This is a genomic window from Streptomyces atriruber (assembly GCF_001418325.1).
Lineage (GTDB): Bacteria > Actinomycetota > Actinomycetes > Streptomycetales > Streptomycetaceae > Streptomyces > Streptomyces atriruber.
On record NZ_LIPN01000064.1, the window covers coordinates 1 to 40,551 of the forward strand.

Genomic DNA, 40,551 nt, shown 5'->3' on the forward strand with positions numbered 1-40,551 from the left:
ACCAAGCGCGACAGCGAGGACCAGCGATGACCACGCCTCCGACTCCGCAGCAGCAGCCGCAGGCGCAGCCCCAGCAGGCGTACGCACAGGCGGGCGCCCCGATGCAGGGGGCTCCGGCCCAGGGCGCCCCGATGCAGGGCGCCCCGACGGCGCCTCCGCCCGCGGCCCCCGCGCCGCCCTCCGCCTGGCAGCAGGCGATGGCGAACGCCTACACCTCGCCGATCCCGGTCAAGAAGACCCACCTCGGCAACGCCCTCTCCTCCGAGTGGACGAAGATCAAGTCGGTCCGCTCCACGATGTGGACCCTGGGCATCTTCCTGCTCCTGGTCATCGGCATCGGCCTGCTCGCCGTGGCCAACACCGAGCCGCGCGACTACGCGGACATGCCCTTCACCGTCCCGGCCTTCTTCGGCCTGATGCTGGGCCAGATCTGCCTGATCACGCTGGGCGTGCTCGTCACCTCGTCCGAGTACGGCACGGGCATGATCCGTACGACGTTCACCGCGTCGCCGCAGCGCTCCCGCGTCCTCACCGCGAAGATCCTGATCTTCTTCGTGGTCGCCTTCGTGGTGTCCGCCGGATCCATCCTCCTGGTGGGCCTCGCGGCGTCGGCCGCCAACAGCGGCCCGGAGGCGGGCGACCTCCCCTGGGCCGGGACGGTCTTCAAGGGCGGTCTGTACGTCTCGCTGCTCGGCGTGCTCGCGCTCGCCGTCGGCTCGATACTGCGACACTCCGCGGGCGCCATCACGGCGATGCTCGGCGTGGTGCTGCTGCCCGCGATCCTGGGCGGGTTCCTGATGATCTGGGAGAGCACGCAGCCACTCGGCGAGAAGATGAACGACTACAACGCCATCACGGCCCTCGCCAAGATCTTCGGCGCGGACGACACGGGCGCCAGCGGCGGCTCGCAGCTGACGCTGCTCGTCGTCGTCACGGCGGCCGCCGTCGCCGGTGCGTTCGCGCTCCTGGAGAAGCGCGACGTATAGCCGTGTGAGGCACAGCTCCGCGAGGCGCTAGTACCTCGGTGCGTTACGGGACCGCTGCACCCGCGTGGTGCGGCGGTCCTTCGCGTTCCAGCACGCCTTGTGCCAGTGCCTGCGCTCGTCGACGCCGGAGTGCTCGGGCCAGGCCACCACGTGCGCGAGGCCCGACGGGATCTCCTGGTCGCAGCCCGGGCAGCGGTACCGCTTGCCCGCCGCGCTCGCGCCCGCCACGTGGCGCACGCTCCACTCCTCGCCCTGCCAGCTCTCGGTGCTCTGGAAGCCGCCGTAACGACCCGAGGGCTCCGCGTCCGTGGACGTCTTCGGCTCTCCGGCGACCTTGGGGCGGTTGCGACGCGGGGACACGGAAACACCTCACGGGCTGTACGGCGGTCAGGGGTGTGACCAGCCTACGCGCCGCGCCGAGGGGTACCCGGCCCGGACGGACGGCCTCACCCCCCCCTCCGACGCGTGGAAAATCAAACAATCTTCCTGCCAGGCCGTGCCTTTGGCACGTGTCATGCGTTGTTGCCCGTAGGGGAGTGCCTGCGTCGGCGTCAAGGAAGCAGGAGTTCGATGCGTGTAGGTAGTTTTGTTCTGGCCGCGCAGTTCCCCGGACAGGGGCAGGGGGAGGCACTGCACCGGGCGGTGCGGTCCGCCGAGGTGGCCGAGGAGGCGGGACTCGATTCGGTCTGGCTCGCCGAGCACCACTTCGTGCCGTACGGCACGTGCCCGTCGGCGGTGACCCTCGCGGCGCTGCTCCTCGGGCGGACGCGGCGGATCCGCGTCGGCACGGCCGTGAGCGTACTCCCGACCGCCCACCCCGTGGCGCTCGGCGAGCAAACGGCCCTGCTGCACATGACGTCGGGCGGCCGCTTCTCGCTCGGCGTCGGACGCGGCGGCCCCTGGGTGGACCTGGAGGTGTTCGGGTCGGGCCTGGAGGCGTACGAGAAGGGGTTCCCCGAATCCCTCGACCTGCTGCTCCGGTGGCTGCGGGAGGCCCGTGTCGAGGGTCGCGGCGAGCGGTTCTCGTTCCGTGAGGTGGCCGTCGTGCCGCGCCCGCAGGAGGCCCTGAACGGCCAGGGCACGGCAGGCCCCGAAGTGGTCGTGGCCTGCACCTCGCCGTCCAGCGTGCGGCTCGCCGCGCAGCGCTGCCTGCCGATGCTCCTCGGCATGCACGTGGGCGACGACGAGAAGGCCGAAATGGTGGCCTTGTGGAATCGCCACGCACGTGCTGCGGGGCATACGCCGGAGGAGATTTCCACCGCCTCGCACGTCTCCGCCGGAGTCGCCCAGATCGCGGACCGGCGCCTGGACGCGGCAGAGACGTTACAGAAGGCGATGCCGGGGTGGCTGAAGCAGGGGCTGGACGCCCATGTGACGGTGGACGGCAGGCACCGTGCCATGCGAGACCCGGTGGCCTACACGGAACTGCTCTGCGGGCTGCACCCCGTGGGCACCCCGCAGGTCTGCGCCGACCGGCTCGCCGCCACCTCCGAGCGCACAGGCATCACCCGCTTCGCACTGCTCGTCGAAGGCTCGGGCGACCTCGCGGCCACGGAGGAGAACGTACGGAGGCTGGGCGCCGAGGTGCTGCCCCGACTCTGCTGAGACCCGGCCGAGGAGCTGCCGCTCCGGACTGAAACACCTCCCGCGTACGGAGCGGCAGCAACAGGCGTCAGCAGTCCCTGAGTTCAGGGGACTGGTTGAGGAGCTGACCTCGGATCGAGGTGAAGCGGGCAAGCCGTTCGTCCACCGACGGATCGAGCGGGAAGACTGCCACGCGGTGGCAGTTCTGGAATGCCAGACGCACCCCGAAATGCCGCTGCAGCGCACCGCGAATCGCGTCACTCGCGAGCGCACGCAGCAGCTGGCCACGTGCCTGCTCGTCCGGCGGCGGGGTCTGGTTGTCGGCGAACTCGCCGCCGTCGACCTTCAACTGGGCCACCAGGGAGCTGATCATCTCCCATGCGAAAGGCAGGGAGGTCCGGACGCAGTCGACGAATTCTGCTTCGTCCACCTCGCCTCGCTCGGCCTGTTCCAACAGTGCCGGTGAGACGTCGAGCGACATGGGTTCTCCTCTCGCACCCCCGGGGAGCGGGGGCCTACGGACAGGGATGGAGTCCGCCTACGCAGCGTGCACGGATGACGACCTCTAGCTTCTACGGTAGGCACCGGGCGGTAAGCGCACCAGGAGATTGGGCGCATAACCGGCCAGGATCGAACAGGCGCATCGACGGACAAGTCGCCTCTTCGGCGCGGGGGTGCCGGGAGCGGGACGGGCGAATCGCGCGCACCGCCCCGAGTCGAGTAGCGTTGCGCCCCATGCGTCTCGTCATTGCCCGATGCTCCGTGGACTACGCGGGCCGGCTCACCGCCCATCTCCCGTCGGCACCCCGCCTGATCCTTGTGAAGGCGGACGGCAGCGTCTCCATCCACGCGGACGACAGGGCTTACAAACCGCTCAACTGGATGTCTCCGCCCTGCACATTGAAGGAGGGGACCGGGGACGACGCCGGTGTGTGGACCGTCGTCAACAAGGCCGGCGAGAAGCTCATCATCACGATGGAGGAAGTCCTGCACGACTCCTCGCACGAACTGGGCGTGGACCCCGGCCTCATCAAGGACGGCGTGGAAGCACACCTTCAGGAGCTGCTCGCCGACCGGATCGAGACACTCGGCGAGGGATACTCGCTCATCCGTCGTGAATACATGACGGCGATCGGCCCGGTCGACATCCTCTGCCGCGACGCCGACGGGCAGACCGTCGCCGTCGAGATCAAGCGCCGCGGCGAGATCGACGGCGTCGAGCAACTCACCCGCTATCTCGAGCTGTTGAACCGCGACCCGCACCTGGCACCCGTCAAGGGCATCTTCGCCGCCCAGGAGATCAAGCCGCAGGCGCGGGTGCTCGCCACGGACCGCGGCATCGGCTGCACCGTCCTGGACTACGACGCGATGCGCGGCATCGAGGACGACAAGCTGCGGCTGTTCTGACCCCGCGGAGGCAGCCGCACACATACGCACACGCAGGACGTGCAGGAGGGCCGGGTCCATCAGGACCCGGCCCTCCTCCTTTCAGATCCGGTCCCGGATCCCGTCCTCAGGTCCTGTCCTCGGCCCCCGGGCCGCTCGCCGAGTCCGAGATGTCGGGCGAGGTCGGCGGAGAGTCGCTCTCGGGCGGTGTCGGCGGGGTCGTGGGCGGAGTGGTCGGCGGGTCCGTCGGGGGTGTCGTAGGCGGCTTCGTCGGCGGCTTCGTCGGCTTGGTCGGCTTGTCCGTGGGCTTGGTCGGCTCGTCGGTCGGCTTCGTCGGCTCGTCCGTGGGCTTCGTCGGGTCGTCCGACGGCTCGGCGCTGTCGCTCGGCTCGTCCGACGGCTCGCCGCTGTCGCTCGGCGTGGGACTGCCCGAGGTGTCGGAGACGCCGTCCTCGCCGGGGTCGTCGGCGCGGCTCGTGGAGTCCTTCTGCGGCTTGTCGGCGTTGAGGCCGTCGCCGTCGCGGTCCTCCTTCGCCGACTGCTCCGTGGTGACCTTGTCGCCCGGCGAGTCGTCGTTGCCGGACGTGGCGCCGAGCGTGACGACGGTGCCGAGGACGGCGGCGAGCAGGGCTCCCGCACCGGCCGCGACGAGGTTGCGCCGGGTGCCGCTGATGATGGAGCGGCGGCTCGGCGCGGGACCCGCCGCGGGGGCGGGCGTCACCCTGCTGGTGACCAGCGTGTCCGGCTCCGGGGGCGGTTCGGGCAGGGCGAACGCGGCCGGGATGCCGCTGGGCGGCGACGCCGATTCCTCGTAGCGCGCGTCGGGCACCTCTTCGCCCGCGGCCGTGCGCCCGCCGGGCAGTGCGCCACCCGAACGGTCGGCGACCAGGGCGAGGGCCCTGCGCCCGGAGATCATGCCGCGCTTGTCGGCGAGCGCACCGCGCAGCCCTATGGACGCCTCCAGCTCGGCGCGGGCCCGGTCGAGCTGCCCGCCGCAGAGCGCGAGGATCCCCAACTCGTGGTGGAAGTACGCCTCCTCGGCGACCTCGCCCGCGTTCCGCGCCGCCTCCTGGCCGGAGCGCAGGGCACGCTCCCAGGCGCCCCAGTCGAGCCCGCCGGCGAAGGCGGGCGCCGCGGTACGGGCGAGCAGCACGGCGGCGCCGCTCTCCGTGGCGACCAGGGCGGCGAGGGCGGCCTGTACGGCGTCCGCCTCGGCCGCGACCCGCTCCGGGGTGACCGAGGGGTGCCCGGACCACCAGGCGTAGTGCTGGGCGGCGCCCAGGGCGTACTCCGCGGCCTCCTCGGCGTACCCGACGGCCTCCAGCTGCGTACGGACTCCGGCGGCGAGGCGGTAGTGCGCGCCGACCGGGGTGACCAGGGCGCAGCCGACCAGCTCGGCGAGGGCCGCGTCGGCGTGGGTGTCGCCCACGAGGGCGGGCAGGTGGGCCTGGTGCGGCAGCTCGCCGCCGAGGGCGACGGCGAACTTCAGCGTGGCGCGGGCGGCCGGGCTGAGCCGCGAGGCGAGCAGGGCGGCGGGCGCGGCGCCGTCGGCGAGCGAGGGCAGCGGCACGTCGTGGCCGTCGGCGGCGAAGGGTGCGTCGACGGGGGTGTCCCCGAAGTAGCCGTTCTCCTCGAAGGCGTGCGGGTCGGCGCGGAGCTGGTCGCGCTGGCGGAGCAGGGCGCCCGCCTGGACGAAGCGCAGCGGCAGGCCCTCGGACTCGAACCACAGGTCGCCCGCCCAGTTGGCCTCCTCGTCGTCGAGGACGCGGCCGACGGCGCGCTCCAGGAGTTCGAGGCCGCCGCCGCGGCCGAGTCCGCCGAGGAAGACCTCTTCCAGGTGGGAGTCGGCGGAGGGCGCCGCCACGTCGGGCGTGGCGGCGATGAGGAAGGCGCATTCGGGTGTCGCGTCGAGCAGCTCGTCGAGGGCGGCGCCGCCGAATTCGAGGTCGTCCAGGACGACGACCGCGCCGATCTCGTGGACGTGTTCGAGGAGCTGGGCGCGCTCGGGGCGGTGCAGCGGCGCGTCGTGGACGGCGGCGAAGAGGTCGTGGAGCAGCTCGCCGGGCGTCCTGCGGTAGCCGGAGAGGCGGACGACACCGTCGGGCGCGAGGTCCGCGCAGTCGTCGGCGACGGCGTTCACGAGCGCTGTGCGGCCCGATCCGGCGGGTCCGGTGAGTCGCACCGAGCGGCCGCGCGCGAGGAGCCGTGCGAGGCGTTCGCGCTCCTCCTGGCGTTCGAGGAGCGGCAGCCTGGGCAGTGCGGGCCCGGGCGGCACGGGCGGCATCGAGGCGCGGCGCAGCTCGGCGCGATCGGCCGCGGTCCGTTTGGCGGGCGGCGCCGGCCGTTCGCCGGGCGGGCAGGGCTCGATCTCGCTGCCGTCGACAGGGTTGACGGTGAGCAGGAAGTCGCCCGAGACGAGCTGGACGGTGCGGGCCAGCGCGGGTGCCGGCTGGCCGAAGTCGGGCGTCATGGGATCGCGCGGCGTCCGACCGGAGCGCGCCGGGTCGGCCTGATCGGCCGGGTTCTCATGGGTGTGGTTGCCGTCGTGGCCGTACTCTTCAGGTCCCCGGTTCATCGGGTCCATGGTCCTAGCCCCCCAGATGCGTGGTGTGCAGAGCCCCCTCCGGCCTTCGTGCACACTGCGCTGTCGCTTCTGGTCCGGTGCCCCCGTGCGGGTCCGTATATCGGTGGGCGACCGAACCCTAGACCTTTGCTCAGTATCTACGGGAGGGCGGGGTACCGCCCCGTCCGAGACGTCACAGGTTCGTGAGGATTGTGCGCTCTCAGTGCGTGCTCAATGCCTTCTCGGTGCGCTCTCGGCCGTTCCGGCGGTGCCGGTCAGGCTCTGGGGAGCGATTCGACTCCGATGCCGCCCTCGATGGCGAGGATCCGGTGGAGCCGGGTCGCCACGAGGAGGCGCTGCATCTGCGGCGGCACATGGCGCAGGACGAGTCTGCGTCCGCAGCGGCCGGCGCGGCGGTGGGCGCCCATGATGACGCCGAGTCCCGTGGCGTCCCACGAGTCGAGTTCGGACAGGTCGAGCACCAGGTCGCCGGCGCCGTCGTCGACGGCCGAGTGCAGGACCGTGCGGGCGTCCGCCGCGCTGCGTACGTCGAGGCGTCCCCCGACGACCAGCTGGGCCTGGTCGCCCCTGATGTGCATATGCGCTCCCCGAGAGTGCTGTGTCTGCTGTGACGCCCGATACGTAAGGCGTCTGCGTATGTCACTGCAACTGACTGCCGCTTGGGTGCGGAAGTTGCCGTCTGTAAGCGAACCGATACCGAATTCACTCCGAGGGGTGACCCGCGGGGCGCCGAAGCGTCCAACGGGGCGTCAGACGGCGTACGTCAGTGCTGGTTCAGTGCTTGTAGAACCCCTGCCCGCTCTTGCGCCCGATGTCACCGGCGTCAACCATCCGGCGCATCAGCTCCGGCGGCGCGAACTTCTCGTCCTGGGACTCCGTGTAGATGTTTCCGGTGGCGTGCAGCAGGATGTCGACGCCCGTGAGGTCGGCGGTCGCGAGCGGCCCCATGGCGTGTCCGAAGCCGAGCTTGCAGGCGATGTCGATGTCCTCGGCGGTGGCGACGCCCGACTCGTAGAGCTTGGCGGCCTCGACGACGAGTGCGGAGATCAGACGGGTCGTCACGAAGCCGGCGACGTCGCGGTTGACGACGATGCAGGTCTTGCCGACGGACTCGGCGAACTCCCTGGTGCGGGCGAGGGTCTCGTCGCTGGTCTTGTAGCCGCGCACCAGCTCGCAGAGCTGCATCATCGGCACGGGCGAGAAGAAGTGGGCGCCGACGACGCGCTCCGGACGCTCCGTCACGGCCGCGATCTTGGTGATCGGGATGGCGGAGGTGTTGGAGGCGAGCACGGCGTCGTCGCGCACGATCTTGTCGAGCGTGCGGAAGATCTCGTGCTTGACCTCGAGCTTCTCGAAGACGGCCTCGACGACGATGTCCGCGTCGGCGACGGCGTCCAGGTCGGTGGTGGTCGTGATGCGCCCGAGCGCGGCCTCGGCGTCCTCGGCCGCGAGCTTGCCCTTGCTCACGAACTTGTCGTAAGACGCCTTGATCCCGTCGGTGCCGCGGGTCAGGGCCGCGTCGGTGACGTCGCGCAGGACGACGTCCCAGCCCGCCTGGGCGGATACCTGAGCGATGCCGGACCCCATGAGTCCGGCTCCGATGACGGCGAGCTTCCGTGCCACTGTTCCGACTCCCCTACCGCTTATCACGCTTGGCTTACACGCTGTTTACGTATGCCTCTTCGGCGCACGTTAGCGGTCGTGAGCGCGCATGTGTCCGTGAAGAGATGCGCGTCACGTCTCAGATGACGGACATCACACTGGTACGCGTCATTCGGCGGTGCGCGGCGCGTAGTTGAGGACCTTCTCGCTCAGCAGGTCCTCCATCTCGTCCAGCAGCGCGAGGGCTTCGCGGGACACCTCGGCGGGCTCGCGGCGCTTGGACATCTCGTCGCCGATCCACGCCATGAGGGTGCTCTGGACCCAGGAGAGCTGACCCGCGACGAGGCCGGGCAGCGGGTCGCCCGCCGCGGCCCCGGTCTCCTCGGCGAGGGTCTTCGTGAGCCGGTCGAGGGCTTCCTGCTGGATCGCCCAGAGCCGGGAGCGCAGGGCGTGCGCCTCGGTGATGACCTTCATGAAGTCGGCCCAGCCGGGGAAGAGCCCGATGGCCGGCGAGACGCCCTCCACGCCGGTGCGCAGCTCGCGCAGAACGGCGTCGGCGGCGGACTCCCCGTCGCGGCGGCCGCGCACATAGCGGGAGAGGCGGTCGATGACGTCGTCGCCCCGGTCGAGGAAGAGGTCCTCCTTGGCCGGGAAGTAGTTGTAGACCGTGTTGACCGAGACGTCCGCGGCGTCCGCGATCTCGGCGATGGTCACGGTGACGAAGCCGTGCTCCAGGAAGAGCCCGGTGGCGATGTCCGAGATCCGCTGCTTGGTCTGCCGCTTCTTGCGCTCCCTCAGGCCCTCACTCATGTCTCCCATCCTAGGGTCTCTGAACTTTTAGAGTAGCTACAACTTTTGGTGACGTTGCAAAATTTAAGTGACTCTGTTTTTGTGGTCGTCATGGCAATCATCAGCACCTCCGGGCTCGCCCGGACCTTCCAGACCAAGGGCGGCCCGGTCGAGGCCGTGCGCGGCATCGACCTGCGCGTCGAACCCGGCGAGATCCTCGGCTTCCTCGGGCCGAACGGCGCGGGCAAGACCACCACCCTGCGCATGCTGACCACGCTGCTCCCGCCCACCGGCGGCGCCGCCACCGTCGCGGGCTGCGACCTGGTGCGGGACCCCGCGGGCGTCCGCGAGAAGATCGGCTACGTCGCCCAGTCCGGCGGCGTGGATCTGAGCGTCTCCGTACGCGAGGAACTGATCACCCAGGGCAGGCTCTACCGCCTGACGAAGGCCCAGGCGGTGGCCCGCGCGACGGAGCTGGCGCACGACCTCGGCCTGACCGAACTGCTGGAGCGACCCTGCGCGGCGCTCTCCGGCGGCCAGCGCAGGCGGCTCGACATCGCCCTGGGGCTCACCCACCGGCCCGCGGTGCTCTTCCTCGACGAGCCGACCACCGGACTCGACCCGGGCAGCCGGGCCGACCTGTGGGAGCTGGTGCGGGGGCTGCGCGACGAGCACGGCACGACCGTCTTCCTCACCACGCACTACCTCGACGAGGCCGACGCCCTCTCGGACCGCCTGGTCGTCGTCGACAAGGGCGTCGTGGTCGCCGAGGGCACGCCCGGCGCGCTCAAACTGCGGTACGGCGGCTCGATCGACGCCACCCTCCAGGACACCTTCCTCGCCATCACCGGGCGGGACATCGCGTCCCCATCCACCACGGACACCGCCCCCGTCGCCGTCTGACCCTCACCACCCGGGACCCCCGCCATGCCTGCACTGCTCTTTGACACCGCGCTGATCTTCGGGCGGTACGCCCGGCAGACCCTGCGCTCCAAGTTCCAGATCCTCTTCGGCGTCCTCACCCCGCTCCTCTACCTCCTCTTCTTCGGCCCGCTGCTCACCGATCTGCCGCTCGGCTCGCAGGGCGACTCGTGGCAGGTGCTCGTGCCGGGCCTGCTGCTCCAACTCGGCCTGTTCGGCGCCACCTTCAGCGGCTTCGCGCTCATCATCGAGAAGCAGTTCGGCGTGGTGGAGCGGATGCGGGTGACCCCCGTGAGCCGTCTCGCGCTGCTCCTCGGCCGGATCCTGCGCGACGGCGCGCTCTTCGTCTTCCAGGCGGTGCTGCTCGTGCTCGCCGCGCTGGTGATGGGGCTCAGGGCGCCGCTCGGCGGCATCCTGATCGGCTTCGCGTTCGTGGGGCTGCTGACCGCGGGGCTCGCCTCGCTCTCGTACGCGCTGGCCATGAAGGTCGACAAGCCGCACGAGTTCGGCCCCGCCGTGAACGCGGTGAGCATGCCCTCGATGCTGCTCTCCGGCCTGATGCTGCCGATGGCGCTCGCGCCCGCCTGGCTGGACGTCCTCTCCCACTTCATGCCGTTCCGCTACCTCGTCGACGCGATGCGGGCGGGATACGTGGGCGACTACGCGACCACGACGATGCTGTACGGCGTCCTGATGGCGCTCGGCTTCGTCCTGCTGTCCGTGACGGTGGGCACACGTGTCTTCAGGAAGGCCGGAGCGTAACTAGGCTGGCCGCATGGTCAATCTGACGCGCATCTACACCAGGACCGGCGACCAGGGGACGACGGCCCTCGGGGACATGAGCCGCACCGCCAAGACCGATCTGCGGATCGCGGCGTACGCCGACGCGAACGAGGCCAACGCGGCCATCGGCACGGCGATCGCGCTCGGACAGCTCGACGCGGACGTGGTCAAGGTCCTCGTGCGGGTCCAGAACGACCTCTTCGACGTGGGCGCCGACCTGTCCACGCCGGTCGTCGAGGACCCGAAGTATCCGCCGCTGCGCGTCGAGCAGTCCTACATCGACAAGCTGGAGGGCGACTGCGACCGCTTCCTGGAGGAGCTGGAGAAGCTCCGCAGCTTCATCCTGCCGGGCGGCACGCCCGGGGCGGCGCTCCTGCACCAGGCGTGCACGGTGGTGCGGCGGGCCGAGCGGTCGACCTGGGCGGCCTTCGAGGTCCACGGGGAGGTCATGAACCCGCTCACGGCCACCTACCTCAACCGCCTCTCCGACCTCCTGTTCATCCTGGCCCGCACGGCGAACAAGGCGGTCGGGGACGTGCTGTGGGTGCCCGGCGGGGAGCGGTAGCGCTCACGCCCTCAGACCGGGGTCTTCTTCGGGAACAGCGTGTAGCTGAGCGCGATCAGGCCGTGGATGCCCGCCGTCCGCCAGGCCGTGTACATCCAGCTCTCCAGCGACGAGGTGCGGCTCGGGTCGTCGACGTACCACATGGCGAGCAGCAGCAGACCGCTCGCGACGGCCGCCGCGACGACGGTGCCCAGCCACACCTTGGCCTCGTGGAGCGCGCGCGGCCTGCCGTAGCGCGGCGGGCGCGGCACCGGCGTGCCGTCGAAGCGGTGCGCCGCGTGCCCGTCGAGCCACCGCACCGTCCGGTGGCCGTGGCCCACGGTGAAGCCGATGTACACCGCGGCGAGGCCGTGCTTCCAGCTCGGGTCGGCACCGTTCTTGAGGTCGACGGCGGTCACCACCAGGAGCAGCACCTCGAGGAGCGGCTCGCACAGCAGGAGCGCGATGCCCAGGCGCGGCATCCGCAGCAGGTAGCGGGCGGCGAGCCCGGCGGCCAGCAGCACCCAGAAGCCGACCTCGCAGATGATGATCAGCGCGACGATCACGGCGCTCTCCTCACGTTCACTTCCCCTGTCACCTCCAAGGCTCGCGTCCGGGCGGCCGGTGATCGTCGTCGCCAGTGACGAAGTGGCACTGCATCCTTCGATGTAGCGGCCGCACCGCCTGCGGGCGCGGTAGCCAGTTCGATGTAGTCGGCACCGGTCGGACTCCTCCCCCAGGACCAGGCAGGGGACCCGGTCCACCGTGTTGGATGGGGGGCATGGTCCTGCCCCTCGCCCGTCCGCACCGCGTCGATGTCGGCATCGCCTCGGTCAGCCTGCTCAGCGGTCTCGCGCTGTGGGCGCTCGGACTGCACGCGCAGACGGACCGGCCGCTCGGCGGCACCTGGGCACTGATCCCCCTGTGCGTCCTGGCGTGTCTGTCGCTGCTGCGGCGCTCAGCACCGCAGTTCGCCCTGTGCGGGGGCACGCTCGCGCTGGTCGCCGACCAGTTCACGGACGGCAACCTCGCCTCGATCATGATGTTCACGGACATCGTGTACGCAGCCGTCGTGTACGGCACACCGGCCGCCGCCCGGCGCATCCCTGTGACCACGGGCCTGATCACGGTGGCGATCACCGTCGGCTTCCTGGCCTGGTTCCAGAAGCCCCAGGCCATCCTCATCGGCCTCCTCGCCGGAGTGGTCTCCTTCGGCCCCGCCACCACCGGCGTCCTCGTGCGCAACCACCGCGAGGCCGCCGAGGCGGCGAAGCTGCGGGCCGAGCAGACCGCGCTGCTCGCCGAGATGGACCGGGTCCAGGCCGTCGGCGCCGAGCGCGCCAGGATGGCCCGGGAACTGCACGACATGGTCGCCAACCACCTCTCGGCGATCGCCATCCACTCGACGGCCGCGCTCTCCCTGGACGACCCGAAGACCAGCAAGGACGCGCTCGCCGTCATCCGGGAGAACAGCGTCGAGGGACTGGCCGAGATGCGCCGCCTCATCGGCATCCTGCGCGACCACACCGGCGACCTGGAACCCACGGCCGCGCCCACCCTGGACGGCCTGGCCGCCCTGGTCGAGGGCGCCCGCACGAACGGCCTCGACGTCACGCTCGACGACGCTCGCCCCGCGGACGGGCCGAAGCTGCCCGCGCCGGTGGGACTCGCGGCGTACCGCATCGTGCAGGAGTCCCTGACCAACGCCCTCAAGCACGCCTCGCCCGGTCGCGTCACCGTGGCCCTGGCCCAGCGACCGCGCGCCCTGACGGTCCGTGTGACCAGCCCGTACGGGGACCCCTCCGGGCCCCGCGCCCCCGGCTCGGGCGCCGGCCTCGTCGGCATGCGCGAGCGCACCGAACTCCTCGGCGGCACCTTCGAATCGGGCCCCGAGAGCAGCCCCGACGGCAAGGTCTGGAACGTCGTCTCGACCCTGCCCGTCGACCCCGCGGACGAAGGAGCCAAGGAATGATCCGGGTGCTAGTCGCCGAAGACCAGTCAGCCGTGCGCGCGGGACTCGTGCTGATCCTGCGCAGCGCGTCCGACATCGAGGTCGTCGGCGAGGCGGCGGACGGCGAGGAGGCCGTCGCGCTCGCCCGCGAGCTCCGCCCCGACCTGGTCCTGATGGACGTACAGATGCCGCGCCTGGACGGGGTGTCGGCGACCCGGCAGGTCGTCGCCGAGGGCCTCGCGGACGTGCTCGTGCTGACCACCTTCGACCTCGACGAGTACGTGTTCGGGGCGCTGCGGGCGGGCGCTTCCGGGTTCCTCCTGAAGAACACCGAGGCGAAGGACCTCCTCGAAGGCGTCCGCACGGTCGCCCGCGGCGAGGGGCTGATCGCCCCGGCCGTCACCCGCCGCCTGATCGCCGAGTTCGCCGCACCGGCGAAGCCCGTGCGGGGCGAGAACGCGCCGGACCCGGCGATCCTGGACTGCCTCACGCGCCGCGAGCGCGAGGTCCTTTCCTGCATCGGCGAGGGGCTGTCGAACGCGGAGATCGCGACCCGTCTCGCCATGGCGGAGGCGACGGTGAAGACGCACGTCAGCCGGATGCTGGGCAAGCTGGAGCTGCGCAGCCGGGTGCAAGCGGCCGTCCTCGCGCAGGAGTTGGGCGTCTGAAACGGAACCCGGGCCGCCGGACCGGCGCGAACCAGCCACTGGTAGAGACCTCTTGACCGCTGGTCCAGACCTTTCTATTCTCACCGCACTGCGGTGAGCACTCCCCCACGTGTCCACGTGCTCACGGGCGGCGCAGGGTCCAAACCCCTAAGACCCCCGGAACTCACGCGAGGAGCACTCGTGCGCTTCACGACGAACAGCACACGCCCGAGACTCAGACTCAGACACAAAGCAGTGGCGGGAGTGACGACCCTGCTTCTCCCGCTCGCCACTCTGGTCGCCCTCGGCGGCCCCGCCGACGCGGCCCCCGAAGCCGCGTCCGAGGCCACCGCCACGTTCGCCAAGACCCAGGACTGGGGCAGCGGCTTCGAGGGCAAGTGGACGATCAAGAACACCGGCACCACCAGCATCAGCTCCTGGAACGTCGCCTGGGACTTCCCCTCCGACACCAAGGTGACCTCGGCCTGGGACGCGACCGTCACCAACTCGGGGAACCGCTGGACCGCCAAGAACCTCGGCTGGAACGGGACGCTCGCCCCCGGCGCCTCGGTCTCCTTCGGATTCAACGGCACGGGCCCCGGCGCCCCCTCGAAGTGCGAGCTGAACGGCGCCAGTTGTGACGGCGGCAGCGTGCCCGGCGACAAGCCGCCGAGCGCCCCCGGCGCCCCGACGGCCTCCGGCATCACCGACACCTCGGTCAAGCTCGACTGGAAGGCCGCCACCGACGACAAGGGCGTCAAGAACTACGACGTCCTGCGCGACGGCGCCAAGGTCGCCACGGTGACCGGGACCTCGTACTCCGACACGGGCCTGACCAAGGGCACCGACTACTCCTACACCGTCCAGGCCCGCGACACCGCCGACCAGACGGGCCCCGCCAGCGAGGCCGTCAAGGTCCGCACCACCGGCGGCGGCGACCCGGGCCCCGGCCCCGGCGACAAGGTCAAGCTGGGCTACTTCACGGAGTGGGGCGTCTACCAGCGCAACTACCACGCGAAGAACATCGCGAGCTCCGGCTCGGCCGGCAAGATCACGCACATCAACTACAGCTTCGGAAACGTCCAGGGCGGCAAGTGCACCATGGGCGACTCCTACGCGGCGATCGACAAGGCCTACACCGCCGACCAGAGCGTCGACGGCGTCGCCGACACCTGGGACCAGCCCCTGCGCGGCAACTTCAACCAGCTGCGCAAGCTCAAGGCCAAGTACCCGAACATCAAGATCCTCTGGTCCTTCGGCGGCTGGACCTGGTCCGGCGGCTTCACCGACGCCATGAAGAACCCGGCGGCCTTCGCCAAGTCCTGCCACGACCTGGTCGAGGACCCGCGCTGGGCCGACGTCTTCGACGGCATCGACCTGGACTGGGAGTACCCGAACGCCTGCGGTCTGTCCTGTGACTCCTCGGGCCCGGCCGTCTTCAAGAACATGATGCAGGCGTTCCGGAACGAGTTCGGCACCAAGAACCTGGTCACCGCCGCCATCAGCGCGGACGGCTCCGACGGCGGCAAGCTCGACCTGGCCGACTACGGCGGCGCCTCGCAGTACGCCGACTGGTACAACGTGATGACGTACGACTTCTTCGGCGCGTGGGACGCCAAGGGACCGACGGCCCCGCACTCGCCGCTCACGTCCTACTCCGGCATCCCGAAGGACGGCTTCAACTCCGCGGCCGCCATCTCCAAGCTCAAGGCCAAGGGCGTGCCCTCCGCCAAGCTCCTGCTCGGCATCGGCTTCTACGGCCGCGGCTGGACGGGCGTCACCCAGAAGGAGCCCGGCGGCACGGCCACCGGTGCGGCGCCCGGCACGTACGAGGCGGGGATCGAGGACTACAAGGTCCTCAAGAACTCCTGCCCGTCCAACGGGACCGTCGCCGGCACGGCCTACGCCCACTGCGGCACGAACTGGTGGTCCTACGACACCCCGGCCACGGTCCGCGCCAAGATGACCTGGGCCAAGGACCAGAAGCTCGGCGGTGCGTTCTTCTGGGAGTTCAGCGGTGACACGGCCAACGGTGAGCTGGTTTCTGCGATCAATGACGGCCTGAAGTAGTCCCGGCCGTCTCCCACAGACGAAGCCGGGAAGACAGGATCGCCCCCTGTCTTCCCGGCTTCTCCATGTCACGCAACTGCGGGACGGCTCTGGCTGGTCGCGCCCGCGCGGCGGAGCCGCATATGTCAGAGCCCCGCGCCCCTGGGGAGACTGCGGCTAGGCCACGTTCACCCGCTGGCCGGGAGGCGCCGCCTCCAGCCAGGCCAGGAAACCCGTGAGCGCGTCCTCGCTCATCGCCAGTTCGAGCCGGGTGCCGCGGTGCTGACAGCCGAGCACGATGGCGTCGGAGAGCAGGGCCAGCTCCTCCTCGCCGTCCGGGGCGCGACGGTCCACGACCTCGATGGCGGAGCGCTCGAGAACCCGGCGGGGCCGGGGAGCGTAGGAGAAGACGCGGAACCACTCGACGCGGTCACCGTTGTAGCGGGCGACCCCGTACCCCCAGCCCTTGCCGGAGGTGTCGCCCTTCTCCGGGGCGTCCCACCGCAGGCTGCAGTCGAAGGTGCCGCCGGAGCGCTGGATCAGCCGGCGCCGCAGGCCGAAGACGAAGAGCCCCACCAACACCAGCACGATCAAAGCAAGTCCGCACACGAGCAGAGTGAGGATCATCGGCACCGACCTCCTCGCCTCTACTGTCGGTCGAAGGACCGACAACGGACCAATACATTGCACCCGCATTGCCTCAGCCGCGACCCGGTCCGGATTGTTCCCGGACCTGGCCGCGGCTGAGTCACGTTACGCCGCGCGCTGGGGTCAGCGCGTCGCCACCGCACGCAGTCGGACGTCGGCGCGACGCTCGGCGGAGGCGTCGGCCTCCGACTTCGCGCGCTCCAGCGCCCGCTCCGCACGCTGGACGTCGATCTCGTCGGACAGCTCCGCGATCTCGGCCAGCAGCGACAGCTTGTCGTCCGCGAAGGAGATGAATCCTCCGTGGACAGCGGCCACGACCGTGCCGCCGTCACTCGTACGAATGGTCACCGGGCCCGATTCCAGCACACCGAGCAGCGGCTGGTGACCGGGCATGACGCCGATGTCGCCGGACGTGGTGCGCGCGACGACCAGGGTGGCCTCACCGGACCAGACACTGCGGTCCGCTGCGACCAGCTCGACATGCAGCTCAGCAGCCAAGGGTGGCTCCTCGGGTCACCACCCGGCGGTTCAGCCGGGTGTTGGGTCAAATTCTAGTGGGCGTACGAAGAGGGGCGGGACACGGCCCCCGCGCGGGGTGCCCCCGCCCCTCTCCGGATCGAGCTACCGAGCTCAGGAGACGCCGAGCTCCTTGGCGTTCTTCTTGAGGTCCTCGAGACCACCGCACATGAAGAAGGCCTGCTCGGGGAAGTGGTCGTACTCGCCGTCGCAGATCGCGTTGAAGGCCGCGATCGACTCGTCGAGGGACACGTCCGAGCCGTCCACACCGGTGAACTGCTTGGCGGCGTGGGTGTTCTGGGACAGGAAGCGCTCCACGCGACGGGCACGGGCGACGACGAGCTTGTCCTCTTCGCTCAGCTCGTCGATACCGAGGATCGCGATGATGTCCTGGAGGTCCTTGTACTTCTGCAGGATCGTCTTGACGCGCATGGCGGCGTCGTAGTGGTCCTGCGCGATGTAGCGCGGGTCCAGGATGCGGGACGTGGAGTCCAGCGGGTCCACGGCCGGGTAGATGCCCTTCTCCGAGATCGGACGGGAGAGCACCGTCGTCGCGTCGAGGTGGGCGAACGTGGTGGCCGGGGCCGGGTCGGTCAGGTCGTCCGCGGGGACGTAGATCGCCTGCATCGAGGTGATCGAGTGACCACGGGTCGACGTGATGCGCTCCTGGAGGAGACCCATCTCGTCGGCCAGGTTCGGCTGGTAACCCACCGCGGACGGCATGCGGCCGAGCAGGGTCGAGACCTCGGAACCGGCCTGCGTGAAGCGGAAGATGTTGTCGATGAAGAACAGCACGTCCTGCTTCTGAACATCGCGGAAGTACTCCGCCATGGTCAGACCGGCCAGGGCGACGCGCAGACGCGTGCCCGGCGGCTCGTCCATCTGGCCGAAGACCAGCGCGGTCTTGTCCAGAACGCCGGCTTCCTCCATCTCGACCATGAGGTCGTTGCCCTCACGGGTGCGCTCGCCGACACCGGCGAAGACGGAGACACCGTCGTGCAGCTTGGCCACACGGACGATCATTTCCTGGATCAGAACGGTCTTGCCGACACCGGCACCACCGAACAGACCGATCTTTCCACCCTTGACGTACGGGGTGAGAAGGTCGACGACCTTCAGGCCGGTCTCGAACATCTCGGTCTTGGACTCGAGCTGGTCGAAGGCCGGGGCCTTGCGGTGGATCGTCCAGCGCTCGGCGTCCGCGACCGACGAGGGCTCGTCGTTCAGGACCTCACCGAGGGTGTTGAACACACGGCCCTTGGTCACGTCGCCGACCGGCACCGAGATGCCCTTGCCGGTGTCGGTGACCGGGGCCTGGCGGACCAGGCCGTCGGTGGGCTGCATCGAGATCGCGCGGACCACGCCGTCACCCAGGTGCTGGGCGACCTCGAGGGTCAGCGTCTTCTTCGCGCCCTCGGTCGACGGGTCGTCGACCTGGACGTGCAGGGCGTTGTAGATCTCCGGCATCGCGTCGACGGGGAACTCCACGTCGACGACCGGGCCGATGACCCGGGCGACGCGGCCCGTGGCAACGGCCGTCTCAACAGTGGTCGTCATTACTTGTCACTCCCCGCGGTCGCGTCGGCCAGCGCTGCTGTGCCGCCGACGATCTCGCTGATTTCCTGGGTGATTTCGGCCTGGCGGGCCGCGTTGGCAAGCCGGGAGAGGCTGTTGATCAGGTCTCCGGCGTTGTCGGTTGCCGACTTCATCGCGCGGCGCGTGGCGGCGTGCTTGGAGGCAGCCGACTGGAGCATCGCGTTGTAGATACGGCTCTCGACGTACCGCGGCAGCAGGGCGTCGAGGACGTCCTCCGCCGACGGCTCGAAGTCGAACAGCGGAAGGATCTCGCCCTTGGCGGACGACTCCTCCGCGACCTCTTCGAGGCTGAGCGGCAGCAGGCGGCTGTCGATGGCCGTCTGCGTCATCATCGAGATGAACTCGGTGTAGACGATGTGGATCTCGTCCACGCCGCCCTCAGCCGTCTCCTTCTCGATGGCCTCGATCAGTGGCACCGCGACGTTCTTGGCATCCGCGTACGAAGGCTCGTCGGTGAAGCCCGACCACGATTCCACGACCTTGCGCTCGCGGAAGTTGTAGTGGGCCAGACCGCGGCGGCCGACGATGTACGTGTCGACCTCCTTGCCCGCTGCCTCGAGGCGCTCGGTGAGCTGCTCCGCGGCCTTGATGGCGTTGGAGTTGAAGGCGCCGGCCAGTCCGCGGTCGCTCGTGAGGAGCAGCACCGCGGAACGGGTCGCCGTCTCCGGCTCGGTCGTCAGCGGGTGCTTCGTGTTCGAGCCAGTGCCGACCGCCGTGACCGCGCGGGTGAGCTCGGTCGCGTACGGCGTGGAGGCCGCCACCTTGCGCTGCGCCTTGACGACACGCGAGGCGGCGATCATCTCCATCGCCTTGGTGATCTTCTTGGTCGCGGTGACGGATCGGATGCGACGCTTGTAGACCCGGAGCTGGGCTCCCATGAGTCAGGTCCCTTCCTTACGTCACTTGGCAGCGGCGGGGGCGTCCTCGCCGAGAAGCTTCCCGTCCGAGGTCTGGAACTGCTTCTTGAACGCCGCGATCGCGTCGCCGACGGCCTGAAGCGTGTCGTCCGACATCTTCCCGCCCTCCTTGATGGAGGTCATGAGGCCCTTCTCGCTCTGGTGCAGGTACGAGAGGAGCTCACGCTCGAAGCGGCGGATGTCGTTGACCGGCACCTCGTCCATGCGACCGGTGGTACCGGCCCACACGGACACGACCTGGTCCTCGGTCGCCATCGGCTCGTACTGCGGCTGCTTCAGCAGCTCGACCATGCGCTGACCGCGCTCCAGCTGAGCCTTCGACGCGGCGTCCAGGTCGGAACCGAAGGCGGCGAACGCCTCCAGCTCACGGAACTGGGCGAGGTCCACACGGAGACGACCGGAGACCTGCTTCATCGCCTTGTGCTGCGCGGAACCACCGACTCGGGAGACGGAGATACCGACGTTCAGCGCGGGGCGCTGACCGGCGTTGAAGAGGTCCGACTCCAGGAAGCACTGGCCGTCGGTGATGGAGATGACGTTGGTCGGGATGAACGCCGACACGTCGTTCGCCTTGGTCTCGACGATCGGCAGACCGGTCATCGAGCCCTTGCCCAGCTCGTCCGAGAGCTTCGCGCAGCGCTCGAGCAGACGCGAGTGCAGGTAGAAGACGTCACCCGGGTAGGCCTCGCGCCCCGGCGGGCGGCGGAGCAGCAGGGACACGGCGCGGTAGGCGTCGGCCTGCTTCGAGAGGTCGTCGAAGATGATGAGGACGTGCTTGCCCTCGTACATCCACTGCTGGCCGATGGCCGAGCCGGTGTACGGCGCCAGGTACTTGAAGCCGGCCGGGTCGGACGCCGGGGCGGCGACGATGGTCGTGTACTCCAGGGCGCCGGCCTCTTCGAGGGCACCGCGCACGGAGGCGATGGTGGAGCCCTTCTGACCGATGGCGACGTAGATGCAGCGCACCTGCTTGTTCACGTCGCCCGAGCGCCAGTTGTCGCGCTGGTTGATGATCGTGTCGACGGCCAGGGCGGTCTTGCCGGTCTGGCGGTCACCAATGATCAGCTGACGCTGGCCACGGCCGATCGGGGTCATCGCGTCGACGGCCTTGTAGCCGGTCTCCATCGGCTCGTGCACCGACTTGCGCTGCATGACCGTGGGGGCCTGCAGCTCAAGGGCGCGACGACCGCTGGTCTCGATCTCGCCGAGGCCGTCGATCGCGTTGCCGAGCGGGTCGACGACGCGGCCAAGGTAGCCCTCGCCGACCGCGACCGAGAGGACCTCGCCGGTACGGCTGACCGACTGGCCCTCCTCGATGCCGCTGAACTCACCGAGGACGATCGAACCGATCTCGCGCTCTTCCAGGTTCAGCGCGAGACCGAGGGTCCCGTCCTCGAACTTCAGCAGCTCGTTGGCCATGGCCGAGGGCAGGCCCTCGACCTTCGCGATGCCGTCGCCGGCAAGGGTGACCGTACCGACCTCCTCGCGCGAGGCCGCGTCCGGCTTGTACGCCTGGACGAAGTTCTCCAGCGCGTCCCGGATCTCCTCCGGCCGGATCGTGAGCTCCGCCATCTGGGTTCCCTGCTCTCCTTGTTGGGCCCGAAAGTTTTCTTGGGGGTCTGGGGTCAACCCCCAGGAATCCTCTGCACGGCCCAACTAGGGCCGTAGGTCGTACTGTGTTGCTCTTACTGGCCGGCCACGCGGCGGCCGGCTTCCTCGATGCGGTCCGCGATGGAGCCGTTGATGACCTCGTCGCCCACCTGGACCGTGATCCCGCCGAGGACCTCGGGGTCCACGTCGAGGTTCAGGTGCATCGGGCGTCCGTACACCTTGGCCAGGGCGTCGCCGAGACGCTGCTTCTGCCGGTCCGAGAGCGGAACGGCGGAAGTGACGACGGCGACCATCCGGTTGCGACGGTCCGCGGCCAGCTTGGAGAGGGACTCGAGTCCGTCTTCCAGGCTACGTCCACGCGGCGCGGTCACGAGGCGCTCGACGAGACGCTCCGTGACGTCGGCGGCGCGACCGCCGAGCAGGCTGCGCAGCAGCTCGCTCTTGGCCGTGCCGGTCGCGGCGCGGTCCGTCAGCGCGGCCCGCAGCTCGGTGCTGGACGAGACGATCCGGCCGAACCGGAAGAGCTCGTCCTCGACGTTGTCCAGGGCGCCGGACTTCTGCGCACCGGTCAGGTCGGCGAGGTTGGCGAGCTCCTCCAGGGCGTCCACCAGGTCACGCGACTGCGACCAGCGCGAGCGCACCATGCCCGCCACCAGGTCGGCGGCCTCGCCGCCCACCTGTCCGGAGAGCAGGCGGCCCGCGAGCTCGGCCTTGGCCTCGCCGGACTGCGCCGGGTCGGTCAGGACCCGACGCAGCGAGACCTCGCGGCTGAACAGCGCGGTGACCGCGGCGAGCTCGTCCGCGAGCTGCTTCGCGTCGACCGAGGTGCTGTCCGTCAGCGCGTCGAGGCGCTCGCGCGCGGCGGCCAGGGCCTCGCGGCTAGCTCCGTGCGCTGTCATCGAGCAGCCTCGGCCTTCTCCTCGAGCTCGTCGAGGAAGCGGTCGATGGTGCGGCTCTGCCGGGCGTGGTCCTCCAGGGACTCGCCGACGAGCTTGCCCGCCAGGTCGGTGGCCAGCTGGCCCACGTCCTGACGCAGCGACTGCGCGGCGGCCTTGCGGTCGGCCTCGATCTGCGCGTGACCGGCGGCGACGATCTCCTCGCGCTGACGCTGGCCCTCGGCCCGCATCTCGGCGATGAGCGTGGCGCCCTGCTCCTGCGCCTCCTGGCGCAGACGCGCGGCCTCGTGCCGGGCCTCGGCGAGCTGAGCCTTGTACTGCTCAAGAACGCTCTGGGCCTCGGTCTGAGCGGCCTCGGCCTTCTCGATACCGCCTTCGATCGCCTCCCGGCGCTCTTCCAGAACCTTGTTGATGTTCGGGAGGAGCTTCTTCCAGAAGAAGAAGAAGACGATGGCGAAGGCGATGGCGCCGACGAGCAGCTCAGGACCCGGCGGGACGAGCGGGTTCTGCTCCTCCTCGGCCGCCAGCTGAACCAGGTTGGCGATCACATCAGTGCCTTTCGTCGAAAAGTGTCAGTAAGAAGCGCTTACTTACCGAACACGAACGGCATAACGATGCCGATGAGGGCGAGCGCCTCACAGAAGGCGAAGCCCAGGATCTGGTTGGCGCGGATCAGACCGGCGGCCTCGGGCTGGCGGGCCAGGGCCTGGGTGCCGTTACCGAAGACGATGCCGACGCCGATGCCGGGGCCGATCGCGGCGAGACCGTAGCCGATGGAACCGAGGGAGCCGGAGACGCCAGCGGCGAGTTCGAGGGTCGCGGACATGCCGTTACTTCCTTCTCTTTCATGGGCCGGTGGGGGTTGGCCACCGGACGTTCTGGGGGTGTGGAGGGGCGGGTGCTCAGTGGTGCTCGGCGAGCGCGCCCTGGATGTACGAGCAGGCGAGGAGTACGAAGACGTACGCCTGGACGGCCTGAACGAAGAGTTCGAAGAGGATCATGACCATGGTCATCACGAAGGAGACACCGGCGGCCGGGATCATGTAACTGTTCAGCAGGTACCAGGAGGCGACGGTGAACATCACCAGCATCAGGTGACCGGCGAACATGTTGGCGAAGAGTCGCACGGCGTGCGTGAAGGGACGCACCAGCAGGTTCGAGAAGAACTCGATGAACGACACGAGCCACTTGATCGGGCCGAGCGAGTTGTCGTAACCGGTGACGTTCTTCCAACCGCCGACGAAGCCGTGGCGCTTGAAGGTCAGGGACACCCAGATGACGTAGACCAGGAGCGCGAGCACTGCCGGGTAGGCGATGACCGAGGAGACCGGGAACTGCGACAGCGGGATCACGGACCAGATGTTCATGATCCAGATGAAGAAGAACAGCGAGACCATCAGGGGGACGTACTTCTCGCCCTCCTTCTTTCCGAGGGTCTCGTAGACGATGCCGCGGCGTACGAAGTCGTAGCCGGCCTCACCGATCATCTGCAGCTTGCCCGGAACCATCTTGGCCTTGCCGAACGCCACGTAGAAGAAAGTGACGACGACGAGCGTGGTCAGCAGGGCGAGCAGCATGACCTTGTTGAACTCGAACCCGCCGACCGTGAAGATCGGCTTGAAAAGGAACGAGTGCAGGCCAGGAGCCGGGAAGCCACAGCCGTTGTCGGACATGATCCGACAGCTCCACTCAAAGGCGAGCTCAGTTTGGTCAGCACTCACCGCGGGCTCCTTCGGCGTGACGCATAGGTACGGCAACCTCGTTGTCGTGTCGGCGCGGCACGCGGCCGCGAGTCGGCACCGGACTGGTGTTTCGGAAGTGTGAGCGGCGTTCAGGCATCGAGCCTCGCGATCGTGCAGGCGTCAGCTCAGATGCCCGCGCCCGCAGTGCCGCAGTTGGCACCGGACGATAGCAGCATCTCGAACGGCCATTTATCCCGCCCCTACCCTTCACGTCGACGACCCCGACTTCTCCGGCTTGTCCTTCTTCTCGGAGTCGCCGTGGGAGTCGGGATCGACGTAAAGGATCTTGGCTTTCATGTGCGCGCGGGCCTGCGACGCCATCCACGCGACGGTGGCCACCACAAGTCCGACGGCGAATGTCTTCGGGTTGAACAGAGTCGTGTCCTTGAAGATGGCCACGAAGAAAAGCAGCAGCAGGAGTTGGGCGACGTAGAGCATCAGCCCCATCGCCTGGAACAGCTGCGGAAGCGATTTGGCCGTCCGCTGGAGGACGAACAGTCCGAGCCCCATGAACGCGATGACGACCAACGTGCCGACGACCGCTCCGATCGCCCCCTTGCCACCGGCAACGACACCGCTGACCGCGGCGACGATCGCGCCGACGGCAGCCGTGGGCACGGCGGACTGAAGGAGATTTCGGGCGTCTTGAGACGGCATGGCGGCAGCTCCGCTTACTGATGGGGGCAGGGTGTCGTCATGGACGAGCGTAGACCCGGGTCGAGGGGGTCCCTCGGGCCAATGGACCGTCGCACTACGGCCCTTCGGCTCTATCCCGGGATCTCGTGAACCGTATCACAAACTATTTGATGAGGTCTTTACCTGTTAGGTGTGCCGACTGTCACACATGAGAAGTAATCCGCGCGTCTGTGCATCCGGAGCGTCAGTTTGTCTGGTAATGGAGCGTTTTCGGGTCACGCGTCAACGTGACGAACCGGCTTCCCGCCGTTCCTGGAAGCGCGAACGAGCGCCGATCGCGGTCGCTCCGTTGACGCCCGCCGGGACCGGAGTCTTCTTCTGCGACTCCGGACCGCCGGGCGCCTGCCCGTCCTCGTGCGCCCCATGCATCGCCTCCTGGGCGGCGAGCCCGGCGGCCGCCCGGCGACGGCGGTAGCGCGGCGGCACGAAGGCCTCCGCCCACCGCGGCGTGCGCGGCGTGAAGCGCGGCAGCAGGAGCAGCACGAGCCCGAGCGCGCTGAGCGCGACGATCAGCAGCAGGATCCACACGCTCGTCGAGTGCACCGAGTAGGCGACCGTGCCGAAGGCGATGAGCGCCGACCAGAAGTACATGATCAGCACCGCGCGGCTGTGCGAGTGGCCGATCTCCAGGAGCCGGTGGTGGAGGTGGCCGCGGTCCGCGGCGAACGGCGACTTGCCGTTCCAGGTGCGCCTGACGATCGCGAGGACCAGGTCCGCGAAGGGGATCGCGATGATCGTGAGCGGCATCAGGAGCGGGATGAAGACCGGCAGCATCGCGTGTGTGGCGTCGCGGCCGGTGCCGAAGTTCAGCTTCATCGCGGCCGGGTCGACCTGTCCGGTGACGGAGATCGCGCCCGCCGCGAGGACGAGCCCGATGAGCATCGAGCCGGAGTCGCCCATGAAGATCCGGGCGGGGTGCATGTTGTGCGGCAGGAAGCCGAGGCACATGCCCATGAGGATGGCGGCGAAGAGCGTGGCCGGGGCCGCGGCCTCGATGCCGTAGCCGTACCAGATCCGGTAGGCGTACATGAAGGACGCCGCCGAGGCGATGCACACCATGCCCGCGGCGAGGCCGTCGAGGCCGTCGACGAAGTTCACGGCGTTGATCGTGATGACGACCAGCGCGACGGTCAGCAGGGTGCCCTGGCCGGACGTCAGGGAGACCGTGCCGACACCGGGGACCGGGATCCACAGGATCGTCAGACCCTGCATGACCATGACGCCCGCGGCGATCATCTGACCGCCGAGCTTGATCAGCGCGTCGATCTCGAACTTGTCGTCCAGGACACCGATCAGCCAGATCAGCGCCGCACCGGAGAGCAGCGCACGCGGCTCGTTGGAGTTCTCGAAGACCGCGTTCAAGTTCGGCAGGTGATCCGCGACCAGCAGGCCCGCGCACAGGCCGAAGAACATCGCGATGCCCCCGAGCCGGGGTGTGGGTTCCCTGTGGACGTCGCGGGCGCGGATCTCCGGCATGGCGCCGGCCACGATCGCGAACTTCCGCACCGGGCCGGTCAGCAGGTAGGTCACCGCGGCCGTGATGCAGAGCGTCAGCAGGTATTCACGCACGGGCTTCCCCACAGGTCTCGCTGGCCATCTCAGCCCCACACCCTAGCTTTGCGCGCATACGGTTGGGGACTTCCGGGTAGCGACGATGGTTGCACGAGTCTTCGACGGCCCCTGCCCCGGCCGTCCCTGGCTAGGCCGGATACGGCGGAAATGTTGCCACCAGATCGCGTACCTCTTCTCGTACGTTCGAGTCCTCCCGCACCGCTTCGACCAGCAGCCCCGCGATGCGCACCAGCTCCGGGCCGCCCATGCCCTGGGTCGTGACGGCGGCGGTTCCGAGCCGCAGTCCGCGGGCCTCGCCGTGCGGCAGGGCACAGGTGTCGAGGAAGATCCCGGCCGCGGCGAGCCTGCCGCGGGCGGTGTGCGCCTCCACTCCCAGGGGTGCCGGATCGGCCAGAACCAGATGGGTGTCCGTACCGCCGGTCGTGATCGCGAACCCCGCGGTGGCCAGCGCCTGTGCCAGGATCCGTGCGTTGTCGACCACCTGATGGGCGTACCCCGTGAACGCCGGAGTGGCCGCCTCCCCGAACGCCACGGCCTTGGCGGCGATCGTGTGCATCTGGGCGCCGCCCTGCGTGAACGGGAAGACGGCCCGGTCGATCCTCTCCGCCAGGTCCGCCCCGCACAGCAGGAGGCCGCCCCGCGGGCCGCGCAGGACCTTGTGTGTCGTGGCGCAGACGACGTCCGCGTGCGGCACCGGGTTCGGCGCCGCTCCCCCGGCGACCAGGCCCATGGGGTGCGCGGCGTCGGCGATGAGATAGGCGCCCACGTCGTCGGCGATCTCGCGGAACGCCGCGTAGTCGATGTGCCGGGGATAGGAGATCGAGCCGCACACGATGGCCTTGGGCCGGTGGGTGCGGGCCAGGGCGTGCACCTGGTCGTAGTCGATGAGGCCGCTCTCGGGGTCCACCCCGTACCCGACGAAGTCGAACCAGCGGCCGGAGAAGTTCGCGGGTGAGCCGTGCGTGAGATGGCCGCCGTACGGCAGGCCCATCGCCAGGACCGTGTCGCCGGGGCGCAGCAGCGCGGCGTACGCGGCGAGCACGGCGGAGGAACCGGAGTGCGCCTGTACGTTGGCGTGCTCGGCGCCGAACAGGGCCTTGGCGCGGTCGACGGCGATCCGCTCGGCGATGTCGACGAGCTCGCAGCCGCCGTGGTGCCGGGCGCCGGGATAGCCCTCGGCGTACTTGTTGGCGAGCGGCGAGCCGAGGGCGGTGAGGACGGCGGGCGAGGTGAAGTTCTCGGCTGCGATCAGCTGGAGCGCGTCACTCTGCCGGGCGACCTCCGCGATGAGGACCTCGGCCAGCTCGGGGTCCTGCCTGCGCAGCCCTTCGAGGTCCGTGTAGGCCGTGGGGGCGGTGGGTGCGGTGCTGACCGTGCTGAGCGACATCGTGGGCTCCGGGGCCTTGCAGGGGTGACCTCAGATCCAATGTAGGCCGCTACATGTGTGCGGGCACCCCGGTCAGCGCCGTCACGACGGGGTCGAGGGCCTGGTTGATCTCGTCGCCCACCGAGCGGAAGAACGGCAGGGGTGCTCCGTAGGGGTCGTACACCTCGTCGGCCTCCAGGTTGGGCGCGAGGAGCCAGCCGCGGAGCGCGGCGGCGGCGCGCACCAGGGCGCGGGCCCGCTCCACCACACCGCCGTCGGGGTCCGGCAGGGTCGTCATGTCTATCGCCCGGACGAGTCGCGTGAACTCCTTGAGCGTGAACGTGCGCAGGCCCGCCGAGTGCCCCATGGAGATGACCTGGGCCCGGTGGTCGCGGGTCGCGGTCAGGACGAGGTCGGCGCGGATGACGTGGTCGTCGAGGAGCTCGCGGCCCATGAAGCCGGTGGGGTCCGCGCCGAAGTCGGCGAGGACCGTCTCGGCGTTGGTCTCCATCGGGGCGCCCTCGTGGCCCCAGGTGCCCGCGCTCTCCACGATCAGACCACCGGTGAGGGGGTCGCCGAGGCGGTCGGCCAGGGCATGTCTGGTCAGCCGCTCGGTGATGGGCGAGCGGCACACGTTGCCGGTACTGACGTGGAGGATGCGGAAGGTGTCCGCAGAGCCCGGGAAGCCCGCTATGCCACGCCCCGTCTCAGGGGCTGTCAATTCGCCACCTCGAGGTCGGGTACCACCTTGCGCAGCTCGTCCGCGTCAAGGGCGCCCGCGCGGAGCAGCACCGGCACCTTGCCCGTGACGTCGACGATCGACGACGGGACGATGCCGGGGGTCGGGCCGCCGTCCAGGTAGACGGAGACGGAGTCGCCGAGCATCTCCTGCGCGGCGTCGCAGTCCTCGGGGGCGGGGTGGCCGGTGAGGTTGGCCGAGGAGACGGCCATGGGGCCGACCTCGGTGAGCAGCTCGATGGCGACGGGGTGCAGCGGCATCCGGATGGCGACCGTGCCGCGGGTGTCGCCGAGGTCCCACTGCAGGGACGGCTGCTGCTTGGCGATGAGGGTCAGGGCGCCCGGCCAGAAGGCGTCGACGAGCTCCCAGGCCATCTCGGAGAAGTCGGTGACCAGGCCGTGCAGGGTGTTCGGTGAGCCGATCAGGACGGGCGTGGGCATGTTGCGCCCGCGGCCCTTGGCGTCGAGCAGGTCGGAGCACGCCTCCGGGGTGAAGGCGTCGGCGCCGATGCCGTAGACGGTGTCGGTGGGCAGCACGACCAGCTCGCCACGGCGAACGGCGGACGCGGCCTCGCGCAGACCGGTCGTACGGTCGGTCGCGTCGTTGGTGTCGTATCGCCGTGCCATTAGTCCGGACTCCTCACTGAAAAGCTGACACTGATGATCTGGGTCGTCGCAGCTGTTGTCACGGCATCGCCTTGCGGGCGGTGGCGAAACGCGGGCGGTTGTTGAGGTCGGGGTGGTCGGCCGCGTCGGCCCAGCCCCGCTCCTCGGTGAAGATCCACGGGACCTGGCCGCCCTGGGTGTCCGCGTGCTCGATCACGACGACTCCCCCGGGGCGCAGCAGCCGGTGGGCGGTGCGCTCGATGCCGCGGATCAGGTCGAGGCCGTCCTCCCCGGAGAAGAGGGCGAGCTCGGGGTCGTAGTCACGGGCTTCCGGGGCGACGTACTCCCATTCGGTGAGCGGGATGTACGGCGGGTTGGAGATCACCAGGTCGGCCTGTCCCTCCAGCTCGGGGAACGCGTCCCTGGCGTCTCCCTGGCGGAGGTCGACCCTGGACCCCTCGACGTTCTTCCGCGTCCATTTGAGGGCGTCCTCGGACAGCTCCACGGCGTGCACCCGCGAGCGCGGGACCTCCTGCGCCATGGCGAGGGCGATGGCGCCGGAGCCGGTGCACAGATCGACGATGAGCGGCTCGACGACGTCCATCGCGCGGACGGCGTCTATGGCCCATCCGACGACGGACTCGGTCTCCGGACGGGGCACGAAGACGCCGGGGCCGACCTGCAGCTCCAGGTAGCGGAAGAAGGCCCGCCCCGTGATGTGCTGCAGCGGCTCGCGGGCCTCGCGCCGCGCGACGGTCTCCCAGTAGCGGGCGTCGAAGTCGGTGTCCTTGACGGAGTGCAGCTCGCCCCGCTTCACGCCGTGCACGAAGGCGGCGAGCTCCTCCGCGTCGTTGCGCGGCGAGGGCACGCCGGCGTCGGCCAGCCGCTGGGTGGCCTGGGCCACTTCCGCGAGCAGCAGGTTCACGCTGGTCCTCCGGGACGGGTCGGGAAGGGTCGTACGAAGAGCGGGCTCAGGCGGCGGCGAGCTTGGCGGCGGAGTCGGCGTCCACGCAGGCCTGGATGACCGGGTCGAGTTCGCCGTCGAGCACCTGGTCCAAGTTGTACGCCTTGAAGCCGACGCGGTGGTCCGAGATCCGGTTTTCCGGGAAGTTGTACGTCCGGATCTTCTCGGAGCGGTCGACGGTGCGGACCTGGCTGCGGCGGGCGTCCGCGGCCTCCTTCTCCGCCTCCTCCTGGGCCGCCGCGAGCAGCCTGGAACGCAGAATACGCATGGCCTGCTCCTTGTTCTGGAGCTGGCTCTTCTCGTTCTGGCAGGAGGCGACGACGCCGGTGGGGAGGTGCGTGATGCGGACGGCGGAGTCCGTGGTGTTGACGGACTGGCCGCCGGGCCCGGAGGAGCGGTAGACGTCGATGCGCAGATCGTTGGCGTGGATCTCGACGTCGATCTCCTCGGCCTCGGGCGTCACGAGGACACCGGCCGCGGAGGTGTGGATGCGCCCCTGGGACTCGGTGGACGGCACGCGCTGCACGCGGTGCACGCCGCCCTCGTACTTCAGTCGCGCCCAGACGCCCTGGCCGGGCTCGGTGGCGCCCTGGCCGCCCTTGGTCTTCACGGCCACCTGGACGTCCTTGTAGCCGCCGAGCTCGGACTCGGTGGAGTCGATGATCTCGGTCTTCCAGCCGATGCGCTCCGCGTACCGCAGGTACATGCGCAGGAGGTCGCCGGCGAAGAGGGCGGACTCGTCGCCGCCCGCGCCCGCCTTGATCTCCAGGATGACGTCCTTGTCGTCGGACGGGTCCCGGGGCACGAGCAGCAGCCGCAGCTTCTCGGTGATCTCCTCGCGCTGCCGCTCCAGGTCCTTGACCTCGGCGGCGAAGTCCGGGTCGTCGGCCGCGAACTCGCGCGCGGTCTCGATGTCCTCCCCGGTCTGCTTCCAGGAGCGGTACGTCGCGACGATCGGGGTCAGCTCGGCGTAGCGCTTGTTGAGCTTGCGCGCGTTGGCCTGGTCGGCGTGGACCGACGGGTCCGCGAGCTTCTCCTCGAGATCGGCGTGCTCGCCGATCAGTTCCTCGACCGCCTCGAACATCGGGGGCTCCTGGTCTTCTGCGCGGTGGTTCTCCGCGAATTGGCTGCGGGACGGCAAAAGCGCCGGTCCCGGCCACCCCCTCGTGAGGGCGGCCGATGACCGGCGCAGTGGCTCGCTACTTCTTGGCGGAGCCGGCCTTGCCGAAGCGGGCCTCGAAGCGGGCCACACGGCCACCGGTGTCGAGGATCTTCTGCTTGCCCGTGTAGAACGGGTGGCACTCGGAGCAGACCTCGGCGCGGACGGTGCCGCTGGAGATCGTGCTGCGGGTGGTGAACGACGCGCCACAGGTGCAGCTGACCTGCGTCTCGACGTACTCGGGGTGGATGTCGCGCTTCAAGGTGTCTCCTAGTTTCGGGAGGGCACCGGGTCGTACGCGCGGATTGCTCGTACGTGAACCGGGGCCGACGTACCAGTCTGCCAGGACCGGCCGTATCTCCCAAAACCGGGGTGGAGGCCGATCTATTCCCGACGGGTGCGGGGCGGGCTGCCGCCTGCCTCAGTGGCTGGCGACCACGTCGCCCGCGTCACCCTTGTCACCCGCGGACTGCTCCGTGGCGGACTTCGGGATGGGCTTGTCGGCCCGCAGCGCGTCCCAGACCTCCTGGTCGGCCTTCTCCAGGGGAAGGACACGGTTGGGGTCATTGGGGTCGTACTGAATGGGCAGCGTGACCATCTTCATGTCGCCCGCACCGATGCCCTTGAGGCCGTTCGCGAAGCTCGCGAGGCTCTTGACGTCGTTCAGGTCGGAGTCGGTGGTGATGGCGCTGGTCGCGTCGTCCGCCAGGTCGAACAGCTTCTTCGGGTTGCTGAAGACGCCGACGTCCTTGACCTGGTCGAGGAGGGCCTTGATGAAGGCCTGCTGGAGCTGGATGCGGCCGAGGTCGCTGCCGTCGCCGACGCCGTGCCGGGTGCGGACCAGGCCGAGGGACTGCTCTCCGTTGAGCGTGTGGGTGCCGGCGTCCAGGTCGAGGTGGCTGTCCTTGTCGTGGATGGCCTTCTTCGTGGTGATGTCGACGCCGCCGAGGGTGTCGATGAGCTTCTTGAAGCCCGTGAAATCAACCTCTACGTAGTGATCCATCCGGATACCGGACATCTTCTCGACCGTCTTGACGGCGCAGGCGGGGCCGCCGACCTCGTACGCCGTGTTGAACATCTGCCGCTGCCCGCCGGGCTCGGTCTTCCCGTCCTCGGTGGTGCAGTCGGGCCTGGATATGAGGGTGTCGCGGGGTATGGAGACGACGCTGGCCTTCTTGTGGCCCTTGTAGACGTGGACGATCATCGCCGTGTCCGAGCGGGCTGCGCCTTCGTCCTTGCCGTACTTGGCGTTGTCGCCGGAGCGCGAGTCGGAGCCGAGGACGAGGATGTCCTGGGAGCCGTTGTCGATGTCCAGGGGGCGGTCCGTGCCGAGGGCGGCGTTGATGTCGACGCCCTTGATGTTGCCGTTGAGCTTGAAGTAGGCGTAGCCGAGGCCGGTGCCTCCGAGGACGGCCACCCCCGCGGCGGTCCAGGCCGTGACGACGAGCACCTTCTTGCGCGTGCTGCGCGGCTTGCGGCGGCGCCCCCGCTTGGCGCGCTTCGGCGCGTCGGCCGCCCTGCTCTCGTCGGTCATGCGCTCCTCAGTCCCGTCGGTCGGATACCCCCTGCTTTCAGGGTCAGATGCGGTGTGTCGTCACTTGTCAGACGGCAGAACCGCTTGAAGGGTTGCACAACCCGCCGTGAGCGCCCCGGGTACCACTGGTGACCGACCGTGTGCCCCCACCCCACCATTTCAGGCCTCACCTGCGGCTTTTTCCGTCACCGGGCTACTGCCCGTGACCGTGAGAATCTCTTATGCATGTGGCCAAGGTCTCTCCCTGGTCACATCGCGCACCAAAAGGGCCGCCCCGTCACAGCTGTGACGGGGCGGCCCTTCGGACTGCTGAGGACGACTAGTCGTTGCCGTTGCCCGGCGTCGGCGTCGTCTTCTGGATCTGCAGCAGGAACTCCGCGTTCGACTTCGTCTGCTTCATCTTGTCGAGAAGCAGCTCGATCGCCTGCTGCTGGTCGAGCGCGTGCAGCACACGGCGCAGCTTCCAGGTGATGGCGAGCTCGTCGGAGCCGAGCAGGATCTCTTCCTTGCGGGTGCTGGACGCGTCCACGTCCACCGCCGGGAAGATGCGCTTGTCGGAGAGCTTCCGGTCGAGCTTGAGCTCCATGTTGCCGGTGCCCTTGAACTCCTCGAAGATCACCTCGTCCATGCGCGAGCCGGTCTCGACCAGCGCGGTGGCCAGGATGGTCAGCGAGCCGCCGTCCTCGATGTTGCGCGCCGCGCCGAAGAAGCGCTTCGGCGGGTAGAGCGCGGTCGAGTCGACACCACCGGACAGGATGCGGCCGGAGGCCGGGGCGGCGAGGTTGTACGCACGGCCCAGACGCGTGATCGAGTCGAGCAGCACGACGACGTCGTGACCCAGCTCCACCAGACGCTTGGCGCGCTCGATGGCGAGCTCGGCGACCGTGGTGTGGTCCTCGGCCGGACGGTCGAAGGTCGAGGAGATGACCTCGCCCTTCACCGACCGCTGCATGTCGGTGACCTCTTCCGGACGCTCGTCGACCAGGACGACCATCAGGTGGCACTCGGGGCTGTTGTGCGTGATCGCGTTGGCGATCGCCTGCATGATCATGGTCTTGCCGGTCTTCGGCGGGGCCACGATCAGACCGCGCTGGCCCTTACCGATCGGCGACACGAGGTCGATGATGCGGGTGGTCAGCACGCCCGGGTCGGTCTCCAGACGGAGCCGGTCCTGCGGGTAGAGGGGCGTCAGCTTGTTGAACTCCGGCCGCCCGCGCCCGGATTCGGGCGCCATGCCGTTCACCGAGTCGAGGCGCACGAGCGCGTTGAACTTCTCGCGGCGCTCGCCGTCCTTGGGCTGACGCACCGCGCCGGTGACGTGGTCACCCTTGCGCAGACCGTTCTTGCGGACCTGGGCCAGCGAGACGTAGACGTCATTGGGGCCGGGGAGGTAGCCCGACGTACGGATGAACGCGTAGTTGTCGAGGATGTCCAGGATGCCCGCGACGGGGATCAGGACGTCGTCCTCGGAGACCTGCGGCTCGTTGCCGAAGCCCTGCTCGTCACGGCCGCGACGGCCACGGCGGTCGCGGTAGCGCCCGCGGCGTCCACGACGCCCGCCCTCGAAGTCGTCCCCGTCCTCGTCGGCCCGCGGACCGTTGTCCCGCTGACGGTCCTGGCGCCCGCCGCCCTGCTGCTGGCGGTCCTGGCGGTCCTGACGGCCGCCGCCCTGCTGGTCGTCGCCCTTGTTGCCACGGCGGTCGCGGTCACGGCCGCGGCCCTGCCGGTCACGGCGGTCGCGACGGCCCTCGCCGCCGTTGTCACCGGAGGCGTCGGCGCTCTTGTCGCCCTTGGCCTCGGACGCGTCGCCCTTGGCCTCGCCCTTCGCCTCGGCGGTGACCGTCTCCGGGCTGCCCGCGTCGGCGGTGGCCCGACGCCGACGACGCTCGCCCGCAGGCTGGTCCTCACTGGCCGGCTGACCGGGAATGTCGATCTGCTGCTGGGCCGCGGCCTTGTCGGCCTTGCCCTCGGACTTGCCGCCCTCGGACTTGGCCGAGGCGCTCGCCTTGGCGGCGGGCTCGGCGGCGTCCTCACCCGTACGGGCCTTGGAGGTGGCCCGGCGCTTGGGCTTGGTCTCGGTCGTGTCCCCGGCGGGCGCGGCGCTCTTGGCCGGGGCTCCCCCCCCTGCCTGCGCCTCCTTGATGACCTCGATCAACTGGCTCTTGCGCATGCGCCCGGTGCCCTTGATCCCAAGGCCCGATGCGACCTGCTGCAGTTCCGCCAGCACCATGCCCTCGAGGCCGGTGCCGCGGCGCCGCCGGGACCCGGCCGAAGCACCGGTGGCAGGCGCCGCGGAGGCGTCCGTGGCGGGCGTGTCGGCAGTCACGCCCATCAGATCGGTGGTGTCGCTCACGAAGGGTCCTTCCCTGGAGCGGACGTCGGCCTGTCTGGCTCGGCGACCGGTTGTGCTGTCCGGCGGTCGGTCCTTGCATTCTGTGGACCGTGCCGGGGCGGTGGTCCGCCAACGCGGCGGAAGAATTCATTGGTGATGGCGATTCCCGGTGCGGTGCCACTGAAGTGCGGTGTCACCCGGCTCGGTCACGCCGGTTCCGGAGCGTGCTCAGCACCGCTCAGTGCAGGGCACGAAGCAGATTGGGAGGCTCCCGGAAGAATGGTTGTCCCGGACGGGGACACAAAGCACCTCGCCATGGTGAGGTCGGGTGCAGACTTGAGATTAACACTACCGGATCCAACAAACATTCCCCCTCTCAGGATCGGGACACCCCGAAATCCCGTCGTCCACTGCGTCAGGGCGCAAGCGGCAGCACGCTCGCTCCCGAGGCGTCGAGTTCCAGGCGGTTGGCCGCCCAGCCCTCTCCCGCCAGGCGTGCGACCTTGTCGGCCGCACTGTCTTCGGCCAGCGCGAGGACCGTGGGGCCCGCGCCGGAGATCACCGCGGGCACGCCGTCGGCGCGCAGCCGCTCCACCAGGGCGGCGCTCTCCGGCATGGCCGGGGCGCGGTACTCCTGGTGCAGACGGTCCTCGGTGGCGGGCAGCAGCAGCTCGGGGCGCCTGGTCAGGGCCTCTACGAGCAGCGCGGCACGGCCCGCGTTGGCGGCCGCGTCGACGTGCGGGACGGTGCGCGGCAGCAGGCCGCGCGCCGTCTCGGTGAGGACGGGCTTCCCGGGGACGAAAACCACCGGAACGATGGAATCGACGGGCTCCATCCGGATCGCGCGCGCCGTGCCCCCGTCCATCCAGGAGAGCGTGAAACCGCCGAGCAGACAGGCGGCGACGTTGTCCGGGTGGCCCTCGATCTCGGTGGCCAGTTCCAGCAGCGCGGCGTCGTCGAGCCTGGCCTCGCCGCCTATCGTCACGGCACGCGCGGCGACGATGCCCGCGCAGATGGCGGCGGACGACGAGCCGAGGCCACGGCCGTGCGGAATGCGGTTGGCGCAGACGATCTCGAGCCCGCGCGGCTGTCCGCCGAGCAGGTCGAAGGCGGTGCGCAGGGAACGTACAAGCAGATGCGACTCGTCGCGCGGGAGGGTTTCACTGCCCTCGCCGGCGATGTCGATGTTCAGCCCGGAGTCGGCCACCCGGACGACCACGTCGTCGTACAGACCCAGCGACAGGCCCAGGGCGTCGAAGCCCGGACCGAGGTTGGCGCTGGTGGCGGGGACGCGCACCCGGACGGCGGCGGCGCGGAACGCGGGACCGGCCATCGCTCGATGACTCTCCTTGAGCTGCGTGTTTTTGAGGCTGCGTATTTCAGTACGTGCCACATGTACGGAACACCCGAAGGCCGCGAACTACGGCGGCACCGCGGCATATGCGGCGGGCGGGTTCGGTACAGCCTATCGAAGGAAGGTTCTGTGGCGACATAGGGCGCACAGGAGGCGCACGATGCGTGTCGTAAGCCCCCTGTGCCACCCCCTGTACGGAGTTGCGGGTTCTGCCTGCGGTGACGCAGGGCCCGGCAGTTACGCCAGACCGAGGCGCTCGGCCGCGGCGGCCGCGTCGACCGGGACGGTGACCGGCTGCGGAGCGCCCGCAACGGCCCAGTCCGGGTCCTTGAGGCCGTTGCCGGTGACGGTGCAGACGATCCGCTGCCCCTTGTCGACCTTGCCCTGCTCGACGGCCTTCAGCAGACCGGCGACCGAGGCGGCCGACGCGGGCTCCACGAAGACGCCCTCCTGGGACGCCAACAGCTTGTAGGCGCGCAGGATCTCACGGTCCGTCACCTCGTCGATGAAGCCGTCGGACTCGTCGCGCGCGGCGAGCGCGTGCTGCCACGACGCGGGGTTGCCGATGCGAATCGCGGTGGCGATCGTGGACGGGTCCTTGACCACCTCGCCGCGCACGATGGGCGCCGAGCCGGAGGCCTGGAAGCCCCACATCCGGGGGGTACGGGTCGACACCGAGTCGGCCGCGTACTCCTTGTAGCCCTTCCAGTAGGCGGTGATGTTTCCGGCGTTGCCGACGGGAAGGACGTGGATGTCCGGGGCGTCGCCGAGCGCGTCGACGATCTCGAACGACGCGGTCTTCTGGCCCTCGATGCGGAACGGATTGACCGAATTCACGAGCGCCACCGGGTAGTTCTCCGACAGGGCTCGAGCGAGGTTCAAGCAGTCGTCGAAGTTGCCGTCGACCTGGAGGATCTTCGAGCCGTAGACGAGCGCCTGGCCCATCTTGCCGAGCGCGATCTTGCCCTGCGGCACGAGGACCGCACAGACCATTCCGGCCCGTACGGCATAGGCGGCCGCGGACGCCGAGGTGTTGCCGGTGGAGGCGCAGATGACGGCCTTCGCGCCCTCCTCCTTGGCCTTGGTGATCGCCATGGTCATGCCGCGGTCCTTGAAGGAACCCGTGGGGTTGGCGCCCTCGACCTTGAGGTGGACCTCGCAGCCCGTGCGCTCGGAGAGCACCTGTGCCGGCACGAGGGGCGTGCCGCCCTCGCGGAGCGTCACGACCGGCGTGGTGTCGGAGACGGGAAGACGGTCCCGGTACTCCTCGATGATTCCGCGCCACTGGTGGGTCATTGCTGCTTACTCCCCTTCAACCCGCATGATGCTGGCGACACCACGCACGGTGTCGAGCTTGCGCAACGCGTCGACGGTGCCGGTGAGGGCGGCGTCGGGCGCGCGGTGGGTGACGACGACGAGGGAGGCCTCGCCGTCCTTGCCCGTCTGACGGACCGTATCGATCGATACGCCGTGCTCGGCGAAGACCGTCGCGACCTGGGCGAGCACGCCCGGCTTGTCGGCAACGTCGAGGCTGATGTGGTAGCGCGTGACGACCTCGCCCATGGAGCTCACGGGCAGCTGGGTGTACGCGGAGTCGCCGGGCCCGGTGGCCTCGGCGAGCTTGTTGCGGCAGACGGCGACGAGGTCGCCGAGGACTGCGGACGCGGTGGGCGAGCCACCGGCGCCGGGCCCGTAGAACATGAGCTGGCCCGCGGCCTCCGCCTCGACGAAGACGGCGTTGTAGGCACCCCGCACCGACGCCAGCGGGTGGCTGAGCGGAATCATCGCGGGATGCACGCGCGCGGTGACGGACCCGCCGTCGGCGGCCCGCTCGCAGATGGCGAGCAGCTTGATGGTGCAGCCCATCCGTTTCGCGGAGGCGAAGTCGGCGGCGGTGACCTCGGTCATGCCCTCGCGGTACACGTCGTCGAGGCGCACGCGCGTGTGGAACGCGATTCCGGCGAGGATCGCGGCCTTGGCGGCGGCGTCGAAGCCTTCGACGTCGGCGGTCGGGTCCGCTTCCGCGTAACCGAGCGCGGTGGCCTCGTCGAGGGCCTCCTGGTAGCCCGCACCCGTCGTGTCCATCGCGTCGAGGATGAAGTTCGTCGTCCCGTTCACGATGCCGAGGACGCGGTTGACCTTGTCGCCGGCGAGCGACTCGCGCAGCGGCCGGATCAGCGGAATCGCCCCGGCGACGGCGGCCTCGTAGTACAGGTCCCGGCCGTGCTCGACGGCGGAGGCGTGCAGCGCGGCGCCGTCCTGGGCGATGAGCGCCTTGTTCGCGGAGACCACGGAGGCGCCGTGCTCGAAGGCGGTGGTAATGAGGGTGCGGGCGGGCTCGATGCCGCCGATCACCTCGACGATGACGTCGATGTCCCCCCGCTTGACCAGGGCGGTCGCGTCCGTGGTGATGAGCGAAGGATCGATTCCCTCGCGCACCTTGGAGGGGCGACGGACGGCGACCCCGGCGAGCTCCACCGGGGCGCCGATCCTGGCTGTGAGGTCGTCGGCGTGCGTCGTCATGATGCGCGCCACCTCTGAGCCGACAACCCCACAGCCCAGCAGCGCCACCTTCAGCGGACGCGTACGCATCATCCGACCTCACTTCTCATACATCTACGGTGGGACCAGTCTCACCCACCGGAACGGACTTTCAGTCCATCGTCCGGATCCTGAGACATCTATTTCATCTTTTGCGTCATCCGACGTCGAGACGCAGGAGATCTTCCTCCGTCTCACGCCGGACGATCACCCGTGCCTCGCCGTCGCGCACGGCGACGACGGGCGGGCGAAGAGCGTGGTTGTAGTTGCTCGCCATCGAGCGGCAGTACGCACCGGTCGCGGGCACGGCGATCAGGTCACCGGGCGCCAGGTCGGCCGGAAGGAAAGCATCTCGTACGACGATGTCCCCACTCTCGCAGTGCTTGCCCACCACGCGCACCAGCACGGGGTCGGCGTCGGAGGAGCGGGAGACGAGGGCGACGGTGTACTCGGCGTCGTACAGCGCGGTACGGATGTTGTCGGACATGCCGCCGTCCACGGAGACGTACGTGCGCAGCCCTTCCAGGGGCTTGATCGTGCCGACCTCGTAGAGCGTGAAGGCGGTCGGCCCGACGATGGCGCGGCCGGGCTCCACGGAGATCCGCGGCGTACGCAGCTTCGCCGCCGCGCACTCGCGCGTGACGATCTCGTTCAGCGCCGCGGCGATCTCGTGCGGCTCGCGGGGGTCGTCGTCGGAGGTGTACGCGATGCCGAGCCCGCCGCCGAGGTCGATCTCGGGGAGCTCGACGCCGTGCTCGTCCCGCACCTCGGCGAGCAGCTGCACGACGCGGCGGGCGGAGACCTCGAACCCGGCCATGTCGAAGATCTGCGAACCGATGTGGGAGTGGATCCCGATGAGTTCGAGGCCGTCCAGCTTGAGCGCGCGCCGCACGGCCTCGGCGGCCTGTCCCCCGGCCAGCGCGATCCCGAACTTCTGGTCCTCGTGCGCGGTGGCGATGAACTCGTGGGTGTGCGCCTCGACGCCCACGGTCACGCGGATCTGCACGCGCTGGCGCTTGCCGAGCCCCTCCGCGATGTGCGCGACGCGCACGATCTCCTGGAAGGAGTCGAGGACGATGCGTCCGACGCCCGCCTCGACGGCGCGCTCGATCTCCTCGGGGGTCTTGTTGTTGCCGTGGAAGGCGATGCGCTCGGCGGGCATGCCGGCGTCGAGGGCGGTGGCGAGCTCGCCGCCGCTGCACACGTCGAGGTTCAGCCCCTCCTCGTGCAGCCACCGCACGACGGCACGGGACAGGAACGCCTTGCCCGCGTAGAAGACGTCGGCATCGCTGCCGAAGGCGTCACGCCAGGCCTGGCACCGGGCGCGGAAGTCGGCCTCGTCGATGAAGTAGGCAGGCGTACCGAACTCCTCGGCGAGCCGGGTCACTTCGATCCCGCCCGTGCTGACGACGCCTTCGGGGCCGCGGGTGACGGTGCGGGACCAGACCTTGGGGTCCAGGGCGTTCAGGTCGGCGGGCGGCGCGCTGTAGTGCCCCTCGGGGAGCACGTCGGCGTGGCGGGGTCCGGCGGGGTGGGCGGAACGGCTCATGACTCGGTCGTCTCTCTCACGGGTGACACACGTCTCTCGCGGGTGTCACAGGTATTCGGGTGCGCTGATGCCGAGCAGGGACAGGCCACCGGCGAGCACCGTCCCGGCGGCTTCGGCGAGGGCGAGCCGGGCACGGTGGGCGGCCGAGGGTTTCTCGTCACCGAGCGGCAGGACGGCTCCCCGCGGGGCGCTCTGGAAGGCCAGGAACGCGTCGGCGATGACGACGAGCTGCCGGGCGAGGCGGTCCGGCGCGCGGTGGCGCGCTGCGGAGGCGAGGGTGGCGGGATGGTCGGCGAGGGCGTCGAGGAGAGCGGACGCGGCGAGGCCGAGGGGGCCTGCGGGATCCGTGGTGTCGCCGGGCCGGGCGTCGAAGCCCAGCTCGGCGGCG

At 69.7% G+C, this 40,551-nt stretch carries 40 protein-coding genes; 9 read left to right on the plus strand and 31 right to left on the minus strand.

Going from position 1 to position 40,551, the window contains the following annotated elements; all coding sequences use genetic code 11:
• Window positions 1-101: 101 nt before the first annotated feature.
• Entirely contained in the window at window positions 102-986 is an 885-nt protein-coding gene (locus AOK03_RS07520; protein ID WP_425264361.1) for an ABC transporter permease, read from the plus strand.
• A gap of 27 nt (window positions 987-1,013) precedes the next feature.
• Here AOK03_RS07520 and AOK03_RS07525 read toward each other — a convergent pair whose 3' ends face one another.
• Complete coding sequence (locus tag AOK03_RS07525) at window positions 1,014-1,346, minus strand: hypothetical protein (RefSeq protein WP_055564390.1); 333 nt, start codon at window positions 1,344-1,346, stop codon at window positions 1,014-1,016.
• A 210-nt stretch (window positions 1,347-1,556) separates the two neighbouring features.
• Here AOK03_RS07525 and AOK03_RS07530 point away from each other — a divergent pair, with 210 nt between their 5' ends.
• Window positions 1,557-2,591: an LLM class flavin-dependent oxidoreductase gene (locus tag AOK03_RS07530; protein WP_055564391.1), complete on the plus strand. Its 1,035-nt coding sequence runs from the start codon at window positions 1,557-1,559 to the stop codon at window positions 2,589-2,591.
• A gap of 67 nt (window positions 2,592-2,658) precedes the next feature.
• On the opposite strand, the gene AOK03_RS07535 is transcribed toward AOK03_RS07530, so the two are convergent.
• The gene (locus tag AOK03_RS07535) at window positions 2,659-3,051 is read right to left on the minus strand and encodes an SCO5389 family protein (RefSeq protein ID WP_023538618.1); all 393 of its coding nucleotides are present in this window, start codon (window positions 3,049-3,051) and stop codon (window positions 2,659-2,661) included.
• A gap of 254 nt (window positions 3,052-3,305) precedes the next feature.
• Here AOK03_RS07535 and nucS point away from each other — a divergent pair, with 254 nt between their 5' ends.
• The gene (gene nucS / locus AOK03_RS07540; protein ID WP_055564392.1) at window positions 3,306-3,977 is read left to right on the plus strand and encodes an endonuclease NucS; all 672 of its coding nucleotides are present in this window, start codon (window positions 3,306-3,308) and stop codon (window positions 3,975-3,977) included.
• Between the two features lie 106 nt (window positions 3,978-4,083).
• Here the strand turns inward: nucS and AOK03_RS07545 are convergent, their stop codons facing one another.
• From AOK03_RS07545 to AOK03_RS07560, 4 genes are all read right to left on the minus strand, one after another.
• Entirely contained in the window at window positions 4,084-6,540 is a 2,457-nt protein-coding gene (locus tag AOK03_RS07545; RefSeq protein ID WP_079074546.1) for an ATP-binding protein, read from the minus strand.
• A 254-nt stretch (window positions 6,541-6,794) separates the two neighbouring features.
• Window positions 6,795-7,118: an STAS domain-containing protein gene (locus AOK03_RS07550; protein ID WP_030792181.1), complete on the minus strand. Its 324-nt coding sequence runs from the start codon at window positions 7,116-7,118 to the stop codon at window positions 6,795-6,797.
• 196 nt (window positions 7,119-7,314) lie between these two features.
• The gene (locus AOK03_RS07555) at window positions 7,315-8,163 is read right to left on the minus strand and encodes a 3-hydroxyacyl-CoA dehydrogenase family protein (protein WP_055564393.1); all 849 of its coding nucleotides are present in this window, start codon (window positions 8,161-8,163) and stop codon (window positions 7,315-7,317) included.
• Window positions 8,164-8,310: 147 nt separating this feature from the next.
• Complete coding sequence (locus tag AOK03_RS07560) at window positions 8,311-8,952, minus strand: TetR/AcrR family transcriptional regulator (RefSeq protein WP_055564394.1); 642 nt, start codon at window positions 8,950-8,952, stop codon at window positions 8,311-8,313.
• A gap of 90 nt (window positions 8,953-9,042) precedes the next feature.
• Between AOK03_RS07560 and AOK03_RS07565 the strand changes: the two genes are divergently transcribed.
• From AOK03_RS07565 to AOK03_RS07575, 3 genes are read left to right on the plus strand one after another with little or no spacing between them, the layout of a single operon-like run.
• Window positions 9,043-9,834, plus strand: a complete 792-nt coding sequence (locus AOK03_RS07565; RefSeq protein WP_055564426.1) for an ATP-binding cassette domain-containing protein — start codon at window positions 9,043-9,045, stop codon at window positions 9,832-9,834.
• A gap of 24 nt (window positions 9,835-9,858) precedes the next feature.
• On the plus strand, window positions 9,859-10,614 hold the full coding sequence (locus AOK03_RS07570; protein ID WP_055564395.1) for an ABC transporter permease: 756 nt from the start codon (window positions 9,859-9,861) through the stop codon (window positions 10,612-10,614).
• Between the two features lie 13 nt (window positions 10,615-10,627).
• Entirely contained in the window at window positions 10,628-11,200 is a 573-nt protein-coding gene (locus tag AOK03_RS07575; RefSeq protein WP_055564396.1) for a cob(I)yrinic acid a,c-diamide adenosyltransferase, read from the plus strand.
• A gap of 11 nt (window positions 11,201-11,211) precedes the next feature.
• Here AOK03_RS07575 and AOK03_RS07580 read toward each other — a convergent pair whose 3' ends face one another.
• Window positions 11,212-11,745, minus strand: coding sequence for a hypothetical protein (locus tag AOK03_RS07580; RefSeq protein WP_055564397.1), 534 nt, complete (start codon window positions 11,743-11,745; stop codon window positions 11,212-11,214).
• A 215-nt stretch (window positions 11,746-11,960) separates the two neighbouring features.
• Here AOK03_RS07580 and AOK03_RS07585 point away from each other — a divergent pair, with 215 nt between their 5' ends.
• The 3 genes from AOK03_RS07585 to AOK03_RS07595 all read left to right on the plus strand — a co-directional run bounded on the left by AOK03_RS07585 (window position 11,961) and on the right by AOK03_RS07595 (window position 15,847).
• Window positions 11,961-13,151 carry a sensor histidine kinase gene (locus AOK03_RS07585; protein ID WP_055564398.1) on the plus strand — a complete coding sequence of 397 codons (1,191 nt, stop codon included), beginning with the start codon at window positions 11,961-11,963 and terminating at the stop codon, window positions 13,149-13,151.
• A complete protein-coding gene (locus AOK03_RS07590; RefSeq protein ID WP_055564399.1) occupies window positions 13,148-13,798 on the plus strand; it encodes a response regulator in 651 nt (216 codons plus the stop codon). The genes AOK03_RS07585 and AOK03_RS07590 overlap by 4 nt, the downstream gene beginning before the upstream one ends.
• Before the next feature lie 180 nt (window positions 13,799-13,978).
• Window positions 13,979-15,847 (plus strand): glycoside hydrolase family 18 chitinase, encoded by a 1,869-nt coding sequence (locus tag AOK03_RS07595; RefSeq protein WP_055564400.1) that lies wholly within the window; start codon window positions 13,979-13,981, stop codon window positions 15,845-15,847.
• A 156-nt stretch (window positions 15,848-16,003) separates the two neighbouring features.
• Here AOK03_RS07595 and AOK03_RS07600 read toward each other — a convergent pair whose 3' ends face one another.
• The 24 genes from AOK03_RS07600 to AOK03_RS07715 form a co-directional block, all read right to left on the minus strand.
• Entirely contained in the window at window positions 16,004-16,453 is a 450-nt protein-coding gene (locus tag AOK03_RS07600) for a DUF2550 domain-containing protein (RefSeq protein ID WP_055564401.1), read from the minus strand.
• 144 nt (window positions 16,454-16,597) lie between these two features.
• Window positions 16,598-16,972 (minus strand): F0F1 ATP synthase subunit epsilon, encoded by a 375-nt coding sequence (locus AOK03_RS07605; RefSeq protein WP_055564402.1) that lies wholly within the window; start codon window positions 16,970-16,972, stop codon window positions 16,598-16,600.
• Window positions 16,973-17,104: 132 nt separating this feature from the next.
• Window positions 17,105-18,547, minus strand: coding sequence for a F0F1 ATP synthase subunit beta (gene atpD / locus AOK03_RS07610; RefSeq protein ID WP_055564403.1), 1,443 nt, complete (start codon window positions 18,545-18,547; stop codon window positions 17,105-17,107).
• Complete coding sequence (locus tag AOK03_RS07615; protein ID WP_055564404.1) at window positions 18,547-19,464, minus strand: F0F1 ATP synthase subunit gamma; 918 nt, start codon at window positions 19,462-19,464, stop codon at window positions 18,547-18,549. Before AOK03_RS07615 ends, atpD begins: the two co-directional genes overlap by 1 nt.
• Before the next feature lie 21 nt (window positions 19,465-19,485).
• Complete coding sequence (gene atpA, locus AOK03_RS07620) at window positions 19,486-21,075, minus strand: F0F1 ATP synthase subunit alpha (protein WP_055564405.1); 1,590 nt, start codon at window positions 21,073-21,075, stop codon at window positions 19,486-19,488.
• A 113-nt stretch (window positions 21,076-21,188) separates the two neighbouring features.
• Window positions 21,189-22,013 (minus strand): F0F1 ATP synthase subunit delta, encoded by an 825-nt coding sequence (locus AOK03_RS07625; RefSeq protein WP_055564406.1) that lies wholly within the window; start codon window positions 22,011-22,013, stop codon window positions 21,189-21,191.
• Entirely contained in the window at window positions 22,010-22,558 is a 549-nt protein-coding gene (locus tag AOK03_RS07630; RefSeq protein WP_055564407.1) for a F0F1 ATP synthase subunit B, read from the minus strand. Before AOK03_RS07630 ends, AOK03_RS07625 begins: the two co-directional genes overlap by 4 nt.
• 38 nt (window positions 22,559-22,596) lie before the next feature.
• Window positions 22,597-22,836: an ATP synthase F0 subunit C gene (atpE, locus tag AOK03_RS07635; protein WP_055564408.1), complete on the minus strand. Its 240-nt coding sequence runs from the start codon at window positions 22,834-22,836 to the stop codon at window positions 22,597-22,599.
• Window positions 22,837-22,912: 76 nt separating this feature from the next.
• Window positions 22,913-23,731 (minus strand): F0F1 ATP synthase subunit A, encoded by an 819-nt coding sequence (atpB, locus tag AOK03_RS07640; RefSeq protein WP_482255758.1) that lies wholly within the window; start codon window positions 23,729-23,731, stop codon window positions 22,913-22,915.
• Window positions 23,732-23,959: 228 nt separating this feature from the next.
• A complete protein-coding gene (locus AOK03_RS07645; protein WP_055564410.1) occupies window positions 23,960-24,409 on the minus strand; it encodes a Cg1360 family ATP-synthase-associated protein in 450 nt (149 codons plus the stop codon).
• Window positions 24,410-24,670: 261 nt separating this feature from the next.
• Window positions 24,671-26,017: an MraY family glycosyltransferase gene (locus tag AOK03_RS07650; RefSeq protein ID WP_055564411.1), complete on the minus strand. Its 1,347-nt coding sequence runs from the start codon at window positions 26,015-26,017 to the stop codon at window positions 24,671-24,673.
• Window positions 26,018-26,147: 130 nt separating this feature from the next.
• A complete protein-coding gene (locus AOK03_RS07655; RefSeq protein WP_055564412.1) occupies window positions 26,148-27,407 on the minus strand; it encodes a serine hydroxymethyltransferase in 1,260 nt (419 codons plus the stop codon).
• A 49-nt stretch (window positions 27,408-27,456) separates the two neighbouring features.
• Entirely contained in the window at window positions 27,457-28,107 is a 651-nt protein-coding gene (locus tag AOK03_RS07660) for an arsenate reductase/protein-tyrosine-phosphatase family protein (protein ID WP_055564413.1), read from the minus strand.
• Window positions 28,104-28,751 (minus strand): L-threonylcarbamoyladenylate synthase, encoded by a 648-nt coding sequence (locus tag AOK03_RS07665; protein WP_055564414.1) that lies wholly within the window; start codon window positions 28,749-28,751, stop codon window positions 28,104-28,106. The genes AOK03_RS07660 and AOK03_RS07665 overlap by 4 nt, the downstream gene beginning before the upstream one ends.
• A 58-nt stretch (window positions 28,752-28,809) precedes the next feature.
• Window positions 28,810-29,655: a peptide chain release factor N(5)-glutamine methyltransferase gene (gene prmC, locus AOK03_RS07670; protein WP_055564415.1), complete on the minus strand. Its 846-nt coding sequence runs from the start codon at window positions 29,653-29,655 to the stop codon at window positions 28,810-28,812.
• Window positions 29,656-29,701: 46 nt separating this feature from the next.
• Complete coding sequence (prfA, locus tag AOK03_RS07675; RefSeq protein WP_055564416.1) at window positions 29,702-30,778, minus strand: peptide chain release factor 1; 1,077 nt, start codon at window positions 30,776-30,778, stop codon at window positions 29,702-29,704.
• Between the two features lie 115 nt (window positions 30,779-30,893).
• Window positions 30,894-31,115 (minus strand): 50S ribosomal protein L31, encoded by a 222-nt coding sequence (rpmE, locus tag AOK03_RS07680; protein ID WP_055564417.1) that lies wholly within the window; start codon window positions 31,113-31,115, stop codon window positions 30,894-30,896.
• A gap of 159 nt (window positions 31,116-31,274) precedes the next feature.
• Complete coding sequence (locus AOK03_RS07685; RefSeq protein WP_055564418.1) at window positions 31,275-32,387, minus strand: LCP family protein; 1,113 nt, start codon at window positions 32,385-32,387, stop codon at window positions 31,275-31,277.
• A gap of 319 nt (window positions 32,388-32,706) precedes the next feature.
• Window positions 32,707-34,740, minus strand: a complete 2,034-nt coding sequence (gene rho, locus AOK03_RS07690; protein ID WP_055564419.1) for a transcription termination factor Rho — start codon at window positions 34,738-34,740, stop codon at window positions 32,707-32,709.
• A 394-nt stretch (window positions 34,741-35,134) separates the two neighbouring features.
• Window positions 35,135-36,052 carry a homoserine kinase gene (thrB, locus tag AOK03_RS07695; protein ID WP_055564420.1) on the minus strand — a complete coding sequence of 306 codons (918 nt, stop codon included), beginning with the start codon at window positions 36,050-36,052 and terminating at the stop codon, window positions 35,135-35,137.
• Between the two features lie 258 nt (window positions 36,053-36,310).
• Complete coding sequence (gene thrC / locus AOK03_RS07700) at window positions 36,311-37,369, minus strand: threonine synthase (protein WP_055564421.1); 1,059 nt, start codon at window positions 37,367-37,369, stop codon at window positions 36,311-36,313.
• Between the two features lie 6 nt (window positions 37,370-37,375).
• The gene (locus tag AOK03_RS07705) at window positions 37,376-38,668 is read right to left on the minus strand and encodes a homoserine dehydrogenase (RefSeq protein WP_055564422.1); all 1,293 of its coding nucleotides are present in this window, start codon (window positions 38,666-38,668) and stop codon (window positions 37,376-37,378) included.
• 103 nt (window positions 38,669-38,771) lie between these two features.
• On the minus strand, window positions 38,772-40,163 hold the full coding sequence (gene lysA, locus AOK03_RS07710) for a diaminopimelate decarboxylase (protein WP_055564423.1): 1,392 nt from the start codon (window positions 40,161-40,163) through the stop codon (window positions 38,772-38,774).
• Window positions 40,164-40,208: 45 nt separating this feature from the next.
• On the minus strand, window positions 40,209-40,551 hold a 343-nt coding region (locus tag AOK03_RS07715), incomplete at its 5' end, for a DALR anticodon-binding domain-containing protein (RefSeq protein WP_244177519.1).

Excerpts from the sequence above, each read along its gene's own strand:
- AOK03_RS07520 (WP_425264361.1), top strand. The coding sequence starts at position 102 with ATGCAGGGGGCTCCGGCCCAGGGCGCCCCGATGCAGGGCGCCCCGACG.
- AOK03_RS07530 (WP_055564391.1), top strand. The coding sequence starts at position 1,557 with ATGCGTGTAGGTAGTTTTGTTCTGGCCGCGCAGTTCCCCGGACAGGGG.
- AOK03_RS07535 (WP_023538618.1), bottom strand. The coding sequence starts at position 3,051 with ATGTCGCTCGACGTCTCACCGGCACTGTTGGAACAGGCCGAGCGAGGC.
- nucS (WP_055564392.1), top strand. The coding sequence starts at position 3,306 with ATGCGTCTCGTCATTGCCCGATGCTCCGTGGACTACGCGGGCCGGCTC.
- AOK03_RS07545 (WP_079074546.1), bottom strand. The coding sequence starts at position 6,540 with ATGGACCCGATGAACCGGGGACCTGAAGAGTACGGCCACGACGGCAAC.
- AOK03_RS07550 (WP_030792181.1), bottom strand. The coding sequence starts at position 7,118 with ATGCACATCAGGGGCGACCAGGCCCAGCTGGTCGTCGGGGGACGCCTC.
- AOK03_RS07560 (WP_055564394.1), bottom strand. The coding sequence starts at position 8,952 with ATGAGTGAGGGCCTGAGGGAGCGCAAGAAGCGGCAGACCAAGCAGCGG.
- AOK03_RS07565 (WP_055564426.1), top strand. The coding sequence starts at position 9,043 with ATGGCAATCATCAGCACCTCCGGGCTCGCCCGGACCTTCCAGACCAAG.
- AOK03_RS07570 (WP_055564395.1), top strand. The coding sequence starts at position 9,859 with ATGCCTGCACTGCTCTTTGACACCGCGCTGATCTTCGGGCGGTACGCC.
- AOK03_RS07575 (WP_055564396.1), top strand. The coding sequence starts at position 10,628 with ATGGTCAATCTGACGCGCATCTACACCAGGACCGGCGACCAGGGGACG.
- AOK03_RS07585 (WP_055564398.1), top strand. The coding sequence starts at position 11,961 with ATGGTCCTGCCCCTCGCCCGTCCGCACCGCGTCGATGTCGGCATCGCC.
- AOK03_RS07590 (WP_055564399.1), top strand. The coding sequence starts at position 13,148 with ATGATCCGGGTGCTAGTCGCCGAAGACCAGTCAGCCGTGCGCGCGGGA.
- AOK03_RS07600 (WP_055564401.1), bottom strand. The coding sequence starts at position 16,453 with ATGATCCTCACTCTGCTCGTGTGCGGACTTGCTTTGATCGTGCTGGTG.
- atpD (WP_055564403.1), bottom strand. The coding sequence starts at position 18,547 with ATGACGACCACTGTTGAGACGGCCGTTGCCACGGGCCGCGTCGCCCGG.
- AOK03_RS07615 (WP_055564404.1), bottom strand. The coding sequence starts at position 19,464 with ATGGGAGCCCAGCTCCGGGTCTACAAGCGTCGCATCCGATCCGTCACC.
- atpA (WP_055564405.1), bottom strand. The coding sequence starts at position 21,075 with ATGGCGGAGCTCACGATCCGGCCGGAGGAGATCCGGGACGCGCTGGAG.
- AOK03_RS07625 (WP_055564406.1), bottom strand. The coding sequence starts at position 22,013 with ATGACAGCGCACGGAGCTAGCCGCGAGGCCCTGGCCGCCGCGCGCGAG.
- atpE (WP_055564408.1), bottom strand. The coding sequence starts at position 22,836 with ATGTCCGCGACCCTCGAACTCGCCGCTGGCGTCTCCGGCTCCCTCGGT.
- AOK03_RS07645 (WP_055564410.1), bottom strand. The coding sequence starts at position 24,409 with ATGCCGTCTCAAGACGCCCGAAATCTCCTTCAGTCCGCCGTGCCCACG.
- AOK03_RS07655 (WP_055564412.1), bottom strand. The coding sequence starts at position 27,407 with ATGTCGCTCAGCACGGTCAGCACCGCACCCACCGCCCCCACGGCCTAC.
- AOK03_RS07665 (WP_055564414.1), bottom strand. The coding sequence starts at position 28,751 with ATGGCACGGCGATACGACACCAACGACGCGACCGACCGTACGACCGGT.
- prfA (WP_055564416.1), bottom strand. The coding sequence starts at position 30,778 with ATGTTCGAGGCGGTCGAGGAACTGATCGGCGAGCACGCCGATCTCGAG.
- AOK03_RS07685 (WP_055564418.1), bottom strand. The coding sequence starts at position 32,387 with ATGACCGACGAGAGCAGGGCGGCCGACGCGCCGAAGCGCGCCAAGCGG.
- thrB (WP_055564420.1), bottom strand. The coding sequence starts at position 36,052 with ATGGCCGGTCCCGCGTTCCGCGCCGCCGCCGTCCGGGTGCGCGTCCCC.
- thrC (WP_055564421.1), bottom strand. The coding sequence starts at position 37,369 with ATGACCCACCAGTGGCGCGGAATCATCGAGGAGTACCGGGACCGTCTT.
- AOK03_RS07705 (WP_055564422.1), bottom strand. The coding sequence starts at position 38,668 with ATGATGCGTACGCGTCCGCTGAAGGTGGCGCTGCTGGGCTGTGGGGTT.
- lysA (WP_055564423.1), bottom strand. The coding sequence starts at position 40,163 with ATGAGCCGTTCCGCCCACCCCGCCGGACCCCGCCACGCCGACGTGCTC.